At 37.6% G+C, this 57,671-nt stretch carries 43 protein-coding genes (1 of these 43 running past the window's edge); 15 read left to right on the top strand and 28 right to left on the bottom strand.

Annotated elements, in window-relative coordinates:
• From sufB to nagB, 5 genes are all read left to right on the top strand, one after another.
• On the top strand, window positions 1-251 hold the 3' end of the coding sequence (sufB, locus tag BM141_RS15875; protein ID WP_091548417.1) for a Fe-S cluster assembly protein SufB. Its footprint begins 1,195 nt before the window's first position; 251 of the gene's 1,446 nt are visible here — the last part of the coding sequence; the start codon falls outside the window, past its left edge; it ends in the stop codon at window positions 249-251.
• A 248-nt stretch (window positions 252-499) separates the two neighbouring features.
• Window positions 500-1,891, top strand: a complete 1,392-nt coding sequence (locus BM141_RS15870) for a type III PLP-dependent enzyme domain-containing protein (protein WP_091548415.1) — start codon at window positions 500-502, stop codon at window positions 1,889-1,891.
• Between the two features lie 84 nt (window positions 1,892-1,975).
• Window positions 1,976-2,647 (top strand): heme exporter protein CcmB, encoded by a 672-nt coding sequence (locus BM141_RS15865; protein ID WP_091548452.1) that lies wholly within the window; start codon window positions 1,976-1,978, stop codon window positions 2,645-2,647.
• 508 nt (window positions 2,648-3,155) lie between these two features.
• Window positions 3,156-4,655, top strand: a complete 1,500-nt coding sequence (locus BM141_RS15860) for a PP2C family protein-serine/threonine phosphatase (protein WP_091548413.1) — start codon at window positions 3,156-3,158, stop codon at window positions 4,653-4,655.
• Window positions 4,656-4,943: 288 nt separating this feature from the next.
• Window positions 4,944-6,878: a glucosamine-6-phosphate deaminase gene (nagB, locus tag BM141_RS15855; RefSeq protein WP_091548411.1), complete on the top strand. Its 1,935-nt coding sequence runs from the start codon at window positions 4,944-4,946 to the stop codon at window positions 6,876-6,878.
• Between the two features lie 262 nt (window positions 6,879-7,140).
• Here nagB and BM141_RS15850 read toward each other — a convergent pair whose 3' ends face one another.
• The 7 genes from BM141_RS15850 to BM141_RS15820 form a co-directional block, all read right to left on the bottom strand.
• Window positions 7,141-8,256 carry a mandelate racemase/muconate lactonizing enzyme family protein gene (locus BM141_RS15850; protein ID WP_245764081.1) on the bottom strand — a complete coding sequence of 372 codons (1,116 nt, stop codon included), beginning with the start codon at window positions 8,254-8,256 and terminating at the stop codon, window positions 7,141-7,143.
• Between the two features lie 53 nt (window positions 8,257-8,309).
• On the bottom strand, window positions 8,310-9,083 hold the full coding sequence (locus BM141_RS15845) for an alpha/beta fold hydrolase (protein WP_091548409.1): 774 nt from the start codon (window positions 9,081-9,083) through the stop codon (window positions 8,310-8,312).
• A 143-nt stretch (window positions 9,084-9,226) separates the two neighbouring features.
• Window positions 9,227-10,954, bottom strand: coding sequence for an ArnT family glycosyltransferase (locus BM141_RS15840; protein ID WP_091548407.1), 1,728 nt, complete (start codon window positions 10,952-10,954; stop codon window positions 9,227-9,229).
• Between the two features lie 77 nt (window positions 10,955-11,031).
• On the bottom strand, window positions 11,032-14,442 hold the full coding sequence (locus BM141_RS15835) for a UvrD-helicase domain-containing protein (protein WP_091548405.1): 3,411 nt from the start codon (window positions 14,440-14,442) through the stop codon (window positions 11,032-11,034).
• Between the two features lie 89 nt (window positions 14,443-14,531).
• Window positions 14,532-14,876 carry a DUF1987 domain-containing protein gene (locus BM141_RS15830; protein ID WP_245764080.1) on the bottom strand — a complete coding sequence of 115 codons (345 nt, stop codon included), beginning with the start codon at window positions 14,874-14,876 and terminating at the stop codon, window positions 14,532-14,534.
• A 51-nt stretch (window positions 14,877-14,927) separates the two neighbouring features.
• Complete coding sequence (gene phbB / locus BM141_RS15825; protein WP_245764079.1) at window positions 14,928-15,719, bottom strand: acetoacetyl-CoA reductase; 792 nt, start codon at window positions 15,717-15,719, stop codon at window positions 14,928-14,930.
• A gap of 104 nt (window positions 15,720-15,823) precedes the next feature.
• The gene (locus tag BM141_RS15820; protein WP_091548403.1) at window positions 15,824-16,702 is read right to left on the bottom strand and encodes a DUF533 domain-containing protein; all 879 of its coding nucleotides are present in this window, start codon (window positions 16,700-16,702) and stop codon (window positions 15,824-15,826) included.
• Window positions 16,703-16,972: 270 nt separating this feature from the next.
• On the opposite strand from BM141_RS15820, the gene BM141_RS15815 reads away from it, so the two are divergent.
• The 5 genes from BM141_RS15815 to BM141_RS15795 are packed head-to-tail and all read left to right on the top strand — an operon-like array spanning window position 16,973 to window position 21,773.
• Window positions 16,973-18,802 (top strand): alpha-amylase family glycosyl hydrolase, encoded by a 1,830-nt coding sequence (locus BM141_RS15815; protein ID WP_245764077.1) that lies wholly within the window; start codon window positions 16,973-16,975, stop codon window positions 18,800-18,802.
• 2 nt (window positions 18,803-18,804) lie between these two features.
• A complete protein-coding gene (locus BM141_RS15810; protein ID WP_091548400.1) occupies window positions 18,805-19,614 on the top strand; it encodes an alpha/beta hydrolase in 810 nt (269 codons plus the stop codon).
• A 53-nt stretch (window positions 19,615-19,667) separates the two neighbouring features.
• On the top strand, window positions 19,668-20,669 hold the full coding sequence (locus tag BM141_RS15805; RefSeq protein WP_317039472.1) for a quinone oxidoreductase family protein: 1,002 nt from the start codon (window positions 19,668-19,670) through the stop codon (window positions 20,667-20,669).
• A 31-nt stretch (window positions 20,670-20,700) separates the two neighbouring features.
• Window positions 20,701-21,198 (top strand): acyl-CoA carboxylase biotin carboxyl carrier protein subunit, encoded by a 498-nt coding sequence (locus tag BM141_RS15800; protein WP_091548398.1) that lies wholly within the window; start codon window positions 20,701-20,703, stop codon window positions 21,196-21,198.
• The gene (locus tag BM141_RS15795) at window positions 21,198-21,773 is read left to right on the top strand and encodes a ribonuclease HII (RefSeq protein WP_091548396.1); all 576 of its coding nucleotides are present in this window, start codon (window positions 21,198-21,200) and stop codon (window positions 21,771-21,773) included. Before BM141_RS15800 ends, BM141_RS15795 begins: the two co-directional genes overlap by 1 nt.
• A gap of 9 nt (window positions 21,774-21,782) precedes the next feature.
• Here BM141_RS15795 and purH read toward each other — a convergent pair whose 3' ends face one another.
• The 9 genes from purH to BM141_RS15750 all read right to left on the bottom strand — a co-directional run bounded on the left by purH (window position 21,783) and on the right by BM141_RS15750 (window position 36,710).
• Window positions 21,783-23,306, bottom strand: coding sequence for a bifunctional phosphoribosylaminoimidazolecarboxamide formyltransferase/IMP cyclohydrolase (gene purH, locus BM141_RS15790; RefSeq protein WP_091548394.1), 1,524 nt, complete (start codon window positions 23,304-23,306; stop codon window positions 21,783-21,785).
• A 94-nt stretch (window positions 23,307-23,400) separates the two neighbouring features.
• Entirely contained in the window at window positions 23,401-30,093 is a 6,693-nt protein-coding gene (locus tag BM141_RS15785) for a S8 family serine peptidase (protein ID WP_091548392.1), read from the bottom strand.
• Between the two features lie 109 nt (window positions 30,094-30,202).
• A complete protein-coding gene (locus BM141_RS15780) occupies window positions 30,203-30,847 on the bottom strand; it encodes a hypothetical protein (RefSeq protein WP_091548390.1) in 645 nt (214 codons plus the stop codon).
• A 102-nt stretch (window positions 30,848-30,949) separates the two neighbouring features.
• Complete coding sequence (locus tag BM141_RS15775) at window positions 30,950-31,885, bottom strand: ribose-phosphate diphosphokinase (protein WP_091548388.1); 936 nt, start codon at window positions 31,883-31,885, stop codon at window positions 30,950-30,952.
• A gap of 77 nt (window positions 31,886-31,962) precedes the next feature.
• Complete coding sequence (locus tag BM141_RS15770) at window positions 31,963-32,397, bottom strand: L,D-transpeptidase family protein (protein ID WP_091548386.1); 435 nt, start codon at window positions 32,395-32,397, stop codon at window positions 31,963-31,965.
• 6 nt (window positions 32,398-32,403) lie between these two features.
• Window positions 32,404-32,733 carry a hypothetical protein gene (locus BM141_RS15765; protein ID WP_143090953.1) on the bottom strand — a complete coding sequence of 110 codons (330 nt, stop codon included), beginning with the start codon at window positions 32,731-32,733 and terminating at the stop codon, window positions 32,404-32,406.
• A gap of 255 nt (window positions 32,734-32,988) precedes the next feature.
• Window positions 32,989-33,426, bottom strand: a complete 438-nt coding sequence (locus tag BM141_RS15760) for a hypothetical protein (RefSeq protein WP_143090952.1) — start codon at window positions 33,424-33,426, stop codon at window positions 32,989-32,991.
• Between the two features lie 156 nt (window positions 33,427-33,582).
• A complete protein-coding gene (locus BM141_RS15755) occupies window positions 33,583-34,002 on the bottom strand; it encodes a hypothetical protein (RefSeq protein WP_091548380.1) in 420 nt (139 codons plus the stop codon).
• Window positions 34,003-34,151: 149 nt separating this feature from the next.
• Window positions 34,152-36,710 carry a M14 family metallopeptidase gene (locus BM141_RS15750; protein WP_091548378.1) on the bottom strand — a complete coding sequence of 853 codons (2,559 nt, stop codon included), beginning with the start codon at window positions 36,708-36,710 and terminating at the stop codon, window positions 34,152-34,154.
• A gap of 109 nt (window positions 36,711-36,819) precedes the next feature.
• Here BM141_RS15750 and BM141_RS15745 point away from each other — a divergent pair, with 109 nt between their 5' ends.
• The gene (locus tag BM141_RS15745; protein WP_317039471.1) at window positions 36,820-37,338 is read left to right on the top strand and encodes a peptidylprolyl isomerase; all 519 of its coding nucleotides are present in this window, start codon (window positions 36,820-36,822) and stop codon (window positions 37,336-37,338) included.
• A 7-nt stretch (window positions 37,339-37,345) separates the two neighbouring features.
• On the opposite strand, the gene BM141_RS15740 is transcribed toward BM141_RS15745, so the two are convergent.
• Window positions 37,346-38,938 carry a glycoside hydrolase family 10-like protein gene (locus BM141_RS15740; protein WP_245764076.1) on the bottom strand — a complete coding sequence of 531 codons (1,593 nt, stop codon included), beginning with the start codon at window positions 38,936-38,938 and terminating at the stop codon, window positions 37,346-37,348.
• Window positions 38,939-39,016: 78 nt separating this feature from the next.
• Entirely contained in the window at window positions 39,017-40,165 is a 1,149-nt protein-coding gene (locus BM141_RS15735) for a hypothetical protein (RefSeq protein ID WP_143090951.1), read from the bottom strand.
• Between the two features lie 202 nt (window positions 40,166-40,367).
• Between BM141_RS15735 and BM141_RS15730 the strand changes: the two genes are divergently transcribed.
• Window positions 40,368-41,108 (top strand): shikimate dehydrogenase family protein, encoded by a 741-nt coding sequence (locus tag BM141_RS15730; protein WP_091548373.1) that lies wholly within the window; start codon window positions 40,368-40,370, stop codon window positions 41,106-41,108.
• 18 nt (window positions 41,109-41,126) lie between these two features.
• Here BM141_RS15730 and BM141_RS15725 read toward each other — a convergent pair whose 3' ends face one another.
• Both BM141_RS15725 and BM141_RS15720 read right to left on the bottom strand, forming a co-directional pair.
• Window positions 41,127-43,535: a glycoside hydrolase family 31 protein gene (locus BM141_RS15725; RefSeq protein ID WP_091548371.1), complete on the bottom strand. Its 2,409-nt coding sequence runs from the start codon at window positions 43,533-43,535 to the stop codon at window positions 41,127-41,129.
• A gap of 157 nt (window positions 43,536-43,692) precedes the next feature.
• Window positions 43,693-44,058 carry a hypothetical protein gene (locus BM141_RS15720; protein ID WP_091548368.1) on the bottom strand — a complete coding sequence of 122 codons (366 nt, stop codon included), beginning with the start codon at window positions 44,056-44,058 and terminating at the stop codon, window positions 43,693-43,695.
• 137 nt (window positions 44,059-44,195) lie between these two features.
• Here BM141_RS15720 and BM141_RS15715 point away from each other — a divergent pair, with 137 nt between their 5' ends.
• The gene (locus BM141_RS15715; protein ID WP_091548367.1) at window positions 44,196-45,083 is read left to right on the top strand and encodes a histidine phosphatase family protein; all 888 of its coding nucleotides are present in this window, start codon (window positions 44,196-44,198) and stop codon (window positions 45,081-45,083) included.
• Here the strand turns inward: BM141_RS15715 and BM141_RS15710 are convergent.
• From BM141_RS15710 to BM141_RS15680, 7 genes are all read right to left on the bottom strand, one after another.
• A complete protein-coding gene (locus BM141_RS15710) occupies window positions 45,076-45,861 on the bottom strand; it encodes a Rossmann-like and DUF2520 domain-containing protein (RefSeq protein WP_091548365.1) in 786 nt (261 codons plus the stop codon). The genes BM141_RS15715 and BM141_RS15710 overlap by 8 nt on opposite strands.
• 9 nt (window positions 45,862-45,870) lie before the next feature.
• A complete protein-coding gene (locus BM141_RS15705) occupies window positions 45,871-47,832 on the bottom strand; it encodes a tetratricopeptide repeat-containing sensor histidine kinase (protein WP_091548363.1) in 1,962 nt (653 codons plus the stop codon).
• A complete protein-coding gene (locus tag BM141_RS15700; protein WP_221407691.1) occupies window positions 47,829-49,736 on the bottom strand; it encodes a tetratricopeptide repeat-containing sensor histidine kinase in 1,908 nt (635 codons plus the stop codon). Before BM141_RS15700 ends, BM141_RS15705 begins: the two co-directional genes overlap by 4 nt.
• Before the next feature lie 269 nt (window positions 49,737-50,005).
• Window positions 50,006-51,409, bottom strand: a complete 1,404-nt coding sequence (locus tag BM141_RS15695) for a C1 family peptidase (RefSeq protein ID WP_091548359.1) — start codon at window positions 51,407-51,409, stop codon at window positions 50,006-50,008.
• Window positions 51,410-51,484: 75 nt separating this feature from the next.
• Window positions 51,485-51,958, bottom strand: a complete 474-nt coding sequence (locus BM141_RS15690) for a hypothetical protein (protein WP_091548357.1) — start codon at window positions 51,956-51,958, stop codon at window positions 51,485-51,487.
• A 5-nt stretch (window positions 51,959-51,963) separates the two neighbouring features.
• Window positions 51,964-52,734, bottom strand: a complete 771-nt coding sequence (locus tag BM141_RS15685) for an enoyl-CoA hydratase/isomerase family protein (protein WP_091548355.1) — start codon at window positions 52,732-52,734, stop codon at window positions 51,964-51,966.
• 78 nt (window positions 52,735-52,812) lie between these two features.
• Window positions 52,813-53,166: a hypothetical protein gene (locus BM141_RS15680; RefSeq protein WP_091548353.1), complete on the bottom strand. Its 354-nt coding sequence runs from the start codon at window positions 53,164-53,166 to the stop codon at window positions 52,813-52,815.
• A 195-nt stretch (window positions 53,167-53,361) separates the two neighbouring features.
• On the opposite strand from BM141_RS15680, the gene BM141_RS15675 reads away from it, so the two are divergent.
• Window positions 53,362-56,466 (top strand): VPS10 domain-containing protein, encoded by a 3,105-nt coding sequence (locus BM141_RS15675; protein WP_245764075.1) that lies wholly within the window; start codon window positions 53,362-53,364, stop codon window positions 56,464-56,466.
• Window positions 56,467-56,629: 163 nt separating this feature from the next.
• On the opposite strand, the gene BM141_RS15670 is transcribed toward BM141_RS15675, so the two are convergent.
• Window positions 56,630-57,262, bottom strand: coding sequence for a hypothetical protein (locus BM141_RS15670; protein ID WP_143090950.1), 633 nt, complete (start codon window positions 57,260-57,262; stop codon window positions 56,630-56,632).
• Between the two features lie 158 nt (window positions 57,263-57,420).
• On the opposite strand from BM141_RS15670, the gene BM141_RS15665 reads away from it, so the two are divergent.
• The coding region (locus BM141_RS15665; RefSeq protein ID WP_143090949.1) for a helix-turn-helix domain-containing protein at window positions 57,421-57,671 on the top strand (251 nt) is incomplete at its 3' end.

Below are 57,671 nucleotides of genomic sequence, written 5' to 3'. Positions count from 1 at the left end.
AATGTGGGGCGCACACTTTCCCCTATATAGAAGTAGAAAACCCAAGTGCTAAAGTAGAGCATGAGGCAACTACTTCAAAAATTGGCGAAGACCAAATCTTTTACTGCAACCAAAGGGGTATCCCGACTGAGGAAGCAGTTGCTCTGATAGTCAATGGCTATGCCAAAGAGGTACTTAACCAACTTCCTATGGAATTTGCAGTAGAAGCGCAAAAGTTATTAGCTATTAGCTTAGAAGGTAGCGTGGGCTAATCAAAAAAATATTTTACTACTCCTACTTATTTGTGTTCACTTTGATTTGGCAAACTACTACTTGTTTGCCAAATTTTTTTATGTATGCAGTCTTCCTCTTACCTGTCGCATCAAAAATAAACTTGCTAAGATAATTTCATTAAAACTTAAAACACCATTGTTATCAACTTTGTAAATAATATACGATAATTGTGGTTTAATTGGATAGTAATAGTATAACTTGTTGATAAATAATAAGAAAACTAAAAATGCGATACATAGACTTAATTGAGCAAACCTTTCATTTTCCTACACCTATTTTCAAGGTAGAGAATGACGAACTGTTTTTTAATGATGTACGCCTCATGGACATCGTTAAAGAATATGGGACACCTTTGCGATTGACTTACTTGCCCAAAATCGGTTCTCAGATAGAAAAAGCAAGAGAACTGTTCCGCAAAGCCATAGAGAAAAATGCTTATGAAGGGAACTATACTTACTTTTATTGTACTAAGTCTTCGCATTTCAGATTTGTCTTAGAGGAAGTAGTAAAGCACGGGGCACATATAGAAACTTCCTCTGCCTATGATATCGAGATTGTAAAAAACCTGTATAAAGACGGCTTGATAGACAATGACCGCTATGTAATTTGTAATGGATTTAAAAAAGAAATTTACAAAAAACTCATCATAGAACTCATAGAAAGTGGGTTTGATAACTGTATTCCTATCTTGGACAATATGGAAGAGTTTGAGGCATATCAAACGTTAAGCAAACCTATCCAATTGGGGATTAGAGTGGCAGCAGACGAGAAACCTGATTTTTCATTTTACACCTCTCGCTTAGGTTTGCGATATAACGACATCATAGATTTTTACAAGGCAAAAATCCACGAGAACCCAAAGTTTAGCCTAAAAATGCTTCACTTTTTCATCAATTCAGGAATTAGAGATACTGCCTACTATTGGAGTGAACTCAATCGCTTCATTTACAAATATTGTGAGTTAAAAAAGATTTGTCCTGAGTTAGATACCGTAGATATAGGAGGGGGAATGCCCATCCAAACTTCTTTGCATTTCGACTATAACTACGAACACATGATTAATGAAATAGTGCGAATCATCAAGTATGTTTGCAACAAGAATTTCGTACCTATGCCTAATATCTATACAGAATTTGGTAGTTTTACAGTGGGAGAGAGCGGAGCGCATATTTTTTCAGTAGAAGGACAGAAACTGCAAAACGAAAGAGAACTTTGGTACATGATAGATGGCTCTTTCATTACTCATCTTCCTGATACTTGGGGAATTGGGCAAAAATTTGTGATGCTTCCTGTCAATCATTGGAACGAGGAGGCAAAGCAAGTAAATCTGGGAGGCATGACTTGCGATAGTGATGACTACTATAACACACAGGCTTATACTATCAATATCTATATGCCTGAAATACAGGAAAATAAAGAAAAGCAATACATTGGATTTTTCCACACAGGGGCATACCAAGAATCTCTGGGAGGCTATGGAGGCATTCAACATTGCCTTATTCCCTCTGCTAAGCACGTTTTAATAGACAAAGATGCGGAAGGAAACATCACCACCAAACTCTTTAGCGATGAGCAGAGCAGCCAGTCCATGTTAAAACTACTGGGTTATACTGTTTAAAAGTTTGCTTTTGCTGAGTATTTTTATCTAAAATTGATTAAAAGGATTACTTTTGTAGCATTAAACTACAAAAAATCTTTTTTAATGCACTTATTTAAGGAGATTATTACCTTGCTTAAAAAGGAAATTACCTTAGAATGGAGGCGTAAATATGCTTTCAACGGTATCCTTCTGTATATTATTAGTACCATTTTCGTATGTTATTTAAGTTTTAATCTCCAAAAAAGTCAGCTTAACCCACTGACTTGGAATGCTTTGTTTTGGATAATTCTTCTCTTTACAGCTACCAATGCGATTGCAAAAAGTTTTATGCAAGAAAGTGAAGGAAGGCAGATATACTATTACATGCTTGTTAGCCCAGAAGCAATTATTTTGTCCAAAATTATTTACAACACACTGTTGATGTGGTTGATGTCTTTTATTGGCTACTTGATTTATTCTACGGTCTTAGGCAACCCTGTCCAAGACAAACTACTTTTTTTCATCAATATTCTTCTGGGAGGTCTTGGGTTCTCTGCTACCTTGAGTATGATTTCTGCCATCGCCTCCAAGTCCACACAAGGAGGTACTTTAATGGCTGTGCTTGGCTTTCCTGTCATTATTCCTTTATTGCTGTTATTAATCAAGATTTCTAAAAATGCTATGGACGGTTTGGCATTAAGCATAAGCTACAAGGAAATCAGCACTTTATTAGCCATCAATCTCATTGTGTTGAGTATTTCGTATTTGCTTTTCCCTTACCTCTGGAGAAGTTAATCTTTCAAAGAAATATTGTGCTTAAAATAACAAAAACCAACTTCCTATTTCATATAAAAATCCTATTTTTTCTTTGTAAAATAATATTTATATCAAAATATTTGCCTACCTTTACGCACTCTTTATCTTATTAGCATTGTAATTTACCGAATTATCCCCCCTGTTAGTATAAAAATTTTGTCTTTTTATGTTTTTCATAGTATTTTGGCATGACTGACTGTATCTTGATTAATTACAATTTAACAATTTCATTGTAACTATGTAAATATTCCAAGAATATTACAAAAATATCTAAAAAAATCTAATTTTTTTTGGATATTTGGTATCTAACACTTAGATTTGGTTAAAATATTACCCCACATATAACACTTTACAAGTACAATTACTTTATAAAAAAAGTACAATTTTGCTCTATCAATTTACTTTACTCTATCAGAACAAAGCCAATGGTTGGGAACAACTACTTTTAAACTTTTGATTTCTTTTACTACCTAACAGTGCCAACACCATGAAAAATCTTTGGCAAGAAACGATACATATTGGAGTAACTCCTGATATGAACTTTACGAAAAAGAGGAACATTAAAGTCATCAATATGGTGGTGGCTTTGCTGATATTGGTAAGTATTGCTTATACTTTATCTTCTTTGGCAATTAATGAGTTAATTGCTGCATCGATTAACTTTTCTAACGTTATAGTAGCCTTGTTAGCCTATTACTTGCATTATAAGCATCGCTACCAATTCGCCAAGTTTGTGCTAATTGCTCACAGCATATTTTTATTCGTCATTTTTTCTATTATCTTTGGCGAGGAGTTAATCATAGAAAACTATGCCTTTTGGGGGGTCGTTTTTGTAGCACTCATATACAATGAGCGTCTTTATGTCATTATATTTTCTATTCTCTGTGTTGCCGCATTTGTTTTTGTAAAAATATATTTCCAATGGGGCTACCAGCCTTTGGTGAAAGTTCCTGTGATGGAGTATTTTCATCACATTAATTTGGTTATGCCTTTTGTGTTAATTTTCTTCACCTTAGAGCTTTTCAAAAAGGAAACAGAATACCTACGTCAAAACGTGGAATTTAAAAATGCAGAGTTGTATCAGCAAAAGGAAGAAATCTCGGCACAAAGGGACAATTTGGTACATCTCAACGAGGAGATAGTAGCCCAAAGAGATGAGTTGGAGGACAAGAATCGCGAAATTATGCGTAAGAACAAGCAGATTACCGATAGTATGAACTATGCAAGGCGTATTCAGTCAGCGATGCTTCCCAAAATTGCTGAAATTAGACATTATTTGCCCGAGTCCTTTGTGTTTCACTCTCCCAAAGATATAGTCAGTGGTGATTTTTACTGGTTTGAGCCTGTGCAGCCTGTATATTCATCTGTTACTAACGATAGAAGAGGAGGAGGTGTATTTATTGCCGTGGCAGATTGTACAGGACATGGGGTTTCTGGTGCGATGATGGCTATGTTAGGTATGAACTCTCTTTCGCAAATAGTAAATGAGTTAAAGATTACTCAACCTGCCCAGATTCTCTACGAATTAGATACAAATATTCGCAAACAGCTCAAGCAAGATGAGCAAAGTTCTGACCTGAGAGACGGCATGGACGTAGCCCTACTGATGTTTGACATAGACTTTCAAAAAATTTATTTTGCTGGGGCGCAAAGACCTTTGTATTTAGTCCGAAACAAAGAACTGATAGAGTACAAGGGCGATAAGAACCCTATAGGCAGTAGCTTTTATGAATACAAGACTTTTACACTGCATGAAATAGACCTTCTCCCAGATGACATTATCTATATCTGCACAGACGGCATAGCCGACCAATTTGACAGAACCAACAAAACCAAGTTTGGCACAAAGCGATTAAGAGAATTGCTACACGACCTCCAAGTATATGACTTCAAAGAGCATGAGAATCAAATTGAAAAAATCTACCGCGAGTGGAAAGGAAAAAATGTGCAAATGGACGATGTACTTTTGATTGGGATAAAGTTCTAAGATTTCTAATAGGTAAGAAAGAAATATAAGGATTGTTTTTTTCTGAAAAATTTGTGAGATTGAAAAAAGTTTGTCTTTTCCCTTTTGATTCTACGATTATCTTGTAATTTTAGGAATTTTAAATCACATGCCCCTCATCAGAGTAAAAACTTGCTATCAACTTCTTGCTCTTGTGATGCACATTGGCATGCTATATTCAAAGGTCTATTAGGGTCATCATAAATAAAGGATAACAACAAATCAAATCATAATTTTTAGTAAACTTCAAACTCACAATTTTCAGTAATTATGGGAAATTACAAGACTGCTTCCGAAATGGATAAACTCAAAAGATTTGAGAAAATCCCAACGGAAATTTACAAAGATAGCGGCGAGGCTTGTAGGGCAGTAGCCCAAGAAATAGCTTCTCTGATACGCATTAAGCAAACCAAAGGCGAAATAGCTGTACTTGGCTTAGCAACAGGCTCTACTCCTACTCGCCTGTATGGAGAATTGGTAAGAATGCACAAAGAAGAAGGGCTAAGTTTTAGAAATGTAGTTACTTTTAACTTAGATGAGTACTACCCCATGAATCCCGATGCTTTGCAAAGCTATGTACGCTTCATGAATGAGTACCTTTTTGACCACATAGACATTGATAAGCACAATATTCACATTCCCGACGGAACTATAGACATCAAAGATGTGAGCCGTTTTTGTTTTGAGTACGAAAGAAAAATCGCCGAAGTCGGTGGGTTAGACTTGCAAATATTAGGGATTGGGCGCACAGGGCATATTGGTTTTAATGAACCGGGGTCGCCTAAAGATTCTGTTACTCGTATGATTACCCTTGACCACCTTACCAGAGTAGATGCAGCAAGTGATTTCTTTGGGGAAGAGAATGTACCAAGAACAGCGATTACTATGGGGGTAGGTACTATCCTAAAATCAAGAAGGATTATTCTCATGGCTTGGGGCGAGGGCAAAGCCAAAATCATCAAAACCACTGTAGAAGGGCAAATCACAGATAGTGTACCCGCCACTTTCTTACAAACCCACCATAACGCTACTATCGTGCTTGACGAGGCGGCATCTGCCGAGCTTACGAGAACCAAAACACCTTGGTTAGTGGGTACTTGTGATTGGACAAGCCGTCTGATTCGCAGAGGAGTAGTATGGCTATGCCAACAAGTAGATAAGCCAATTTTGAAACTTACAGACAAGGACTATGCAGAGCATGGCATGAGCGACTTAATCACCCAACACGGTCCTGCGTATAATATCAATATCCAAGTGTTTAATGAGTTGCAGCATACAATTACAGGCTGGCCAGGAGGCAAACCCAATGCAGATGACTCCTCAAGACCAGAAAGAGCCAAACCCTTTCCTAAGAGAGTAGTTATTTTTAGCCCTCATCCTGACGATGATGTAATTTCTATGGGCGGAACTTTTATTCGCTTAGTTGACCAAGGGCATGATGTCCACGTTGCCTACCAAACCTCTGGCAATATCGCTGTTTTTGACGATGATGCCCTACGTTTTGCAGATTTTGTAAGAGAATACTGCTCAGCATTAGGGATAGCTAAGGAAGAAACAGCCAATTTGTACCAAAAAGTGCTTTCTTCTATTGTCAATAAAGCACCCGGACAAGTAGATTCTCACGAAGTACAACTCATAAAAGGGTTAATTCGCAGAGGAGAAGCGAAGGCAGGTTGCAGGGCAAGTGGCATAAGCGATGCTAAGGCACATTTCTTGGATATGCCTTTTTATGAAACAGGTAGGGTCAAGAAAAAACCACTCAGTGAAGAAGATATACAAATCATTGTCAATTTGTTGCAAGAAATTAAGCCTCACCAAATCTACGCCGCAGGCGACCTCTCAGACCCTCACGGCACGCATAGGGTATGCTTGAGTGCTATTTTTCAAGCCCTTGAACGCATCAAAGCCGAAGGAGCAAAATGGCTCAAAGACTGCTATGTATGGCTCTATAGAGGGGCATGGCAAGAGTGGGACATAGACCAAATAGAAATGGCTGTGCCTATTAGCCCACAAGAGTTATTGCGTAAGCGTAGAGCCATTTTCAAACACCAATCTCAAAAAGATAGACCGCTTTTCCCTGGTTCAGATGCCAGAGAATTTTGGCAAAGAGCTGAAGACCGCAACAAAGCAACGGCTAAGATGTACGATAAATTGGGTCTGGCAGAATACGAAGCTATAGAGGCTTTTGTCAGGTATAAGTTTTAAAGATTGCTTCAAGTAATTTGGCAAAATTCTGATAGTCAGACAGGAACTTCAGGCAAGCAAGTCGTTCTTAATATTTGTTTATGTCAGGCTATTTATGGAACACAGATAATACGGATTTTACTGATAATGATATTTGACTAACTCATCAGTGAAAATCTGTTTAATCCGTAAAATCTGTGTTCCAAAATAGGTAAAGTGATTGGGTTAGCTTATTGATTGTAAACGGGTGAGAAATCTAATTTCACGGCAGTTTAGTATTGCCTCAAATAACAATCTTTTCCATCTGTTTTAGGTAGTTATCCTCTATATCTGCTCCAATGCCTATACTTTCAGGTAGGACAATTTCCCCATTTTCTAAGTACTGAATCCCTCCTATTACGGGGTCTTGGGAAAGCATCAAAGCAGAGTCCATATCAAAGTGAACAATATTTTTTCTTGCCATGACTATGTGAGCAAGTGCGGTCAATGCTAAGCGACTTTCTGACATACAGCCCACTTGCAACTTTATGCCTGCTGCCTCAGCAATACTTGTGATTTTCAAAGCAGTATGAATGCCTCCTGATTTGGAGAGTTTGATATTAAAGTAATCACAAGCCCCCATGCTTGCCAAGCGAAAAGCATCATGCTCGTCAAACAAAGATTCATCAGCCATGATAGGAATAGGACTTGCATTTCTGACCTTTACTAAGTCCCAGCTATTCCAGCGAGGTATCGGCTCTTCGCAGTGTTCTATATCATACCTTTCTAATGCTTTCAAGGTAGCAATTGCTGTGGTGCAGTCCCAGCCTTGATTAGCATCAATGCGCAAGGGTATCTCCTCGCCGATTGCTTCCCTAATCGCCTCTATGCGGCTTACATCATCTTTCTTATTTGTGCCTAATTTGACTTTGATAGAATGAAAACCTTGTGATTTAAACTTTAAGGCTTCTGCTGCCATAAGTTCTGGCGTATTCAGACTTACAGTCATATCAGTAAAAATCTGCCTATCATTCTTCCCTCCCAATAGAGCGTATAAGGGCATTTGTGCATACTTTGCCAAAAGGTCGTACAAAGCCATATCAAAGGCACTCTTTATAGTTGGATTCAACTTAACAGCTTTGTTAATCTCTGCTAATCTTTCCTCTATCTGCAAAGGGTTTTTATTTTTGAGTAAAATAGCTATTTGTTTAGCTATCTCAAAATCAGATTGTTGTGTTTCACCTACAATATAGATATAAGGACAACCTTCGCCGATTCCGTATAGACCTTGATTGGTATGAATCTTAACAATAATATTATTGGCATCTGTAATCGTTCCTAAGGAGATAATAAAGGGGTTTTTGAGAGGAATATTGAGTTTAAAAATTTCAATATTAGTGATTTTTATGGTTTGATACATTGATGTTGCTTAGGTTTATAAGATTAGTAAAAAAATTAAGCTTGGCAAATGGGTTAAGAATGATTCTTTATAAACTCTATTGATAATTCATTGAAAATCTCTGGCTGCTCTACATTGCATACATGCCCGCAGTTTTCCACTACAAAAAGTTTAGAAAATTTGTGTTGCTTTACTAAGCGTTTTACTTGTGGGAGGAACATGTAGTCCTCATCTCCCATAATATAGAGAGTAGGCACAGGGATTTCTTTTTCATTAAAATACCGTAGTAAGGGATTAATTTCTGCTGTCAGCGTAAACCAACGCAAAAACTCTGATTGACGCAGGTTTTTAGCTTCTCGGATAAACAAACTCCTTGATTCTCTGTGCCTTCGGCGAGGCATCAGGATATGGGCAAAAATAGTATAAATCCAAATAAAAGGAAGTACTCTTTTGAGCCAATCAGCAATGCGCATCAAGAACTGCGAGCGAATATTGAGCCTTGTAATTGCTCCACCCAAAATCATAGATTTGATTTTAGAATTATCTACTTCTGCAATATTGCGAATCACGATTGTTCCTAATGAAACACCTATAAAATGGGCAGATTGGATACCTACATGGTTCAGTACATCTACTACATCTTTGCTTACTTCCTTAAAAGAGTATTCTTGATTCCAAAAAATATCCTTAGACTTGCCATGTCCACGCAAGTCCACCAACAACACGTTAAAATGCTTGATAAAATCTTTTAACTGCTTGAACCAAATTGTAGAGCTACCGCCCGCTCCATGAACAAGCACTACCCATTCTTTTGATTCTGCTTGTGTGTAAGTCTTATAGTAAAGCATCGTAAAGCTCTTATATAAAATACTGAAAATCAAAAAATCTGAACAATGAGCAAGCAAAAAGTACAGTATTTTGTTTTAAAGCATTAAACAGTACAAATTAAAGAAAAGTTATGATTTTTCCAATAATTTTTTTGCCAAAATTTTTATGGCGAGTAAATAAAGCTGAGCAAATATACTTTATTGGTGGCTTGACGCCTGCTTTGAGGATTCAGGAAAGTCGGTGTAAGCTGTGTTACATGGTATTTGTCAAAAGTTTGCAAGATTTCCACTTGTCCTTTTGCTTTTAGTTCTTCTAAACCAACTTCATCTGTATATACTATCCATTTTTCCCCTAATTTTATTGTTTTGACAAAATCCTCTGTTTCATAGAAAAAAGGTTGAGTTTTTTGGCTATAAAAATCTACTGTATGGATAAAAATATCTTTGCCATCACCACTAATCCTATGTAAAACAGCAAATTTATCCGAAGGAAAATCTTTTTGTGTTTTTAGATACTTGCCTATCACACTTCCTATTTGGTATTCAAAAAGCGAAGGATAGAAATGGCTATTCAAAATAAAAAATACACCAATGATAGTAGTAAGTGAGGGGAGAATTAATCTTTGAAAGCGAGTCTGTCCTTTGAATCCTATGTAAAAAGAAAAAATAAGTAAAGGAATAATAATCAGCCAAATCAATACATTTTCCAAAGGGAAAACCCAAGTAGCAAAAAGCAAACCTATCAACCATACTACCACTACATTTGCCCATTGTATGCCAAAAGCTATTTTAAGTAAGTTCTTGTATTGAGGGTTTTGCAATAAAATATATACATATCTTGCAGTAAATATAGAACTTAGTGGGATAACGATATTGATATAGTGTGGGAGTTTGTACTGTGACATAGATAAGGCTATGAAAGGCAAAATAAAACCTCCCAAAGTAAGATATTCCTCTTTCTCTCCCTCGAATTGACTAAAAAAATAGGGTTTAAAAATCTTGATAAATACCTTTTTAGCTAAGTCATAAAAAGCAAAAAACACTAACAAGCCCCAAGGCAAAACCGTCCAAATGTAGGTATGCACAAAGAAAAAAGGGTCTGAATCATCTTGCCACATATTTTCGCCAGTGAGCCTTCCAAAACTTTGTTTCCAGAAGAAAAAATACAAGCCAGAGGTATTTTTTTGCCCTTCTATTTCTTTCTCAGGGTGCAAATCAAACTGTTGGTACAAACCTATGCACATAGGCAACAAAATCAAACCAACAATAATTAAACCTACTAACCATTGCCAGCGAAAAAAGAAAGCATATTTTTTAGTCAAAATAAAGTGCGTACTAAGTGCTAATACAGGCACCATCAAGCCTATCGGTCCCTTAGCCAGCATAGCCAAGCCAATGCCTACAAAGCCCAACAATAGATTTTTCCATTTCTCAAACTCCACGTATTCAGCTAATTGCCATATTGAAAAAATAGTCCAGCCCATGAGCATCGTGTCGGTTCGGACATCATGATTCATTAAAAAAACACTGAAAGAGGAAGCACAAAAAATCGCAGAAAGGTAAGCCACTCTTTGAGGGTAAAAGAGTTTGGCGAGGCGATAAGTAGAATAAATACCTAAGATACAAACCAGAACAGGTATAAGGCGATAAGTAAAATTGCTCACTCCTAAGATTTTGAAAATCAAGGCAGACACCCAAAAAAGCAGAGGAGGTTTGTCTAAATAATCCTCCCCCCGATGCAAAACTTCCAAATAACTTCCATTATTTGCCATTTCCAAAGAAATAGAAGCGTACTGAGCCGCATCTATGTCCATGATATCCAAGAACATACCCACAATATACACTAAGAGAATCCCCAAGAAAGGCAAGTAGATTTTCCAGTTTTGTTGCATAAATCTTTGCGTAAATAAAAGGCGAAATTAGACGATATTTTGATGCCATGCAAAAAATCGACTTTTAAACAGTTTATTCATACCTTTACTATTCTCAACTCCTCAGTATAAACAATAAACTGCTGAATTTCAAAATCTTTGAAAGTATCTATGGCTAAGAGTGCTTTGGCGTATTCATTGACTTGGCGCGTATGCTCTTGGATTTTTTCTATACCCGTTTTGTAATCAATAATAGTAATTAGTTCATTATCAACTATTATTCTATCAGGTCGCAATACCTTCTCTTCCTTTTTTTGGGTGTTATCACTCAAAAAACTATTACTTTCTACTTTCACCACCAACTCCTTCTCATTAAAAATCCGCCTTCCTTCTTGGGGTTCATAAAATGCTTGTATTTCGGGTAAAGCAATGATTTGGTGCATTTTAACTTCTATTCCTTCTTTTTCTTCTTCTGTAATGTAGCCTTCATTCACTAACTTTTGCACTGCCCTTCCTATGTCAGTTTTGTATTTCACCCTTTCAAAAGCATGGTGAATCAGCAAACCTTGTTTCCTTGCATCATAAAGCCCTTGAATGTCAATATTGTACTCTCCTTTTACCTCGTGCTGTAAGTGGATTTTTACCTTTTTATCGTCCCGTCTCATGCGAATTTTGTCCCTACACTCTGTACTTAAAAAATAAGATAATTCGTAGGTATCAGCTACTTTGTTATCTTTTTGAGAAGACTTGGGACTATCATCATTTTTGAGGATATACACTTGCCCATTTTGCCTCTCCCCTTCTGCAAAGGGTGTTTCTACTCCCTCTCCTTCGGGGAGGGCTGGGGTGGGGCATGATTCCACATACACATTCAACAACTCTTGCACGCTACTTGGCTTTCCATCTTTGCTTTTATTACTCTCTTTGCCAAGCACATACAGTTTTTCCTCTGGGCGAGTGAGGGCAACATAGAGCAAGTTTATCGCATCTATGAAAGTAGCTTGTATTTCTTTTTGGTACTCCTCAGCAAACTCAGTTTCTAAGAGTTCTTTTTTTACAGGCAGAATGACTGTTTTCAGTTTTGGAGCAATCGTATTTTCCCAAGAAAGCCACAACTTTTCTCCATGCTTGGGCGTAGTTTCCCAATCGGCATAAGGCAGAATTACCACAGGAAATTGCAAACCCTTAGATTTGTGGATAGTCATGATACGAATGGCGTTGCCCGTTTCAGGGCTGGTAATGGAAATTTTGCTTTTCTGCATTTCCCAATACTCTAAAAAGTCAGGCAGGTTATTTGAGTTTCGCAACCCATAATCAAGCATGACATCAAGCAGTTTTTGCAAATAAATTTGTTGCTTGCTGTCAAAATTGAGTTGGAAAGTGCGAATCAAGTCCTCTGCAATTTCGTAAATGGAAAGGTATTGTAGGGTTTTAAAATTGATAGGCGTTTTAAAATTAGTTTTAATAAAGCTGGCAAAGTCCTTAAATTTGAAGCTATTGCAAACTTCGCTAATCGCTAAGTGGGTGTTGTCATCAAAAGGAAGATTTGCTCCTAACTCATTGTTGAAGTGGTCGTAGAGAAAATACAACAAGTCTGCCTTTGCTGAGGGATTGAGAGGTTGGGTCATTATCCGCAAGAAACTCACAATGAAATTGACTTTGGGCGAGTAAGTCAAAAGTAATGATTCTGAGGAAATTACTTGAATTTTTTGTTCTAAGAATTTCTCGGCTAACTTGCTTGCTTTGGTATTGGTTCGTACCAAAATGGCAATATCTCTGTATGTATAGCCTTTGTTTTCTACCAAATCTTTGACGATTGACAAACATTCCTCAAAAGTAGCCTCGTCGTAGTCCTTGTCTTTGCTTAAAAAACTCACTTGCACGTGTCCACCCTGCTTTTTTTCATCTACTTTTTGCCTTACTCCTTCATAGTAATCTTTGAGTGCAGGAAACTCTCTCCCGTATTGGTTAGCAATATGCTCAAAAAGCTCGTTGTTAAACTCTATGATTTGTGCTTTGCTACGAAAGTTTCTATCCAAGTTTTTTGCGTTGAAATGCCACTGAAAAATCTCTGCATTCTCTGCCACAGGCGAGTTAGGGGCAGCAGTAGGAACATAGGGCAGACTCACTATCAAATCCGCATTCCCACTGCGCCATCGGTAAATCGCTTGCTTGGCATCTCCTACCAGCATATTAGGAAAATCAAAACCCAAAGAGTTGGAAATCAGAGGAATGAGATTGTGCCACTGCATTTGAGAAGTATCTTGGAACTCGTCTATCAAGATGTGTTTGAAGCGTTCTCCAATACGTTCATAAATATACGGAATAGGCTCTTTTTCAACTATTTGATTAATTTTATGGTTAAAATCGCTAATGTGGACTTTGTTTTTTTCACTCATCAGCTTTTTCAACTTTTTGTCCAGTTCATTAATGGTCGCCAGCAAGTAAATATAAGGAATCAAATTAATGATTATCAAATAATTAGATTTATATTTGCCTTTTAACCTATCTAACTTACTAAAAATTTCTCTCAACCTCATTTTCAAGGTTTCTGGAATAGTCAGTTTTTTCTTTTTTAAATCCCCACTTTCCCAAGCATCATCACTTTCAATCGTTTTTTTTACATAACTATTGGCAAACTCTATAAAAAACTTGCCATCTATCTCTTGGCTATATTTTTTAAAGAAACCATAAAGCCCTTTTGAACCCTGAAAAAAATCTTTCTCCTCAAAACCTGTGTTCTGAATTGCCCTCATTCCTTGGGCTGCCAAGTCTTTGATTTCTTTTTCTACCGCATTTTTGTACTCAGAAAGGTCATTTTTAATCTCTATGAAGTCCTTTTTTGTCAGTTTTTCCAACTGAGCAATCAAAGGTTTTTTCGCTTCCTGAAAGACATTTGTGCCAAACTCTTGCAAGAGTTTTTCAATATTCCAAGATTTCTCCTCATCTACTTGTCTGAGAGCAAAATCTACTAAAATATTTGTCAAATCCCGATTGCCCTTTTCGCCTGCCTCTTCCAATAGCAATTTTGTTGCCTGCTCCAATACTTCATCTTGTTCTAATTCAATCATATAGTTATAAGGCAAGCCCATGTCCCTGGTAAAAGACTGCACAATTCGATTATTGAAAGAGTCAATCGTGCTAACCGCAAAGTCAGAGTAGTTGTGCAAAAGTTTAGCAAAAACTTTTTCTGCTCTTTCCTGCAAGGTTTTTCTTGTGAAGTGCTTTTCAGGATATTCCTCTTGAAGTTCGGCAAGGATAGCAAAAAGTAAGCTATCTTCTTCGTTATCACACAGATTAGCTATTCTGTATAAGCTATTCACGATTCGGTCTTTCATTTCATTGGCGGCATCGTGAGTAAAAGTAACCGCCAAGATATGTTTGAAATAATCCGCCTTAAATGAAGGAGAGGCAGGCGTAGCCAACACCAATTTGAGATATTCTTTGGTGAGAGTGAAGGTCTTACCTGAACCTGCGGAACTGCGGTATATGTTGAATTTTTTTTGCAAAGGTTTTTTCTAAAAGTATTCTTCTTTTTTAAATTACTTTGTAATTAAGATTTTTACGATGAGAAAAAGTATCTATACGAAGCACCCTTTTACACGGAATAAGGAATAAGGTTCATGGACAGCCCTGTTTCATCTATATAGTCCTCAGCTTCTGCTTTCATTTCGTCATAGTCGGGATTGGGGTAGTACCAATTGACGATGACTTTGTAATCCCTACTTTCTTGATAGTTTTTGAGTAGGCGCAGGAGGTCTAATATGGCTCTTGAAGAACTTGTATTGAAATAAGTAAGTCGGATATTCATTTCTAATTCATTATTGCCCTCCTCGAAATACTGATTTACCCAATTCATCAGTATATCATAGAATTGGAAAGCATCTTCTAAGTAAGACTCTCCTGAGAGTTCGCAAATACCTGTTTCTGCAGAGAAATTCACCGAAGGTGTAAAAATGTACTAAGTTGCCCTTGTATTTCCAAATTTTCCATATCAATACATGTGTTGTCCACCATTGATGGCATAGTTTGCGCCTGTAATAAAACTTGACTCTTCGGAAGCCAAGAAAGAAACTAAATAAGCAATTTCTTCTGTCCCTCCTAACCTACCTACAGGGATACTTTCAATAATTTTCCTCCTCACGTCTTCTGCAATAGACATGACCATATCTGTTGCGATGTAGCCGGGAGAAATCGTATTGACGGTAATGCCTTTATTAGCTACTTCTACAGCCAAAGTTTTAGTAAAACCATGTACGCCTGCTTTGGCGGCGGCATAGTTTACTTGCCCAAACTGTCCTCTTTGAGCATTAACAGAGGATATATTAATAATTCTTCCGTACTGACGCTCTACCATTTGATTAATGACGTGTCGCGTACAGTTAAATACACTATATAAGTTTGTTTTTAATACTAAGTCCCAACGCTCATAGGTCATTTTCCTGAACTGCCCATCTTTGGTAATGGCGGCATTATTTACCAAAATATCTATGCCTCCAACTTCAGTTTCAATGAGTTTTATCATTTCGCCAACCTTATCATAATCTGTTATATCGCATTGGTATATAGGAATTTCAAAACCCTGTTCTTGCATTGCTATTGACCATGCCTCGCCTTTTGAATGTGTAAGGTAGTTTCCTACTACCATATAGCCATCTTTGTAAAGTTTTTTGCAAATAGCCGTACCTAAACCACCTGTACAACCTGTAACTAAGGCAACTTTCTTATTTTCTCTATCCATGAACGAGCTTTCAACAATTTTTTCGCTTTTAATTTTTGCAAACAAGATAAGTATATTTTTTTGAAATTTGCAAATTTATATTCTCAAAAAGCAAAACCCTTACAAGCCAAAATACATGCTTATAAGGGTTTTTTGAGGTTAAAATCGTTTTACAAACCAAACTTTTGACGGATAGCTTGGGCATCGCTTGGTTGTAAACCTAAATCAGAAGCTAAATGGTGAATGTAGTTATCTTCCTCTCCTCCTAACATCTTATCGGCAGCTATCAACAAACAGGCTTGTTGATAAAGTTGTCCTGCAAAATTGTAATCTTGGCGTGCCAGACCAACTACCTCATCGTAGTCTAAAGGATTGTGAACTCTGTCCACAAGTATCTGACGCACCTCAGTTTGATTGGCTATTGAGGGAGGAAACAGTTGGTTTACAGTATCACTAATAAGTTGTTCTAAAACCTGTTCTTCTTGGGCTTGTAATTCTTGGTCTGCAAATACTGTATGCGACCACAAACTGACGCATACCTCCGCAGAGTTTAACCTCTCATTAAGCAAGCCATCTACGTCTTCTTTACTTGGAGGTGCCCCCTTGCTAAATGAGCGACCGCCTCCCTTGTTCATAAAGGCATTGACGGCGTAGTTAATACAGGCATTCACTGCCATACTACCCAATACAGAGAGCAAACTGTTGGTATTGTTGCTATTATTGACTTGTTGTCTATTACCTCCTTGCCCTCCCAAAAAGCTATTAATAAGTCCACCTAATAGACCTCCACCGTCTTGGTTAGTTTGTCCTCCTCCAAGCAAGTCCAAGATGCCGCCGCCTCCACTACTTCCTTGTCCACCGCCGCCAAGCAAATCTAAGATATTACCTCCTCCTTTTTGTCCTCCACCTCCAAGAAGGTCATTAAGGAAAGAAAGGTCTATTCCCCCACCACCTTGATTACCTTTTACTTGGTTTTGTGGGTTATCAAAATTAAAATTGTCATTGACAACCATTTCGTCTGGATTATCTTTTACAATACGTACAGGCATAGTTTTAAATAGTTAATGAGTTGAAAATTTGTTTTATGATTTGTTGGACTTACTTCATTAGCAAAAATGTTGAAGCACAAGATAAGTAAAGTTGTTGGACAAAACTAATCTTTTTTTTCGTAAACTTTTGCAAACTTTTTAGTTTTGAGTACAATAAAATTAAAATTGATGTTTTAGTATAATTGATGAACGCCTAAATCATTAAAATTTTTTTATCTTTGGACAAGACTATCTATTTATCTCGGTGAAAAACAAAGTAAATCTCTGAAAATGAAAAATTTGACTATATGCCTGATGCTCTTGGTATTTCTACTTACTTTAGCTTGTGATGACAAACAAATGACAAAAGACATGAACGACCCAAACCTATTGAAAGAACAGGTCAGCGACCATAAAATTATTATCTATCAAGTTTTTACACGACTTTTTGGCAATAAAAATACTACTAACAAACGGTACGGAACAATAGAAGAAAATGGCGTAGGAAAGATGAATGACTTTGATGAAATTGCCCTCAAAGCAATTAAAAAAATGGGATTCACACACATTTGGTTTACAGGTATCATCGAGCATGCTACTATGAACGACAACACGAAGTATGGCATTCCCTTAGATGATGCTGACGTAGTCAAAGGTATGGCTGGCTCGCCTTATGCTATTAAGGACTATTTTGATGTAAACCCTGATTTGGCAGTAGATGTGCCTAATCGCATAAAAGAATTTGAGGCTTTGGTAGCGCGTACCCACCAAGAGGGCATGAAAGTCATCATAGATTTTGTGCCGAACCATGTAGCTCGCAATTATAAATCCGATGCTAAACCTGCCCATATCAAGGACTTAGGCGAAGATGACGATGTAACAAAAGCCTTTGATATAGATAATAACTTTTACTATCTCCCCAATTCTAAATTCATTGTACCTAAGGAATATCAACTTCCTGATTTCCTGAAAGTAAAAACGAAAAATGGAGTATATGAGGAAGCCCCAGCCAAAGCTACTGGAAATGATGTTTTTTCTCACGCACCCAGCATTAACGATTGGTTTGAAACCATTAAACTCAACTACGGGATAGACATTCAAAACGGCAGGAAAAAATATTTTAGCCCTGAGCGTATTCCTAATACATGGGTAAAAATGAAGGAAATACTGCTATATTGGACAGAAAAAAAAGTAGATGGCTTTCGCTGTGATATGGCAGAAATGGTGCCTGTAGAGTTCTGGAATTGGGTAATCCCTCAAATCAAACAAGTCAATCCTAACATTATTTTTATTGCGGAGATTTACAATCCTAACGAGTACAAAAACTACCTCGACATCGGGAAATTTGACTACTTGTATGACAAAGTAGGCTTGTACGACACACTAAAAACTGTTATTCAAAATAGGGCAAGTGCTTCCGACATTACAAAAAATTGGAAACAAACCGAAGGTTATAATAACCAAATGTTACGTTTTTTGGAAAATCATGATGAGCAACGCATAGCAAGTCAAGATTTTGCAGGCGACCCACGAAAAGCTTTTCCCGCTATGGTAGTAAGTGCCTTGCTCAACTCAGGTCCTGTCATGATATATTTCGGTCAGGAAGTAGGCGAAAAAGGGGGCGGTGTAGAAGGTTTTGGTGGAGAAGACGGAAGGACTACTATTTTTGATTATTGGAGCGTGCCCGCCCATCAAAAGTTGATGAATGGAGGCAAGTTTGATGGAGGAGCATTGGAAGAACCAGAAAAAGAAATTCTACATTTTTATACAACCTTATTGAATTTTTGTACTCAAAATGAAGCAATTAGATTAGGGAGCTTGTATGACTTGCAGTCTGCTAATACGAATAATTATAACATTCACAAAATCTATGCGTTTTTGAGATTTACAGAAAATCAAAAACTATTGGTAGTCGTAAATTTTGATGCAGATGCTCAACCCAAAGACATTCGCCTAAAAATTCCAAGTAATGCCTTAGCACTCATGGGGCTTTCAGAAGGAGAAGAATACAAACTGAAAGAACTATTTTTAAATGGAAAAACACTTTCATTTAAAACTAACGAAGCCATACAGCTAAAACTTTCTCCTTTGGGAAGTTATATTTACAGCATAGAAAAATAAGCATGAAAATCGCCTTCCTCATATTAAAAATTTTGACAAGTTTGTATTTGGTCGCTTGTGCAATATTATATTTTTTACAAGAAAAAATCCTTTTTTTACCTGTTTCCCTTTCAGAAAACTATCGCTATAAATTTGATAGCCAATGGATTAAAGAATATGAGGAAAATTTCTTAAACACGGAAAATAGAGGGAAAATTAATCTGGTCTGGTTCAAAATAGCTAATCCGAAGGGAGTTATTTTGTATTGTCATGGTAACGCAGGAAATATTCAACGCTGGGCAAGCATCGTAGATGACCTCATGCGATTTGGTTATGACATCATTCTTTGGGACTACCGCACTTACGGCAAGAGTACAGGACAACTAAATGAGGAAAACTTACTGAATGATGCACAAGCAGTTTATGATTTTACTAAAAAGCATTTCTCTGAAAATCAAATCATTGTTTATGGGAGGTCATTGGGTACAGGCATGGCAACTTACCTGTCGGCAATGAATGCACCCAACTACTTGATTTTAGAAACACCTTATTTTAACCTAAGCGATGTAGCGGGCTATCACTTCCCTTACTTTCCTTATCATCTGCTTTTAAAATATAAACTCCCAAGTAATGAATGGATTACAGAGGTACGCTGTCCAATTACGATTTTTCATGGGACTTATGACCGCACCGTGCCATATAGCTCAGGTTTCAAATTAAAACCGTTGCTCAAAGCCCGTGATGAGTTCATTACCATAGAAGGCGGCGACCACAACGATTTGAATACTTTTTACATTTATGAAGAAAAGTTAGGCAAAATATTAGGCAAATGAAGCCAAAAATTCTATAAATTTGGTCTTGATAGACATTCAAAACTCAAAACTATATGATGAAAGCACTACAAATAACCGATAATCCCAAAGAGAAAATTAAACTTGTAGAGGTGCCTATCCCTAAGCCCGAGGAGGGAGAAGTGTTGGTAAAACTTACTGCCGCCGCCTTGAACCGACGCGACCAATGGATACGAGAAGACAAGTATCCAAATATTAAACCTCATACAACACTTGGCTCTGATGGCTGTGGTATAGTAGAAAAAGTAGGGAGCGAAATAGATAGTCATTGGGTAGGCAAAAAGGTGATTATCAATCCAAACATTGATTGGGGCGATAATCCTAAGTTTCAAGCTCGTCATTATCAGATTCTGGGAATGCCTACGCACGGGACTTTTGCTGAGTATATTGTAGTAAAAAATCATCGTCTTCACCTTAAACCTGAGCATCTTACCGATGAGCAAGCCTCTGCATTACCTTTGGGAGGGCTGACAGCTTATCGCGCTATTTTCAATCATGGAGAGTTCAAAGAGGGAGAAAATATGCTGATTTCAGGAATTGGAGGCGGGGTAGCTACTTTGGCTTTACAGTTTGCCTTAGCCGCCAAAGCAAATATATATATCACTTCTGGAAGCCAAGAAAAAATAGACAAAGCCCTGCAAGCTGGAGCAGTTGACGGTGCCAATTACAAGGAAAGTAATTGGAACAAGGAACTTTTAGAGAAATCCAAAGGCTTTGATTTGGTCATAGATAGTGGTGGGGGAAAAGGATTTAGCGATTTTATTCGCATGATGAAACCCGCAGGCAGAATCGTATCTTATGGGGCTACACAAGGACTCCCTACTACCTTAGACTTATATCGCATTTTTTACTATCAAATCAAAATTCAAGGAACGACTATGGGCAACGACCAAGAATTTGCTGAGATGCTCTCTTTTGTAAATACCAATAAAATAGTCCCTTTGATAGATAGCATCAGACCTTTTGATGAGATTATTTCTGCTTTTGATGAAATGAGGTCAAGCAAGCAGTTTGGAAAGATAGTAGTGAAGATATAAAATAGATAGTTTTCTAAACAATAAATACATCATGTTGAAAATCAATATAAATAATGCCTCTTTTGAAGTAGAAAATCATAAAGACACATTGACCATCAACCAAGAAGTTTTTGACGGAGATATACAACCTTTGGGAAGTAATCATTTTCATATTCTTTATCAAAACCGTTCCTATAATGCGGAAATAGTCAAGGCAGACTATGCGGAAAAGTCTTTTACAGTTAAAATCAATGGTAATACCTATCAAATTGCTGTACAAGACAGATTCGACCTTTTATTAGAGCAGTTAGGTATGGGGAAGGCAAGCAAGCAGAAACTCAATGACCTCAAAGCTCCTATGCCCGGTTTGATTCTGGATATTTTAGTAAAAGAAGGAGATAAGGTAAAAAAAGGAGATAACTTGCTTATTTTAGAAGCAATGAAAATGGAAAATATGATTAAATCCACAGGCGAGGGAACGGTAAAAAGCATCAAAACGAGCAGGGGAGATAGAGTAGAAAAAAATCATGTTTTAATCGTATTTGACTGATGCTACTTTCTTCTTTTACTCCTAATCTGGTCGAGGCTGGCGTAGATGAGGCTGGGAGAGGGTGTTTGGCAGGACCCGTAGTAGCCGCCGCAGTAATTCTACCCAAAGACTATCAACACGAGTGGCTTACGGACTCAAAAAAACTCAACAAGAAACAAAGAGAAGAGTTACGCTTAGAAATTGAAAAACAAGCGATGAGCATAGGCATTGGATTGGCTTCGCCGCAGGAAATAGACCAAATCAATATTTTGCAAGCCTCTATCTTGGCAATGCACCGCGCCGTAGAGCGATTATTTCCTGCACCTGAACTTTTGCTTATAGATGGAAAGTATTTTAAACCCTATCCTTTTATTTTGCACGAATGTATAATCAAAGGCGACGGAAAATTTCTTTCTATTGCCGCTGCCTCTATCATTGCTAAAACAGAAAGAGATAAAATCATGGAAAAATATGCCCAAGAGTTCCCTTTTTATGCTTGGGAAAGCAATGTAGGCTATCCCACTAAAACTCATTACGAAGCTATCAAGATTCATGGAATCACAGACTTACATCGCAAAAGTTTTAGATTGGGATAGGGAAATAGTTTAATGCTTAAAATGTCTTACGCCTGTAAAGACCATTGCCATATTATGAGCATCACAGTAAGCGATAGAATCGGCATCTTTGATAGAACCACCGGGCTGAATAACTGCTTTAATTCCTTCTTTATCTGCTATTTCTACACAGTCTGGGAAAGGAAAAAAAGCATCAGAAGCCATGACTGCTTTTGTCAAATCGAAACCAAAATGTTTTGCTTTTTCTATGGCTTGTTTGAGTGCATCTACTCTTGATGTCTGCCCAACTCCACTTGCAAATAGCTGATTATCATTAGCTAAGACAATAGTATTCGATTTGGTATGTTTTACTATTTTATTAGCAAAGAGCAACGACTTTACCTCTACGGCAGTAGGAGCGCGCTGAGTAACTACTTTCAAGTCTGCCTCTGTTTCTGTTTTCAAATCTTTGTCTTGCTCTATTACTCCATTGAGCAAAGTTTTAAACTGTTTATCTGAAAGCTTTACACGTTTTTGCAAAAGTAAAATTCTATTTTTCTTTGTTTGAAGCAAGTTTAAGGCATCTTCTGAAAATGTGGGTGCTATCAAGACTTCAAAAAATAACTTATTCAGTTCCTCTGCACAGGGCAAATCCACTGGCTTATTGGTAACTATCACTCCTCCAAAAGCAGAAATAGGGTCTGCTTCAAGAGCTTTCAAGTAAGCCTCTTTAGGAGTATTGCCGATAGCCATGCCACAGGCGTTAGTATGTTTCAAGATAGCAAAAGCCGTTTCATCAAACTCGGCTATCAAGGAAACTGCTGCATCTATGTCCACTAAGTTATTGTAAGATAGTTCTTTCCCGTGTAACTGCTCGAACATTTGGCTCAAATTCCCATAGAAAACACCTTTTTGGTGAGGGTTTTCTCCATAGCGAAGCATTTGGCTTTGGCGAATGCTTTGTTTAAATACCTGATTTTCGTTTTCAAATTGGTTAAAATAATTAAAAATAGCAGTGTCATAGTGTGAAGTAATATCAAAGGCTTGGGCGGCAAATTTTTTGCGGTAAGCAAGTGAAGTAATCCCATTTTTTTCTTGCAAGAGCGTAAGCAAGGCAGGGTACTGCTCCCTTGACGAAACTATCAACACATCTTGGAAATTTTTAGCGGCGGCTCTAATCAGTGAAATACCCCCAATATCAATTTTTTCAATAATATCTTCCTCACTCGCTCCCTTACCCACTGTTTCCTCAAAAGGGTATAAGTCCACAATGACTAAATCTATAGCAGGAATTTCATATTGCTTAGATTGAGAAATATCCTCTTGATTATCACGGCGATAGAGTATTCCTCCAAAAACTTTGGGGTGTAAAGTCTTTACCCTTCCTCCAAAAATAGAGGGATAAGAGGTCAAGTCCTCTACGGCAGTAACTTGAACGCCTAAATCTTCTATGAACTTCTGTGTGCCTCCTGTGGAAAATATTTTTACACCTTGCTTGCCTAATAGTTCTACGACAGGGGCAAGGTTATCTTTATAAAAAACTGAAATTAGTGCAGAAGTAATTTTCTTATCCATGAAATAAATTGATTATGTACTATTGTTCAACTCGGCAAAGGTATAGAAAAAGCATGAATTAGTTTTTCCAAAAGTATATTTTCCAATAGATTTCTTATTCTTTGACGACTTTCCTAACTGCTTTGAGTTCTCCTGCCTCTATGCGAACAAAATACATTCCATGAGCTAACTTTTCCAAATTAACGATTTGACTGATAGAATTTTGTAGCTTAAAAATATCTATCTGTTCTATTTCTCTCCCCAATAAATCTACTAAAGTAATTTTCACCAATGCTGGCTTGATGAGTGCTATTTCTATGGTGATTTCTTTTTTTGTTGGGTTAGGATAAATACTCAAACTATTCTCTATCAAGTTATTATTTTCTGCCAAGATGATGGAAGGTCTGGCTTGTACGGTAGGAGAAAGTTCACTGACTATGCCTGAGCGCGTAACAGCCCTAATTCTGAAAGCATAGCTTGTGGCATTTTTCAAGTTGTAAACCACAAAGCTATTTGTATTGCTTGTGCCTACTAATCGCAAAGGCTGGTTGGTGGAAAACATATAAATTTCATAATAGGCAATATTAGATTCAGGATTAGCGTCCCAAGTGAGCCAAACTTTTTCGCTCCCTGCGTGTGCTTGTAAGCCTGTGGGAATATTAGGAATGATGGGTAAAATATTGAAAATTACTTGGGCAGGGATAGTAGCATATTGGATAGGGTCTGCTCCATTCCAAGTAAAGCCATCATTTCCATAATAATCCCTATTAGGAACATAATATAGAATATCAAGGTCTTGCCTTAAAATTTCTTGATGCGTATTTACAGGGGTTTTGTTCCAGTACAATATGCCTTTTTCAGGCAGAGAAAGTATTTTTATCTTTTCTAAGTTGTCATTTTCTATGTCTGCAAAAGCATTATTAAAGTCCACAGGTTTAAAGCTAATTTGTTGGTTCTCTATTCCTTGCTTTATGATATTACTTATCAAAGGTGGTTTGTTTACATAAATTATATTGATATTTACATTGGCACTGACATTGGCATATACCAAGCCATCAGAAGCGTTCCAAACAAAAACATCATTGCCAACAAAATCAGTATTAGGACTATAAGCAAGACGATGAAGGAAATTTTTAGGAATTTCTTGGTTGGTTGTTACAGGAGTATTATCAAAAAGTAAAGTGCCATTAGTTGGTAAAGAAAGAATAATAATTTTTGCCAACTCATTATTGTCAGCATCTGCGTAAGCATCAGTAAAATCTGTGATTGCAAAGTTTAAAGTGGTATTTTCATTTACATTTTTATTTACATCATATACCACAGGGGCTTGATTGCCAAGCAGAATAGTCAAATTGACTTGTGCAGGTGTGGTAGCATATACGTACCCATCAAAAGCGTTCCAAGAAAAGGCATCATTTCCAAAATAATCATAAAGAGGTCGGTAAGTGAGTTTGCTCAAATCTAAGCGATTGATTTGTTGGTTGAGCGTAACTAAAATATTATCAAGGAATAATTCTCCTTTAGAAGGTAATTCTGTAATTTTTATTTTTACCAAATCGTTATTGTCTGCATCGGTGTAGGCAGTAGTAAAGTCTGAAATGGAAAAATTAAGGATTTGATTTTTTGAGGTTACTTTTGAAAAACTGCTAATCACAGGTGCGGAGTTTCCCGAGCTTACGTTGATAATCACTTGGGCAGTCATAGTAGAATAGTCCGTACCATCAGAAGCTCGCCAGAGAAAGCCGTCATTCCCTACAAAAGTTATATTCGGCGTATATCTCAATAAGTTGATGTCAGCTCTATTAATTTCTTGATTTACTGCTACAGGCAGGTTGTCCCAAGTCAAACTACCGTTAGCGGGCAAAGATACAATTCTGATTTTTGCCAATTCATCATTTTCTATATCACTATACACACCTATAAAATCACTTGGAAAGAAATTAATGGAGAAAATATTTGCAACATTCCTTGTAAAACTACTGATAATAGGAGAGTCATTGACAGAATTGACAGTTAAAATAAAATTGATAGATTGACTGATTCGCCCATCGCTAACGGTAATACTAATAACCGTTCCTCCAAACTGATTCAATCCTGGTGTAATCACTAAGTTTCGGGTTGCTCCTGTACCTCCTATGGCAATATTCGCATTTGGTACTAAGGAAGTATTAGAAGATGTAACGGTTAATGTCAGACTACTTACCAAATTATCGGGGTCGCCGATAGTAAAGTTGATAGGAGAGGTGGGTGTATCTTCGTTAGTAACTTGATTGGCAATAGAGGTAATAGTAGGTCTTGCATTGACCTTGATGCTGGCATTGGCAGTATTGATGCTGAATGCAGTGCTTCCACCATAGCTTGTAGGTAAGGAAATATCTGCTGTACCTCCTGCTATTCCTGTAGTCCTGTCCCATGCCCTAAAAGTAAAGTTAGCAGTACCATAAAAATCTGGATTGGGGACAGATCGGATTCTGGCATCAGTGGGAAGCAGTAAGGCAATAGCAGACGAGGGAGTGCCAAAGTTTGTCCAAGTGATGCCATTATCCAGCGAATATTGCCAAGTGCCATTAGTTTGGTCAGCATCAATAACAGCAATGCCTTCTTGTGCATTAGCGTCTATATCGGTAATTCTATCTCCTCCTGCTGAGGCAATTATCTGACTTACTGTATTACCCGCAGGGTTAGTAGCATCTTCGTCTATCATACCAAGTGTAAAAACACCAGTATTGTCTAATACAGGTGCGTGGTTAATAGTGCTAAAATTCCAAGTAGTGGCATCGCTAATGCCAGCAAAAGCATTGGCAGGGGTAGCAAAGTCAAGGATAGCCCCTGCATCTATTAAAATATGATAGTTAGTGTTGCCCTCCAAATCTGCGGTGGGATTGATAGTTACCGTATTGCCGCTAAAAGTTACTGTCCCTGTACCTCCACCTGTAATAGGAATAACCACAGGACTTGTTCCTCCCGTGATAGTAATATTTCCTACGCCAGCCTTTACTTGTTTATTGAATTGTATCTGTAAATTGGTATTCAAAGGTACGCTAACACTATTGTCTGATGGAAATAAGGAAGTAAAATTTACGGGGCTAACATCACAAGAATTGGAAATATTAATAGAAGTACTATAGATACATGTATTTTCTGTAACTCTAAATCCCACATTTCCAGAGATATTAGTTGTAATAAAGGGTGTAGTTTCTCCATTAGGGAACCAGGTCAGAGTAGTACTCGATGGAGTAAATCGCAATCCTTCGTTGGTTACTGACCAGTAGGTATCGTTTCGTCCTGGAATAACTACGCCCCTTTTCCCGCCGCTACTTTCCAACCCCATAATCATAGAGGCAAAGGTACTTACTTGAATATTGATAGAGTGAATCTCTACAACATTGGTAGTTTCGTACAAGATGACTTGGGCATTTACTCTATTTGGACTTGGGGGAGTAGCACTGTAATAAGGTACATTTAAAAACTCGACTACTAATTTTCTATTAGGAGCAGTTCCAAAAACTTGGTATTTCACTGTCCCTGCTGCTGAGGGGTCGAGGTCTGACCATGCAAAAGCAATAAAATTATTAGGGGTTAAAGTATTGGGAATTAGCCTTTTTACACTTGGGGCAAAATCATGGTCAAAGCCATCAAAACCAATAAATCCATTGGAGTTGATATAAAACTCGCTGTAAGTGTTCCCATAAAAATTAAAATTAAATCCAATAGGAAACTTTTTGAAATCATCATCTCCCAAAGCTACTAAGTTAGCACTTGCCATATTTTCGGTAGCAAGTGGGATATTTTGAACATAGTAAGTATCGACGGGGAAGTTTTGAGCAGAAAGTATAACCGTATTGCAGTAGGTAGCAGAAGGGTTTGCTGCGATAGACAAAGGAAGTGTATTTGTGTTTCTTTGGACTTTTAAACTCATTACATCATTATCTTTGACCTCATCAGAAGGCAGATTGACTGATGCTCTGAGCGTATTTTCTCCAAAAGAAGTAAAATTAGCAGAAGTAGTAAAGGTATAATCTATTTCTCCATTGATGCCTAAATCATTCGCTAAGGTGAGTGTTTCTGTAACAGGAACTTCTGTGTTGATTTGAAAAGAAAGAGGTATGGGAGTACCCGCAACAATGGGATTAAGCCCCGAATTTCGTATTCTAACGGTTACTGTATTATTGGTTTGACAGATATTATTAGTTGGGGCGAGAATACTCATCAGCCTAAGGTCTGTACCTGCACCTACTCCAGAGGGAATAATGCGTGCTGTGGCATAGCCTCTTTCACTAACTACACCGGTATTGGTTCTTGCTCTTACCGTGTGGAAATACCAACCTCCATTTACTAAACCCGTAGAAGTAAAAGTAGTCGTAGGTGCGGCTACCGTGCCTACCAACTGCCATTTCCCTTCTCCAGAGAAATTATCAAACTGTCTGATTTTATAAATATCGTAGAAATCAGCCCCACTCACAGGAAGCCAGTCTAACTGTATCTGATTATTTTGCGGAGTGGCAGTAATCATCGTAGTAGAAATTCCTCTTGGTACGCCCATAATAGTAAAAGCCAAGTCAGATTCATCGGAAGTGGTGCCACCTGACATTTTTGTTCCGCTAATTCTAATTTTTGCTTGGTCGGTGATAATATTAGGCGTGAGCCAAGTGTAGCGTAGAAGTCTATTGTCTGGAATAGTTACATTGGCAATGGTATTCCAACTACTACCGTCGTAAAACTCAATGGTGTAATCTCCACCTGCTATACCTTCTGCGTCCCATTGAATTACCTCATTCACACTTGGCTTCAACTTTTCGCCACCCGCAGGATAAGTAACTTCTATATACTCAGGCTCTACCAGCCACGCCAAAGCAAACTCTTGGCTACCTCCCGCAGGGAAGTTGATATTTGTGCCGCTTACTTGAATAGTGTAAGTTCCTGCGTCAGGGTCTTCTATCGTTACTTGTTCGATATTGTTCAGGTTATCTATTCCTCTGACAGCCACAGAAGCAGGAGCAGAAGGATTTAAGACCCAAGGCAAATAAGTCGTAGTACTTGGGTCGTGTTGTATTTGTAAGTCCAGATTATTAATCAAGGCAGGTATAGTAGCTGGCATGGCAGGTGGGTCTGTCCAGCAAAGCATTACTTTTAGTCTTTTGGTATTGGCAGGAACGTTGATTTGAGCAGAGTAGGTTTTGGTATTACCATGAGATACATTATCAACAAGGTAATTTCCTTCGTTCAATATTTTTAAAGACTTTAAGGCATTGAGCCGACCAAAACCAAACTGATAATCAGGATAAGGATTTCCCAAATCCGTAGCACCGTTGCATACCAAGGCTTTGATTAAGGAAGCTCGCGGATTGGTATTGGCATTAAGTTCTTTGTAACGCTGAAAAAGTAAGGCAGACACTCCTGAAACTGTAGGGCAGGAATGTGATGTCCCTGTCCATGAGTCTGTGCCTTCATAGGAAGAGTGAGGGTGTGGAGCATCAACGGCTCTGCCTAAAGAAACTACATGAGGAGAAAGGCTACCATCTTGGTTTGGTCCCCAGCTTGAGGCAATAGAAAAAGCAAAAAAGGATAATATGTTTACATTATCTCTCTCCAATGCTCCTACGTGAATAGAATTTTTTGAGGATTGTACCGTAGAGCGATAACCTCCATTGGGCGGAAAAGTGCCTGCACAATTGAGGCGAGAGTTGCCTGCGGCAAAATGATGCGTCAAATAAGGATAAACATAAGCAAGTTGGTCAATACTACGGCTCGTTACGGTATAAGGCATACCCGTATTGCAGTTAGGTGAACTTCCATAAGAGTTTTGTGTAATGACTATTTGGTAGTCATCTATTGCCCTTAGCATCTCGAAGGGAATATAATTCTCAAAAGGAGGAGGATTAGTAATATCATACACAAAAATACTTGCTTCGGTAGCTACTCCACGCATAGCAGGGTCTCTGGTACCTGCTCCTGCCATGTTCCCTACTACGTGAGTAGCGTGAGAACCTAATACATTGCCTAAGTTAGTTGGTTGAACTTGGGTAACTCTATCGATAAAATCTATGTGCGGTCCTGCAAACCCACCGTCCCAAACGCCAATGTTCACATTCTTTCCCGTCAGTCCATAGACATTTTCCAAAGGGTCGACTCTATAATGCTCTCTGATTATATTTCCAAGCGTCATGAGTTGTTCTGGGTTTTTCTCTGCCCAAAGTATGTAGGGCTTATTGGCTATTTTTAGTATCTGAGCAGGAGCAAGCCTTGCAATGACTGTATTTAGTTGTTCCTGATAAATAAAATCACTAATGCCTATTTCGGAAAATGCTTGTCTAATTACTTCTTGGGGGATTTGAGTGCTTACAAGAAAGCTAACTTCAATAGGTTGTGGACGTGTTTCACTCAATAAAGTCTTTTCTATTTTATCTTTTATCTCAAATTTTTGGATAGTCTTGATACCTATATTTTTTAGACTTGCTGTATTGATGAAGAAGGGAATTTTGGCTAAATAGGTATTTTTTTTAATAAATTGGAGAAGGGCTATGCCTTGTTTCTGCAAAGATGCGACGCTCTGCTGAGTAGGGGTTTGGGCAAATTCTACAAGTAAGTAATAATAAGAATTGTATAAAGCATCGCTTAACTTTTCTTTATGGTTGAAAAAACTATCCAAGAAATCCTCTGCTCCTAAGCGCATGGATAAGTTGGGATTTATTTTTTGATTATGCTGGTTATCAATTATCTGTGCTTTTGAATCAAATGAATGTAATAATAAAAGAATGCTTACTTCAAAAGCTACTAATATGAAAAACGATAAATATCTATTTTGCATATACTTTCTTTTATTAAGGGTAAGGGGATTTATTGGTTATGTACGTAAAGAAGTTGAAATTAAGTTGCAAAAGATATGAAAAATTTTATCTTATCTCGTTTTATATCTGTTAGTTAGTATTATTATAACTTACGATTGTTTTGTACTTTCCTGTAAGGTTACAGTCATCAATATCTAACCTGATAGCACCTGTACCTTGGTGAGTAAAGTGCTGCTTGCGCCAGCTACCATCTTTTTTTTCTAAAAAAAGAGTAATATCAACTTTGCCTCCCGTAGGGGAATACACCCAGCCTGTTTCAAAAATTATACCTTCTTCTCTACATTTTGGATTAGGAATGGTACGTGTAATTTTAAACTCTGGAGGTTTGTTGTGAACGGTTTGATGATGTTTCTCTATGACTTGCTGCTCAGTAGGAAATTTGCAGTTCTCATCGTCGGCATAGCACACATAAGCATAATAATTGCCTGTATATCTGCAGTCTGATAGATTTAGCTGTATCACTGCTGTTCCTTGATGTTCAAAATGATGCTTTTGAAAAGAGCCGTCTTTACGCTGTAAAAACAACATCACTTCTACCCAAGCATTAGATTTAGGAACTCTCAAATAACCTTTTTCAAAAGTTACCCCACTTGCCGCTCCACAAGAGGCATGAGTATAAGTAGAGAAGTGAGTTATTCTAAACTTAGGTTCGTCCTGAGCCTTGACAAGGCTCCATATCAGGCAAAATATTCCTATCAAAACTCTTCTTTTCATTCCATAAATCAATAATACTTATGTATCTTGCAAATTTAGGAAAGTAAATGAATAATATTATCTTATATAATAACAAATACTATGCACACCATTCAAAAAATCTCAAAAACTACGAATCGTTATCAAATTTTCTGAAATAAGTCCAGCTACGGAAGCTACTTGCAAAAAATCACTTTGGAGTGCTAACGCCTGAGGGTGTGTATTAGTTACTACTATCTTTTCAATCAAATTACTCATTTGTAGCTTTTTAACTGCTTCATTTGGGAATATGCCATGAGTAGCAAGTACATAAATTTGTGCTGCGCCTGCTTCTTTGTAAGCCTTTGCTGCTTGCAAAAGCGAACCTCCTGTACGAATCATGTCGTCATAAATGATTACAGTTTTTCCTTTCACATCTGCATTTACGCCTGTAACTCTGGTATTGCTACCGCTCATACGCCTTTTATACACGAAAGCCGCCTCTACGCCTATGTCATTTGCCAAAGATTCTACCCACTTTGCCCTACCTGCATCTGTAGAGGCAAGCACAAAATTTTTCCCTGCCAAATGAGTGGCTATCGTAGAAATGATGGGTTTGGCATAGAGATGAATCGCTCTAATACCCCCTTCCAAGTAGTGAGGTATGCCCTCTGAGTGTAAATCAATGAAGATAACTCTATTCCCAAAATAGGCTTGTGGAATAGCAGAAAGCAGGCGAGCGCGCGTTTTGGCGGTAACTATTTCTCCTTTTTTGACTGCTCGCTCCATAGTGGAATAACCATAAAAAGGAATGATGATGTTTAGTTTCCTTGCTCCCCCTTCTACCAATCCACAAGCTATATCATACAATTCTAAGGTATCCTTGTCTGAGATAGTGCCTCCAATCAAGGCAACCTCCTTGTATTCTACCTCAGACAAAATTCTGTAATAATGCTCTCCATCGGGGAAAGTTTGTATTTCTATATTACCTTCCTCAAAATGACTACTTTGCAAAATTTCCTCTTTTAAGTAGCTGTAATTTTGTGTGGAAAAAATGATGGTCTTGTCATTTACTTGCATAGGTAATTTATAGGATTAGTATATGTTGCTCTTAATTTGCGAAGATTAAAAAAAATTCAATAAGGCATCGCAGAAAATTACTTAAAAATATACATTCCTTTGTCATTAACAGTGATTTTAGGTAGCTTTTTGTTTTTCTCAAAATAAAGATACCCTGTTTGTAAGTTTTCCCAAAGCGTGAGTTTTTCTGTATCTCCCTGATATTCTTTTTTTAAACTTGCAAAACTCTGCTCGTCTAAGTGAGAAGGGAAAATATGCACAGGAATTTCTTTCTGTCCTGCGCCGTGTGCCTGAATCATAAGCCAATATACTTCTTTGATATTCTCGTCTTGGATAGAAATGCAACCAATGGAAACACAAGAACCATGAATGCAAATATCGCCGCCTAACTTACGCTTGTGCGGACTCAAGATTCTGTCAGAAGCATTGGGGTAATTAATTCTTACGGAGAGATAAAAATTGCTTTGAGGGTTGTAACAGTCCACGTGGTAAAAGCCTTCAGGGACTTGCAAGTCGCCTTACTTTCTTTTAGGACCTAAACTGCCAGAGGCATAGCAAATATCATAGGTTTTTACTAAAACAAACTTTCCTGTTTTATCATCTTTTGCCCACATCTCAAATAAGTTTTCCTTTTTAAAGGCTCTGAAAAACAATTCTTTAGGAGGATACGACAAGCCTTTTTCTGTGAAAAGCCGTTGCATGAGTACATCTTTTGCCTTCTGAGCTTCTTTTACTCTGGTTTGGGCAAGTTGGTTACTTAAAAATTGGGCATTCATAGGATAAGCTGATAGTAATATCAATGAGGAGAAAAGTAGTACGGTTCTGAAAGGATTAGATAAATACTGCATATCAATTCGAGTATTTTATAGATATTAATACGTATTGTTCTTGTCCTAAGACTATGTTTAGGCAAGGTTGCCCGCATAAAGTTAATTTGCTTCTTATTTTAAGTCGCAGCTATCGATTAAGAAGCAACGAGCATCCTTCTTTGGGGAACTATTCTAATTATTAAAATTTGATGAGGCTTTTTGTATTTCTATTTTAAATTTTTACCGAGTAACATAGAGGTCTTGCAAGTATTTTAAGAACAAGCAATAGATTTATTAGACAAGCCAATCATAGGCTTCTGTATCGTTTAAAAAGCTTTCTGTATCAAATGAAGCATGTTTTTTAATAGCTTCTATCAATTTATTAGTACTAAGTATAGCAAATAAGCCATCAGGCATGACTATCGCCAATTGATGCAATCCTACTTTGACAGCTTGCCTCTGCCATACTTCCTCCATCCATTGTTGGTCTTGGGGAGAAAGCATCACTAAGTTGCGAAAATCAATCAACATTTTGCAACTGTTGAATCTTACTAAGGCTGATAAGGCTCTCTCAGCATTGGTTTGATAGCACTGATTTTTAGTTAGCCCTTTCATCACTAAGTAGATGATGTTGCCTTCTTTTACATGATACGTTTCTGCACAAATGTCTTTGAAAATAGGGGTAAGACTTTTGTTTGTTGATAGTTTATGTAGTGTTTCTTCCGTCATCATTTGCTTAAAATTACATAATCAAAATTATGTGTATTTTTTCACTTAACCAAGTTTTTTTTGCATTTTTTAAAGTTTAACGTGAAAAATGAGTAAAAGTTACTAAAATTTAAAAAATTTTGAACTGAAAGCAAATGTGCAGAAAGACATATCTTTGGTTTAATCCTCTGATAGTAACCACTTCTCTGCATCTTCCTGATTATCAAATAAACGAAGGTCAAAACCTTCAGGAAACTGCTGGCTATTATCCTGCATAAACTCGGCGGATAGTCTGGCATATAAGTCTGGAGAGTAAATATGGGCAAACTTCTTTAAGCCCCTCACGATGACGGCAGGCATCCATTCGGTGGCTAACCATTCATTTGCTTCGTCCCAAACGCCTTCCAGTTGTCTATTATCATTCATCAGCTTAGAGGTAGAGTGCGAGGCAATTTCATCAAGAAACAGGAGTGCTCCTTGCTTTACTTGTTCAACGGACAGATAAGAGCCAAACCATGCGGCATAAAATATACCTTTGTCTTGTAAATATTCTAAGGTAAAGAAAACTTTACCCTCTTGGTCTTTTAGTTCATTTTTCATTCTTGAAAATAGTTTTAGTTGGACACTGAGCTTGAGAATTTCCTCTCATACACAAAGATAAAAAAATGACAGATTTATTAAAGTAATTGCTGACATTTATAAATTTTTTTAGAAAACTTACAGATGTCAGCAATTAGATTTTATTGATATTACCTTGCAGACCTTGCGTCTATGACCTTACCAAAAAATAAAGTATTCATAAATAGTTTTGTTCCACCGAACCAGAATGCCCTGAAATTTAGGTCGTTATCTATGGAAATTACTCTCCCTCTACCCAAGGCATTGACATTGATGGCGGCAACATTTCGCATCATCTCAGCATTTGCCTTAGAAATATATCCGCTCTGCAATGGGTTAGCGGTGTATTGGGCGGGAGTGCTGTAAGGGTTTGAGTTTCTTTGCATATACACACTATTTGCCTTGAAAAAGCTCAAATTTGACGTATTATAACCATACAAAAGTGGGTGGGTCAAATCTACTTTGGCTTGGAAGATACTACCGCCCATTTCCTGCGCCCCCAAATTATTTTCTAAATCTGCATAACTTGCTACTTTCAGGCTGTCTGCCTTGCTTTTCTTTAAGTTGATGTTTACTAAACCATTTGCTCCCCACTCAATAGCCGTTTCAAAAAGCACCAATGAACCACCATTTTGCACCCAATTTTTGATTTTATCTTTATTTACACTTCCATAGCTCCCGCTTACCATGATTAAAGTATTGTACTTATCAATGTTAGCCCCATTGAAATTATTGACATCTATCATGGTAATAGGCAAGCCAAAACGCTGGTCGGCTAAGTGCCAAATTTCACCTGCATCGCTTGCGGCTACGCCTGCACCTACCAGCATAGCAACTTTGGGGGCTTCCAAAATAGAAAAGCTATTGCTCCCTAAATCTATGCCGTCAGATACTAAGCCTGTTTTTACTGCATAGGCTTTGATTCCATTAGTTTTTGCTTGATTTTCAATTAACTGATAAATTTCATCTTCACTTTTTGCTTGATTTTTTGCGGGAATCATGATAGTTCCATAGTCAAATTTCATATTTCCATTTGCCGTAACAATCTCGAAGGGGTCAGTAGCTACTTTGGCAATAAGCCCACTATTTAGCACGGCATAGAGCATCTTAGGGGCATAATACTCGTCCCACTCAAAGAGGTAAGCATATTCACTTCTGCCCCCTACTACCTCGCCCATAGGGAAAATAGCTTGAGAAAGTTTATTGCCTAAAATAGTATTATTCAAAGATTTGAGTTCGGCATAAGGCAGATTAAAAGCCAAAGGCATAGTCCAAGCAGAAACATCGTAAAACAAGCTATCCTTGAATTTGAGTTCTTTTTGGAAAATAGTGGTTATTAGTCTATACTGAGGCTGGTTAGTAGGAATAATGAAAGCCGAGCCACTCTCAAACTCTTGGTTATCTACGGTAATTTTGCCTTTCAACTCGTAAATTTCTATTTGATGACGTTCTAACATTTCTAAGAAATGATAGGTTTTTGCCCTGTCGTTTCTGTCCCCTACAATGTATCCTTTAATTGGAGAAGCATTGGCTTGCTGGACTGCCGTTTGGAAAGATTCTCTTTGATAATTAAGCAGTTCCTTACGGAGGTTTTTTGCCGCTTCCAAAGTAGAAAGTGAGGTAGTAAACTGATTGCGAATGGTAAAAGGGAAGGTAAGCACGCCATGGATAGTTTCTTGAGCGTGTCCGCGAGAACTTCCCTGCTCGAATAGGATACCTACTGCCCCTTGAATATCGGGATAAGTAGAACCTTTGCCGTAATAAAAATCGTCAAAACCCTCTTTGGTGTAGTAGAGCGAGCCTATCCTGTCTAAAAATGCCGCGTGAAACTTGCCAATTTTCCCTGTCAATTCTTGATTTTTAGCAGGAGTAAGTGGATTGGTGCGAGAGGGAACACCGGGCTGGAAAAAGAAGGTAGAGTTAGACCCCATTTCATGGTGGTCAGTCAGTACATTGGGTTTCCATTCGTGAAATTTTTTCAGACGGTTTTGACTTTCAAGGTGTTGAGCGGGTAGCCAATCTCGGTTCAAGTCAAACCAATAGTGGTTAAACCTGCCTCCGGGCCACACTTCGCTGAACTCTCTACTTTGAGGGTCAGTTACTAAGTGCTTGCTTTTGTGCATATTTGCCCAGTGAGCGAAGCGATTTAGCCCATCAGGGTTGAACGAAGGGTCGAGTAAAATAATCGTATTTTCTAAGGCTTCTTCTATCTGCCGGCCTTGAGCCGCTGCCAAGTAGTAAGCATACAAAAGAGCTGCATTAGAGCCACTTGGTTCGTTACCGTGTATGCTGTAACCTTGCCAAATTACTACGGGCATATTGTCTATGTTCAGACTGGCAGATTTGGCAGGGTTGCAGAGGTCTAAGTGTTGCTGGCGAATCTGCTCTAAGTTTGCATGATTTTTCGGAGAAGTAATCGTAAGCAGTAATTGGGGGCGGTCTTCATAGGTTTTGCCTGTCTGTTCTATCTTGATGCGGTCAGAGGATTTTGCCAACTCTCTCATGTAATACACTAATTTATCATGAGTTATGTGCCACTGCCCTACTTTATGCCCAATAACCGACTCAGGAGTGGGGATAGCAGGGTTATAAGTAATACTATCTGGTAAGTAATACTTAAGTTCCTGACTATAAGCTGTTATGCTCGTAAAGCAAAAAACGATAAGTATAAAGGTAATTTTCTTCCTCATATTCTAAATAAGATTAAAATGGTAATACTTTATTTTGATTTAAAATTACCAAATAAGAAAAGAAGTTGTTAGTTTTACTCTAAAATTTGACAAGTAATCAGAAAAAATTATGCTTTTTGGCTTATTTGCGAAAAAAGAGGAAGAAGAATTTGAGATTATTCGCACTGCAAAAATCTATACCGAGCATGGAGTAATGCACGTGCAACTTTTTGAAGAAGATGCCCCTAAAACAGTAGATAACTTTTGCAGGTTAGCAGATTTGGGATTTTACAAAAATATGATTTTCCATCGGGTAATAGCAGGGACTTTGGTGCAGACGGGTTGTCCAAAAGGCGATGGCACAGGAAGTGCAGGTTACACTATTAAGTGCGAGCTGGGAGGCGAGTTGCAAAAACACGATAGAGGTGTGCTTTCTATGGCAAACTGCGGACGCGATACAGGCAGTTCGCAATTTTTTATCTGCTTAGACCGCAATAATACAGAGGCTTTTGATGGCAATCATACTTGTTTTGGAAAAGTAATAGAAGATGACTTTGAGTATTTGGATAAAATTAAAAGAGGCGACAAAATGAATCGCATAGAAATTTTAATCCACAAAGTTCCGAAAGGAGAAGCTAAGAAAGAGTAAAGGCACGCTAACGCTTGAAATAGATTTCTAAAAGTACTTTGACAAAATCAAGCCAAGAACTGTCGGCAAAATCGACAAAGACTACATTGGAGGCAGAACTTTCGTTGTGCATTTGGTCAAGAGCAGTAACTAAATAGCGATATTTGCCCCCATGCTTGACTGTTTTATCTACAAAAAACTCGCCTTGCTGTCGCCTAATGCCGACTATCTTGCTGGCATCTTCTAAGTTAATTGGCTCATCATGATTGAAACGATAAATAATATAGTAAACTGCCTCGTCGCCGTCTTTGGCTCTTTGAGGAACTTTCCATTGCAAAAAGACAGATTTGTATGATTTATGCAAAACTAAGTCTGTTGGAGGATTAGCGGCAATACTATCTTTCCAAGGCATAGGAGGCACTAAGGCAGGGTAGCGATAAAAATTAGTTTTTAGAGAATCATGCAAGCTATTATTGAAAATAGATTTAGCACTAAAAAATACACTTCCTTTGATATTTTCACAGGCTCGGTTGAAACGAAGTTGCGAGGGCATTTCTGATAAGTTTTGCCAAAGAGTATCTGTTTTAGAACCAATCTTGTACGCTGCCATACCTATATAGAGATGTTTGCCAAAGCCATTTGCCGCCCACCAATCAACTAATTGTTGGTAGGGAGCATGCTTAAATTGGGAGTGGAAATATACCTGAGGTACTACGTAGTCTATCCAAGCATTTTTTAACCAATACCTTACATCTGCGTATAAGTGGTCATAACTTGTTGTGCCTGTGATAGTTTTTGAGCCTTGTTTTTCATCTCTTTCATTTCTCCACACTCCAAATGGACTTACACCAAATTTTACTTTGGGTTTAGTTTGTCTAATACTCTTAGCTACGGACTCTATGAGTAAATTAACATTATGCCTTCGCCAGTCTTGAATATTTTTAAAATCCTGTCCATACCTCTCAAAGTCTTTTTGGTCATCAAGAGGGGTATTGGCAATAGGATATGGATAGAAATAATCATCAAAATGCACACCATCAATAGGATACCGCTTGACTACATCAGTAATAATAGAGGTGATATATTCTCTGACTTGAGGTAGGGCAGGATTAAAATATTTGGTTTTACCATATTGAATAAACCATTCAGGTCGGCGGTTAGTGATATGCTCAGGGTGAACTTCAGAGGAGCGAGCCGTATCAAAAACTGCACGATAGGGATTGAACCAAGCATGAAACTCCATACCGTTTTTGTGGGCTTCTTCTATCATGTATGCCAAAGGGTCATAAAAAGGGCGAGGCTCGTTCCCTTGCTTTCCACTAAGCCACTCCGACCAAAGCTCTCTGTCGCTATAATAAAAGGCATCAGTTGCTGGACGCACCTGCACAAATACAGCATTGATACCCACCTGCCTATGTTTTTGGATTAAGGCTCTAAATTCGTCCTGTTGCTCAAAAGGGTGTAAGTTTTTTCTTGATGGATAATCAATATTGGCAACTGTAGCTATCCATACAGCTCTTAATTCTCTTTTGGGAGGGATAGATTGAGCAAAAGAAAAACTAATTATGGAGAAAAAGATAAAAAAGATAATTAGGGTTTTCATATTGAAGGTACTCATCATGCTAAACCCAAAATTAAAACAAGGAGAATAAAAAATATCAATGTGAGGAGAAATTATTATTTGGATAGACCAAACCTATCACTTAAATAAAGCAATATGCTGTCTGAGGATAATAGAATCGTCTAAATCGTCTATGTTTCGGACTTTCTGAGAAAGTTCTTCTAATTCATTGAGAACCTTTGCTTCCATATCCTCTGCATTGTTGGAAAAAGACTGGTCTATCATTTTGGTAGTATTTTTATACTGCAAATCTTTTAGATTTTGTGCTACAGCTTGCAGTTTTCTGCGACTTTGCTGCTGGAGTTTGATTTTTTCTAATTCTTTGTCTATTCTTCTATAAAAAGTAATGCGTTGCTCTACTAAAATCAGATTTTCTTTTGCTGCTTCTATCAAGTTTTTACCAAACTCTATTCCTTCTTCATCAAGTTCAGGCAGGTAGTCATTTTCCAAGATATAACTTGTAGAGTAATCTATATTTTTAAACTCATAAATGATTTTAGCATTACTTTTAGAAACATCAAAAGCGTCCCGCACTCTATAAATAGACCTATAAGCCTCAATCATGTTTTTCTCAAAATCTTTCTTGAGTACTAAATCTTCCTGTAACCGCCTGATATTCGCATACATTACTTGCTCAATTCGGTCTGCTGTTTGGCTTGCTTCTTCCAAAGTAGCATACGTAGAGCTATTGATTTGGAAAGAAGTAGAACGTTCGTGATAGGCTTTTTGTAGCTTTTCTAAAAACTCGCCAAATTCTCCCTCAGGAAAGTAGGCACTTTTGATTTCATATTTTTTACCTCCCACAGTACTAATAGTACACTTAGCCTCCGCATCATAATCTTTGACTTTTTTTTCATCTATCAGCACAGTAGTAGATTCACTATTAGATTGATTTTTAGTATGATAACGATTTTCTTTTTCTATCAAAGAAACGCGTTTGATGTCTGAAAGATAAATTCGCTGAGGATGCTCCTCCAAACCTGTCCGCAACTCTAAGTATTCAGTAGTGAGTAAAATAGATTTGAGTTGTCCTTTCCAAAACTCAGCTACTAAGGGTAAAAGCAAAGCCAATGCACTAACGATAAAGGCAAATTTGAAAAAGAAGCCACCAAACCAAATGCTCAGCCAAGCAAGGATAAAGCCTCCTATAAACTTGCCCATGAAACTCTTGTGCATCGGTATAGTTTCATCTAATTGGTATAAAGTTTCGGGAAATTTCAATGTCAAAGCATTATTTAGGTTTATGATTCTTACAAAAGCAATTTAAGAATTAATTTGCAAATATCTTAGTTTTAAAAGTTAAAATATTTTAATTTATTTTGACTTTAAATTAGTGGATTGTTTTACAAATTTGCCGACTGGATTTCCTTTTTAAACCCAATTTTCTCGACAAAAGTTGCAAAAAAAAACTATTTAAAATTTTGAAAATATGCGCATTTTTGGCTTAATCGGAAAGAAACTTACTCATTCTTTCTCAAAAAAGTACTTTACAGAAAAGTTTGAAAGAGAGCAGATTAAACAAGTAGTGTATGAACTTTTTGAAATCCCAAGTATTGATGATTTCCCTCAATTAATTGAGAATCAAGAAAATTTAAAAGGCTTAAATGTTACGATTCCTTACAAATTAGAAGTATTACCTTTTCTGCATGAAATAGACCCTGCCGCAGAGCGCGTAGGAGCAGTCAATGTCATTAAGATTCAAGAAAATAAAAAATTAAAAGGCTATAACTCAGATTATTACGGGTTTAAAATTTCCTTAGAAAAATTTTTAGCAGGAAATACAGAGGTCAAAGCCCTCATTTTGGGGACGGGAGGAGCCTCAAAAGCCGTCAAAGTGGTTTTAGAAGATTTGAACATTCCTTACAGGTATGTGTCAAGAAATTCAGAAAAACCTGATATTTTGACTTACAATCAGTTAAATGAAGATTTTTTCTCATCTCATCAACTCATTATCAACACTACTCCCTTAGGAATGTATCCTCTTATAGAAACTTGCCCAGAGATTCCTTATCACCTATTAGGTGAAAATCATTACCTCTACGACTTAGTGTATAATCCTGAAAATACGCTATTTATGCAAAAAGGAGCAGAAAATGGGGCGAATGTTAAAAATGGCTTGGAGATGCTTTACCTCCAAGCCGAGAAATCATGGGAAATTTGGAATGAATAATTGGAAATAGTTAAGATGTTACGATAGTCTTACTATGATTTCTTTATCACTATTTTCAAATAATGCTACTTTATTTATCTGTTTGATGCTCGTATTTTGCTTGCCAAGTGGGTCAAAACTTGATACAGGAGGCAGGAGTTCAAGTTCTTCTTTAATCACTTTTACCTTTTCATTGTTTACTTCTATGTTTTTCTTTACTCCCTCAAAATTGTGCAAAACTAATTTGATTTTATCAAAACTACTTTTGTAATCTCCTTCTACCATAGAAAAAACAATAGCTTGATTTTCAGGAAAATAAGAAATATTACGTTTGTAATACTTACCTTTCTCATATTTATAGGTTTTGCCGTCATCTTCGTAATAGATAAAAGTAGAGCCTTCTGTGCCATAGTAAACATGAACTTCCAATATGCCATCGTGTTTTTCACCTGTACTTTGTACCAAAGATTGCATGAGCAAGATGCCTCCTGCCTTTACATACACAGGTAACAATTCCAGAGGGCAGTCTGCATAAATTTCCTCTCCTCCTTGGTATAAAGTATTGGAATAGAGGTAATACCATGCTCCTTTGGGTAGATAAACTTTGGTGATTTCTTTGTAGCTTTCTACAGGGCAAACGAGTAGATTTGCTCCAAACAGGTATTGATTTTGGAACTTTGGGGAGTAAATGTTTTCGTCAAAAGTATAGTCAATCGCCAAGCTACGCACTACGGGCAAGCCATTGCGGGTGGCTTCATAAAAGTAAGAGTAAATATAAGGCAAGAGCTTGTATCTCAATGAAATATAATTACGAGCAATGTCTTCTACCTCCTCGCCGTAGCTCCAAGGCTCTTGGTCTTTGGAGTTAATCATGCTATGTCCGCGAAAGAAAGCAGAAAAAGCCCCTATAGAGAGCCAACGCGCAAAAAGAGCCACCGAAGGTTCGCCAATAAAACCACCTACATCATAGCCAGCGACGGGCATACCTGAAAGCCCAAGCGCATTGACTAAGCGAATACCCGTCATCATGTGTTCGTCAGAGGAAGTATTATCTCCTGTCCAAATGGCTGTAAATCTTTGACTTCCGCAAAAAGCAGAACGAGTAAGCAAGAAAGGTCGCCTGCCTTTGAGCAGTTTTTTTGTTCCCTCAAAAGTTGCTCTTGTCATTTGCATACCATAGAGATTATGCACCCTTTTGAAAGAAGCTTTCTCACCGTCCATGTCAAACTCTATGAGGTCAGGAGTTCGCTGTCCCCAAGAGGCAGGCTCGTTCATGTCGTTCCAAAAGCCTTCTAAACCCATGCTTACATACTCTTTAAAACTTTCGCCCCACCATGCCCGAGTTTCCTCTTTAGTAAAATCGGGAAAATGACACCACCCAGGCCAGACTTGGGCAGTATAAGGCGTTCCGTCAGGATATTTAACAAAAAGGTCTTTTTTTATCGCTTTGTCGTAAGGTTTGTAGCCTTTTTCCACCTTAATACCCGGGTCGCACATCACTACTACTTTGAACCCCATTTCTTCTAACTTTTTGATAAGTTTCTCAGGCTCAGGAAAACGTTTTTCGTCCCATGTAAATAGTTTATAATCCTGCATATAGTGAATATCCAAGTAAATCACATCAGCAGGAATTTGCTTTTCTCGGAAAGTTCTGGCTAAGGTAAGGACTTCGCTCTCAGGGTAGTAGCTATAGCGACACTGCTGATAGCCCAAACTCCAAAGCGGAGGCATTTCCATTCTACCTGTGAGGAAGGTATAGTCCTCTATAATTTTGCTTACAGATTCATTATGAATAAAATAGTAATTCATCTCACCATCTTCAGCGCAAAAAGAAACAAACCTGTCATTAGATGCCCCAAAGTTGAAATGAGATTTGTAAGAATTGTCCATGAAAATTCCATAAGCCAAATTCTGATTTATCCCAATGTAAAAAGGGAAAGAGGCATAAATCATGTCTGAGTCCTCATCATAGCCAAATCGGTCAGTATTCCAGTGCGTAAAAGCACGTCCCCTGCGGTCAAGATTGCCAGTTTTTTCTCCTAAACCAATGAAATGTTCTCCTTCTTGCAAGATTTTATAAGTAGTAACCTGCTCTCCAATCCACGAAGTACCGAAGGCAGCATCGTCTTGGTTGATAAGTTTTCCTTCTTTGGTAAAAAAAGAAAAACGCATGGGATTTTTTGAGATTTGGAGCGTCAAGGTATTGGTAATAAGTCGGAAAGAATTGCCATTTTCTTCCATTAAAAAACTCAAAGGCTCAGGTTTGGCAATCACGGAATAGGAAAAATCTCGCTCTTCAAAATCTTCTTTTACAATCCTCAAACGAATAATAGAATGTTGATAAACAATAAGCTGAAACTTACCCAAAGTAGTTTCAAACTGTAAACCATTTTCTATAGGAAAATGAGCGATATAGTTACCAAGTGATTGATTCAGTTTGTTTTTCATGGGACTTCAAAAAAATAATGTTGATGTATGTAAAAGTAGGCAGGAAAATGTTATTTAAAGATGGACTTAGGCTAAGTAAGGTTTTTATTGATTCTGTTGATTTTATAATGAGTAACTTCAAGTAAGGTTGTTAGACGTCTTTGCAAAAAACAAGACTTTATCTTTTAATAATCTCTATAAATTCATTCTCAATATCCCAATCTCTTGCAAAAGTAATCATTGCAATAGCCTCCATTTCGCTAATGTAACCTTTTTTATTGTTTGCTTCGTGTACGGATTCTAAAAAATGAATGCGGGTTTTCTTGTCAAGGCTATTCATTACATTGCTCAAATAATTTCTTGCTCTATCAAAAGCATCATAGTAATCCTCTGCAATAAACTCCTCAGCCCATTTTTGTTCTTTTTCAGCATCTAACTCTGCTACAGTTTCCTCAATAATTTGCTGCTCGTCTTCATCACGACCATGATAATTAAAAATCACATTTTTCAGTAAAAGAAAGGCTTTTTTCTCTTCGCTACTCATTTATGCTGAACAATTAGTTATTTGCAAAAATAAGAGTTATTTATTCTTTACAAAAATAATTAAAAAAATTAATAGATAGGGGAGAATCTCTATGCAAGAATTAGCTTATTTTTGTAGAAAATTTGATATAAAAACTTATGAAAAAAATATTTCTCATAGCTACTCTTTCTTTACTTATCTCTTACTTACTGACAAGCTGCAAAAAAGAGGAAAATCGTCCTAATTTGGCTTTGGTAAGTGAGGTAGCCGATAGCCTGCTTGTCCCCACAGATACTAATATTGTGTTTACTGCGAATGTATCTATCCGCTTGCGAATCCTTCAAGCCAATGGAGGTATTTTTATTAGTGCTAACAGTGATAGCACTAATATTGTTTATCGGACTCCCAGAAATGTAGGCATTTACACCGTTCAACTCATTAATAAGGCAGATACTTCCCAAAAAATCCAACGTACTTTTATTGTAAGTCCACAGGTACAGCTATTTCGCGCTTTGCGTAGAGGTGGTCATGTACTTTCGTTTCGTCATGCACTTGCCGCCAATGGCTCGGATACTTTCAGAGATTTCTCTACTAATTGGTGGAAAAGCTGTGATAATACCGTAGCCCGCCAACTAACTATTCCCGACGGGCGAGTACAGTCTGAGAAAATGGGGCGAGCCTTGAGGGTATTAAAAATTCCTGTGGGCAGGATTATCTCCAGCGAGTATTGTCGATGCATACAAACTGCCCAATTCATGAACTTAGGCGTAAACATAGAAACATCTCCTTTGCTGACTTATTATGTCTATGACGAAGCCAATCGCTATGCTAATACTTTTAGGCTTATTAGGGAACAGGCTATCAGTAATAGGAATATTCTCTTTATTACTCATGTAGGCTACCCCAGTGTTCCGCCTAATCTCAATCCTGTGCTATCCACACTCAATCAAGGAGATGCAGGAGTATTTAGACTTAATCCTAATAATGCCGAACCAACTTATGTACAGGTCTTGAGAGCCAATGACTTGACAGATTTAATTAGGTAATGTTTTGGTAATAAGCCCTGATTTGTTGGGTAAAAAGTTCATATAGGACTTTCCACTCTACGGGGTAGCTTTCTAAAAGAGTCAAGTGTTTCTCTACAATGCTTGTATCTCCTCTTTTGGCAGGTCCTGTTTGAGCATTTTCAGGAGATAGTACAAACGCTTTTTGTACGGTTTCTTGTATTAGATTTTGGAGCAGGTCAAAGGGCATTTCGTTTCTTTCTAAAATTTCTTTACTAATAGTGAACAAAAAATTAGTGAAGTTACAAGCAAAGACTGCCGACAAGTGCAATACTTGGCGTTGAGGTGTGCTAATTTCATATACTTGGGAGCTAATACTCTCCGCCAACTCTATCAATACTTCTAAAACTTCTGCTTCGTTTGCTTCCAAGCAAATAGGCACATTTTTAAAGTTTACTTCTTTGTCTTTGGTAAAGGTCTGCAAAGGGTAGAAAACGCCAATATAGGCATTGGCTCTTTCTAATATCTCTAATGAATGTGTCCCAGAGGTATGCGCGATAATCACCTCCTCAGGCAAAGCAATCTGCTCTATTACCTCTTGGAGAGCATTATCACTAACACATACTAAGAAAATACTTGCTTGTGAATGACTAAAGTCTAAGCTATTGGTAGGTTTAGCGTTCCATAATGTCCGTGCTAATGCTTTGGCGTTGGCTAAATTACGGCTATAAACCTCTGTGATTTGATGCCCTTCTTTTTCTAAATTACTTGCTAAGTGCCAAGCTACATTGCCCGCTCCTATAATAGCAATTCTAAACATAATGCCTATCTATTTAATGTAATATTCAGTTGCTCTCTCGTATGGTAGAGAGAAGCTAAATATACTCCCTTTGTTTTCAACACTTTCTACCCATAATTCTCCTCCATTTTTTTCTACAAATTCCTTACTTAAAAGCAAACCCAAGCCACTTCCTTTTTCGTTGGCTGTGCCATGCTTAGAAAAATGGGTGCTACCAAATAGCTTACTCATCTCTTCTTTGCTTATGCCCCTGCCATTATCTTTGACATCAACGATTACGCATTGTTTTTCTTCACTTACATAGGCGGAAATAAGTACCACTCCTTTAGGAAAACTATACTTTATTGCATTATGCAAGAGATTGCGTATTAGAGTTTTAATCATTTCTACATCTGCAAAAACAGTTATATTTTTAGGTATTTGATTTTCTAAATGGATATTTTTCAATTGGGCTTGAGAAGTTAGTAGTTCTATATTTTCCTGTACTAATTCATATAAAACAACCGTTTGGGGGTATATTTTTAAACCTTGCATTTGACTGCGCGTCCAGTTCAACAAATTGTCGAGCAGGTAAGAGGTAGATTGTAAATCATTAGAGAGCTTATCTATCAAACTATCTTGTTCTGAATCCGTCAATAGGTGTGTTTTAAAAAGTAAAATAGCTCCCTTCAATGAAGCCAGAGGATTGCGTAGGTCGTGAGAAATGATAGAAAACAGTTTATTTTTAAAAGCATTGAGTTTTACTTGTTCTTCTTTTTGTAATAGGATTTCATCATTGAGGCGTGCAAGTTGGTTGTTTTGTATTTTAATTTGCTCTCTTTGAAAAATTAGCTGTCTATTGACTTCTTGTTTTTGTCGGATATTTTTGTAAAGAAAAACGCCTATGATAATCGTTCCTAAAAGCACGATGCCAAGCAAATAAAGCATATCTTGCTTCTCTTCGTTTTGCTGCTGTAAGGTTTGAATGGCTTTTACCTTATTAGTAACGTCATATTTAGTTTCCGTTTCAACGATTTGAGTGTTTCTCTCTATTTGTTTGATGCTGTCTTTGAAGTGGTTGAGGATTTTTTCGTATTGGTAGGCTTGTTGATAATTTTTTTGAAAAGCGTAAATACTGGCTAAATATGTATAAAATTCTTCTATAAGTTCTGTAATCCCAGAATTTTTAGCTACAGAAAGTCCATGTTGCAATTTTATGATAACAGAGTCAGGCTGGTTTTGTAATAAATTAATATCTGCTAACTGATTTAGCACCAACAACTTTCCCCTAATATTGTTCAGCTTATTAAATGTGAGATTAGCTCTGTACAGATAAGTGTATGCTTGTTCGTAGTCTTTTTGCTCTTTGTAAAGCCCTCCCATGTCAAAATACACATTGGCAATGAGGTTTTCATTGTTGAGTTCTTTCCAAATTTTTAGAGCAATGGAATAATTTTTTTGTGCGGACTGATAGGCTTTTCTCCCTGTATCAATACGTCCTAAGGTAAGATGACAAAAAGCAACGCCATCAGGAAAATTACCTTCCTTAAAAATTTGTGAGGCTTTATTCACAAAAACGAGGGCTTGATGTATTTTATGCTCGTCTTTCCGATAAATTTCAGCAATGCTGTGGTAAGCATAGCCAAGTTGGTCTTGATGCAAATTGGTTTGAGCAATGCCTAACGCCTCAAAATAATAAGCTAAAGCTAAGTCATACTCAGCTTTATTGTTATGAAGCAAGCCAAGATGATTAAGCGTTTTGGCAAGCAAATATGTGTATTGTTTAGAACGAGCCAATTTCTCGGCTTGTTGGCAATATGTCGCTGATTTTTTAATGTTAATATTGCGATAAGCCCAGCATAGTTCTACCAATACAGCCGTTTTCAATGAGTCTTCGGTAAGAGTAGGTAAAATAATTTCTAAGCTATCAGTTCTATTGACTTGTGCCGAGAGGTGAAAGTGAATAAAAAAGATATAAATAAGTAAAAATATTTTAAAAAAATACCCTTTCATGAAGAATGACCTCCTTTATACACTCTGGGCAGGGTAAAGCTAAATGTACTACCTTCATTTTCAATACTTTCTACCCAAATTGTGCCATTGTTTTTTTCTACGAAATCTTTGACAAGGAGCAGACCCAAGCCACTCCCTTTCTCATTAGACGTACCTTGCTTAGAAAAATGCTCGATTCCAAAAAGTTTGTCTTGTTCTTGCTTAGTCATTCCCCTTCCTGTATCCTGCACAGCCGTAATTACATAGTCATCTATAAGAAAAGCATTGACCCTGACAGTTCCCATAAAAGAGGTATATTTGATAGCATTATGAATCAAGTTTCGTACTATTAGCTTGGTCATTTCTACATCTGCCGTAACATAAATATCCGCAGGAATATTAGATTGTAGCGATATTTTTTTGTTCTCAGCTTGAGGTCTGAACAAGTTAAAGTTTTCTTCTATTATGCTGCTTAGGTTTACTTCTGTTTTATCTATTTTCAATCCTTGCATCTGTGTTCTTGTCCAGTTGAGTAGATTGTCCAAAAGGTAAGAAGTTGCTTGTAAGTCATTAGAGAGCCTATCTATCAAATTATTTTTCTCCTGTGCGGACAAAAAGTCTGCATTTAATAGCTCAAGCGCACCTTTGAGCGAAGCAAGCGGATTGCGCAGGTCATGGGAGATAATAGAAAAAAGTTTATCTTTGAAATGGTTGATTTTTTCCTGCTCTTCTTTTTGTTGAGTAATAGATACATTTTGGGCTAAAATGTCCTTATTCAATTGCGCTAACTTATCATTAGTGTCTTGGATTTGCTTTTTTTGGAAAAGTAGTTGTTCATTATGCCTTTTCCTTTGTTGAATATTAAAGTAAAAAACTATACCTGTAATAAGCAATAAAAAAGCGATGACAAAACTCAGGTAAATGATAATTCGTTGGTTTTGATTTTCTGCTTTGAGGAGTTCTATGTCTTGCAGTCGCTTGTCAGTCTGGTACTTAGCTTGTATTTCTTGATTTTTCTCCTCCTTCTCTCTGTCCAACAGGCTATCTTTGTATTCTGAAAGCATACGCTGATAATGATAGGCATTGACATAGTCATTTTTACCAACATAGATATCTATGATATTCGTATAGACATCTTTGATAATTTCTGTAATGCCTGTTTGTTGGGCTAATTGCTCGCTTTTCTTAGAATAAGCAAGGGCATTTTCCCATTTCTTTTGAAAAGTATAGACTCTTGCCATTCTATTGAATACAGTAATCTGCCCTCTTATATCTTGTAAGCTTAAAAAAATAGTTTCTGCCTTGCGCAAAGACTCTAATGCTTCTTCGTACTTCCCTTGCTGTAACAGTGTTTCTCCGATGAGAGAATATACCGCTCCTACACCTTCTTTACTGTTCATTTTTTGGCGAAGTGATAAAGATTGCTGGTAAAAGTTCATAGCTTTGGGGTAATCACGAATTTTAGTATAAACTTCTCCTAAGGTCAGGTAGCAATAAGATAAGCCTAATTGATGATTCAGTTTCTTAAAAATAACTATGCTTTGTTGGGTATATTTGATAGCCTGCTCATAGTTGCCTTGCTGTTGGTTCATCCTCCCCATACTTTGGTAAAGATACCCTAATCTTTCCGTGTAGTTATACTTCTCAGCAAGTTCTATGACCTTGTAATAGTACTCCAGACTTTCTGCATATTTCCCTTTACTTTGAGCAATCACGCCAAGATATTGGTTAGCAAGTGTAATAAGATAAGGCTTATTGGCTTTCTCAGCCAATCGGAGGGCTTCTTTCCCATATTTTTCTGCCGAATCAGAGTTGATATTTCTGTATCTCCAGCATATATCAGTGAGGATTTTTATGTAAACGGTGTCCTTAGAAACAAGTAAAAGACGTTTTAGACTGTCTATCTCATTCTGTCGAGAAAACACGTCTAAATGCAGTAAGAATAAAAAACCAACAATTAATAAGTATTTTTTAGAAAAAAAATAGGACATTCTCTAATCAAAAGTTGAATCAATACTATACTAAGGCTATCCATCAGTGAATATTTATTTTAGGTAAAAAAGCAAGAGAGGTAATATATGCATTTATCAAAAGGCATACCATAGGGCAAATAACTTGCTAAAGTACAAAATTTGCTTTATTAAATACTATTTTTAAAAAATATTTAGTGAAGTGAAATAGATTATACTATTTGTTACTGATGTCCTATTTCTATGATAAGTGGCACTACTAAAGACTGCTCTGCATGGGTAGTTTTTACGGAAAAACTAATTTTATCCTGCTTGTATTGTGTTTGGAAAGGAATAATTGCCCTGCTACCAATCGCCTGATACACCCTATCTTTAACAGAGCCTGTCCCTGATTCCATTTTTTTTACTAAGTCGTCAATGTCCAAAGGCTTCTTAGCATACAGCACACAGACAAAATCGCTGCCTTTGGTTTGGTCTAACTGCAAGAAATGGTCTTCGCTTGGGAAAGCTACCGTTCCCCTCTTATACCCTAAAAGAGGGCTGGTAAATTTATCGTAAGGGAAAAGTACGGAAAACTTATTGCTCAAATCAGTACCTATGGCATACATGTACACGGGTTCTTGATGACTGACAAAAAACTGAAATGCTGTGCCAGAGTAGTAGTTTTGCTTCATTTTATAAATACCGTTTTTGAGGGAAGCAGACATGACTTGCCCGTCAGATTTTTTAAAAGAAACTTCTCCTGCAAAAAAAACTTCTTGCTCGGGTTTGCTGTCTATAGCCTCGGCAGGGAAATCACCTACTTCGTAAGCCTCTACGCAGTTTTTCTCAAAATCACTGTATTTTATCCAGATAAATCCCTCGTTCCCCCAAGCAGGTCCCCAGCTATTCATGATTTCTACTGCCCCGCCAAACTTGTTATCGTCATAGCCTATGACAGTCATTGCATGATACCCTTTATTGGCATCGTTAGAGGTAGGTGGATTCCAAATACCTTTGGCTTTTTCCAGAGATGCAAAGCAACGCATAGAAACAATGACAGGTTTCCCTTCGGAGAGGCTTTTTTTCACTACTTTAATAATCCCTCCTGCAAGGTTATTGTTTACTCCGTACATAAAAAGCCGTTTATAATCTTGAATGACAAACTTGCCAGCCCTTGCTTTTTCTGACGCTTTTACTTCTCTCTCGCAATCATAACCAAATTCTTTGAAAGATAGGCAACCTTGGGTTTTGAGTAAATACAGCGCATCAGAGATATACGCTCCATAAAAGCAATCTCCTGTAATTTTGATTTGGTTATATACATAAGAAGGAGAGAAAGCCATATTCATAATAGCCTCTTTTGTAGAGATATTTTTGCGTTTGGCATAAAGAATAGTACGAGAAGCATAAGCAGCAGACCAAGCCGTACAGGTGCCCAAATTGCCTTGGTCGCCCGGAATAGGGCAGTATTCTTTGAGCGAAGCAGAGGCTGGCACTTTGTAATCTCCACGCATCAAAGGTGCGCTCATAGGAACTTCCATGTATTTGGCTGAGTCAACCAAGCACCCAGTAGCATACTGGGCATAAACGAAATACGGGCTGTAAAAGCCGATGAGTAAGAGGTAAAACAGTCTTTTATATAACATAATAAAAAAGCAGATAATCAAAAAATGATGCCCCAATGAACTACAGGTTTTAATAACAAACTGCGAACCAAAAAATCATGACAAAATCTTGTCCAAAATTTGCATACTTATCTTTCTCTGCCGATGAAAGTTGGCTACACTCACAATATAGTTAAATAAACCAAAGAACAAAGCTAAAAGCGGATAGAAATATCCTTGGACAAAGAGCAAAGTCAAAAGAAAAATCAGCAAAGGAATGACCGTCCAGATAAAAAGCAAAATTTTGGTGGTGTAGAACATCTCGCAAGTGATGAAAAGAATGCTCCCTGTTTTTGTACCTTCTATTTTTCCCTTTATCACTGGCAAAAAAGTATTGGCTTGGGTTATCATACGAGAAATTTGAAAACCATCTGTATCTATTTTTCCATTAAATTCACGTCTAACAGGGTTACTTTCTTTGCCTTCCTCTTTGGTAAACTCTCTCAATCGCTCCAAGATTTGTTCTTGAGTATAAGAAGATACAAAGGTCTGTTTGTAATAAGGAAAAATAGCTACTTCTTTCAATATCATTACCCTTACTTACCTTGAAAATTGGGCTTCCTTTTTTCCAAAAAAGCACCTGCTCCCTCTTTGAAGTCTTGCGTAGAAGCTGACTTAGCAAAAGCATCTGCCTCCACTTCATAGCCATTTTGATAAACCGCATTGGCAGAGCGAATTACCTGAGCAATTGCCACAGGGGCTTTTTGCTTGATTTTTTCTAACATTTCAAAAGCCTTCGGTAAAAGTTGCTCGGCAGGAAGTACATAGTTTACCAAGCCCCAACTAAGTGCTTCTGAAGCTCCTATCATGTCTGCCGTCATCATTAGTTCTAAGGCTTTTCCCTTGCCGATGAGTTGGGTGAGCCTTTGAGTACCTCCATAACCAGGGATAATTCCCAAATTGACCTCTGGCTGTCCAAACTTAGCATTTTCGGAGGCAAGGCGAATATGACAAGCCATAGCCAACTCGCAACCTCCTCCAAGAGCAAAACCGTTCACCGCCGCAATCACAGGTTTAGGACAGTTTTCTATTTTAAAAAATATCTCATGCCCTTTTTGAGCCATCGCTTTAGCATCTGTGCCAGCCATGCCAATAAATTCAGAAATATCTGCGCCAGCTACAAAAGCTTTTTCTCCTGCCCCTGTTAGTACCACCCCTTTGATATTTTCCTCTTGGTAAATCGCATCAAAGGCTTGACTAATTTCACGCATGGTTTGTTGGTTAAGTGCGTTAAGTTTATTAGGTCTATTGATAGTAAGTAAAAGGATTTGGTCTTTTACCTCCCAAAGTAAATTTTCAAATTGCATAGAGAATGAGAAATATAAATATTAAAAAAATAGTAACTTTACTTGCCAAAGATAGGAAAAAATAGAGGAAAAGAATTACTAATTGTAAAGGTAAGTAAATCGTTTTTTTTCTACTTTGGGCTTATGCTTGAGATGCGACCTTACTTCTTTGTTCCAAAACTCCTCTGAAAGTGCATTTTTGATACTCCTATAGATATGGGATAACATTTTCCAATACAGTTGTAAAGGATTTTTACAATACACACATAGAAGTAACCACTTACGCAAACCTTTGCTATTAGATATTTTATCGATTACTCTGTCTTTAGCGATGTGCTTAGAACCAAGTAAAAAATACAAGTCATTTTTTTGACCTAACTTATCCATCTGAGAGGAAAGTTCTATCAAATACAGTATTTGCTGATAGGCTGTTTCATCAAGAAAGTAGTTCATAATAAAATCATTTGCTTAAAAAACTATGCTTTTACAAAAAAGTTTATGAATTAAAATTTTTCTTTTCCCTACCCCTTCCTTACCTTAGCAATAAGCAATTATCAATAAATGATTAATACCATGAAGCGACTTTCACTCACTCTTTTGTACATATTTTTACGTACAAAACTAATTACTGTAATCTTCCTTTTGCTTGTGTTTTTACAAGCAAAGCTAAGCACACAAGAGCTTTTTGCCCAAAAAAGGCAAGCACGAGCTACTGAAATTTTTGACAAGTCTTTGTACTCTGCTATGGAGTGGCGAAACATCGGTCCCTTTCGTGGGGGCAGGTCTGTAACAGCCACTGGAGTAGTGGGACAGCCTTTGGTCTATTACTTTGGGGGCGTAGGTAGTGGGGTCTGGAAAACTGAAGATGCAGGGATTTCTTGGAAAAATATCTCTGATAATACCTTCAAAACAAGCTCGGTAGGAGCGATTACAGTAGCAGAAAACGACCCCAATGTAATTTATGTAGGCATGGGCGAACACGCTGTACGTGGAGTAGCTACTTCCTTTGGCGACGGGGTCTATAAGTCCACCGATGCAGGGAAAACTTGGTCACACTTAGGTTTGGAAAAGACTTTGCACATTGCAGAGATTTGCGTTCATCCTCAAAATGCAGATATTGTTTATGTCGCAGCTCAGGGAGCTTTGCATGGGGCGAGCAGGGACAGAGGCATTTACAAAAGTACAGATGGAGGAAAGTCTTGGAAACAAGTCCTTTATACCGATGAGAACACGGGAGCAGTAGATTTGAGCATGGACATGAATAACCCTCGTATCTTGTATGCTGCGATGTGGGAACACCGCAGGACACCTTGGCAAGTACAAAGTGGTGGGGAAGGTTGTGCTATTTTGAAATCCACTGACGGAGGAGAAACTTGGAAAAAATTAAGCAAAGGGCTGCCTGAAAAAATGGGCAAAATTGGCGTTTCAGTTTCCAGAGCAAACTCAGAAGTCGTCTATGCTAACATAGAAGCAGAGGGAGAAAAAGCAGGTGTTTATCGCTCTAATGACGGAGGAGAAACTTGGACGCAGACTTCCAAAGATAGAACTACGGTGGCTCGAGCTTGGTACTACATAGAAATCTATGCAGACCCACAAGATACCGAAACAGTATATGTACTTAATGCCCCAACCTTACGCTCTATTGACGGCGGAAAAACTTTTACTCCTGTTCCCACGCCCCACGGCGACAATCACGACCTTTGGATTAACCCCAAAGACAACAAAAACATGATTAATGCCAATGATGGCGGTGCAAATGTTTCCTTTAACTATGGAAAATCTTGGTCGACCCAACAAAACCAACCTACTTCGCAGTTTTATAGAGTAAGTGTAGATAATCAGTTCCCTTACAACGTCTATGGAGGTCAGCAAGATAATACTTCGGTAAAAATCGCCAGTCGCACCGACGGCAATGGCATTACTTGGAAAGATTGGTCAATCTCAGCAGGTTGCGAAAGTGCGTATTTAGCTTTTGACCCCGAGAATCCCGACATTGTTTTTGGTGGTTGTTATCAAGGAATAATTGATATGTTAGATACAAAAACAGGCGAAGCAAAAAGCATCATGGCGTACCCTTACTTAGGTTTGGCAACACAAGCCCAAAACGTGAAATACCGCTTTAATTGGAACGCACCTATTTTAGTTTCCAAACACAACAAATCAACGCTTTACCATGCTGGGCATGTACTTTTAAAATCCTCTGATAAAGGCATGAGCTGGACAGAAATTAGCCCAGATTTAACTCGTAATGAAAAAAATAAACAAGGTTGGGGAGGAACCTCCCTTACCAATGAAGGAGCAGGCGGCGAAGTTTACAACACGATTATGTATGTCATGGAGTCTCCTCATGAGGCAGGTACGATTTACGTAGGCACTGATGACGGCTTAGTACACCTCACCAAAGACGAAGGAAAAACTTGGCAAAACATTACTCCCCCTAACATAGGTGAAGGAATTATCAATGCGATTGAGATTTCCCCTCACGACAAAGCAACCGCCTATATTACCTTGATAAAATACAAAACCAATGATTATCAGCCTTATATCTACAAAACAACAGATTACGGCAAAACTTGGACAAAAATTACCAATGGAATCAAAGACAATCACTTTGCCAGAGTAGTCAGAGAAGACCCCAAACGCAAAGACTTACTTTATGCAGGCACGGAACACGCCTTGTATCTCTCTTTTGATGGTGGGGCAAATTGGCAGGATTTCCAACTAAATATGCCTGTAACTCCTATCAATGACTTAGTCGTTCATCAAAACGATTTGGTTGCAGCTACTTCGGGTCGTTCCTTCTGGATTTTAGACGATTTGACCCCTTTGCACCAACTCAATCAGGAAGTAGCAAAGGCGGATATGCACCTATTTAAGCCCAGAGATACTTACAAACTGAATGGAGGGAGTGGAGGAAGTGAAGGGCAAAACCCACCCAATGGAGTGATGATTTTTTATTATCTTAAAGCCAAGACAGACAGCACTTTGACCCTTGACATCATAGACCCAAGTGGGAAAATAGTGCGTTCTTACTCTTCTAAAAAAGACGTAGTCGTGCCTAATCCTTTGCGAATTACAGGCGACCCTACTTTGGAAACTTCTGAAGGCATGAATCGCATCGTTTGGGATTTTAGAACTGAAAATCAAGTACTTGTACCAGATATTTTCTTACCCAATAGCTTGGCGGGTTACAGAGTAAAACCAGGGAAATATACTGTCAAAATCAAACTCATGGGCAAGGAAATGAGCCAAACTTTTGAGCTACTGCCCGACCCACGTATTAAAGCGACTGCTGCTCAGTACGAAGAACAGGCAAAAGTTTTGGAACAGATTTACAATCAACTTAATGAAATTCACGAAGGAGTGAACAAAATGAACAAGGTCAAAGAGCAAATCAAAATCATCAGCGAAATGAGTGAAAGCAAATCTTTGAAGGAAGAGGCAGAAAAATTGATGAAGAAAATCAATGACTTAGAGGGAGAACTTATCCAAAGAAAGCAAAAAACTTTTCAAGATGTGATTAACTTCCCCAATAAACTCAATGCGGATTTTGCTCACTTGAAAGAGGAAATAGTCGATACTAACAACCCTGCTGTTACTGAAGGAGCAAAGAAACGCTTGCAAGACCTGAGTGCTACTTGGCAACAACGCAAGGCAGAAATGCAAAAAATCCTGACTGAAGACGTGCAAAAATTCAATGACCTCTATAAGCAACAAAGCCCTAATCCTGTGAGGGTGCCAGAGGGAAGGTAGAGAACAAAAAATTTCATAAGTTTTATTAGGTTTCAATAGATATTCGTTCCTGATTTCTCCTGCCCCACTCAGCCCTCTCCATTGGAAGGGCAAGGGAGGGGCAGAATCAAAGAACAGATTTCTTGAATATCAATAGATGAGATTGCTCCTATCTCACGATTGCTCAATTCTTTTCTTTTTCTTCAATCTTCGTTTTTACGGCTCTTAGAATACTTACAATTTGGAAAATATCTTCATCAGAAGCATTATAGGCATTGCTTACTGCATAGTCTTTGCCCTCCAAGATAATAAAAAACCAAAATCTACCCATCACATAGCAGCCATATAAGGTGTTATCTCCATTATGTGCTTGTGCAACTAACATTTCCGCCAAAAGTTGAGCAAGTGGGTCATTGGCACTTTTTTTCTCTTGCTTATATTCATGTAGGAAGAAAAAAGGATGTTCAGGCTCGTCAATACCATTAGCAATGACAAAATCTACAATCCCGTTGATTTTTATTCCATTTACTTCTGCGGAGAGAGGTCTTTGTGTAAATATCTTTGCATGAGCAGTTTGTAGGTCTGCAATCGCTATCAACTGACTTATGAACATAAATTTGAGTTCGTCTTCATTCCAAATGATAGCATTAATGCTTAGCTCTTTGGCAAGTTTACGAAGTGCTTTTTCTTCTGTACTGTCAAAAGTGGTTTGTGAAGCCAACCAAGTGTCAAGCGGTGCAAAGTTTTCATTGTGTCTTCTAAGCCCAAAGGTGTGGTGCAGCTCTCCTATTTTCCATTTTTCAAAAGTTTTAGTCATCTTCCTTTTACCATTTTTATCCACAAAAATATGCAAAATCTGCATAAATTGCTAAAACCATTTTAAAAGCCTATTTATACTAAAAAGTAAAAGGTTTTGAAATTTGGATTAGGAAAATTACGAAAAAAGTACAATATTTGGTAATCAAATTAGTAAAAATGTTATCACAAGCAGACTATGATTTACTAAGGGAGTTACAACACAATGAACGCTATGCCAGAGCGTACAAGAAGATAACTGTGCTTTTAATGCTTCATTTGGGTCAAAGTATGGAGGTGATTAGTGCCAGTTTAGGCATCAGTGAAGGAACAGTGAGGAACTATCGGCAGCGATATGAGCAAGTAGGTTTGGAAGCCTATTTACAAGATAATTATCAAGGTTATACAGGCAAGTTGAGTGTGGCACAGCA

Source organism: Thermoflexibacter ruber (assembly GCF_900113045.1).
Lineage (GTDB): Bacteria > Bacteroidota > Bacteroidia > Cytophagales > Thermoflexibacteraceae > Thermoflexibacter > Thermoflexibacter ruber.
Note: the sequence above shows the minus strand (reverse complement) of the source record. Positions and strands in the feature narration are given on the sequence as shown.

Bases quoted from the DNA above. Each gene is read 5' to 3' on its own strand.
- BM141_RS15870 (WP_091548415.1), top strand. From the start codon at position 500: ATGCGATACATAGACTTAATTGAGCAAACCTTTCATTTTCCTACACCT.
- BM141_RS15865 (WP_091548452.1), top strand. From the start codon at position 1,976: ATGCACTTATTTAAGGAGATTATTACCTTGCTTAAAAAGGAAATTACC.
- BM141_RS15860 (WP_091548413.1), top strand. From the start codon at position 3,156: ATGAAAAATCTTTGGCAAGAAACGATACATATTGGAGTAACTCCTGAT.
- nagB (WP_091548411.1), top strand. From the start codon at position 4,944: ATGGGAAATTACAAGACTGCTTCCGAAATGGATAAACTCAAAAGATTT.
- BM141_RS15850 (WP_245764081.1), bottom strand. From the start codon at position 8,256: ATGTATCAAACCATAAAAATCACTAATATTGAAATTTTTAAACTCAAT.
- BM141_RS15845 (WP_091548409.1), bottom strand. From the start codon at position 9,083: ATGCTTTACTATAAGACTTACACACAAGCAGAATCAAAAGAATGGGTA.
- BM141_RS15840 (WP_091548407.1), bottom strand. From the start codon at position 10,954: ATGCAACAAAACTGGAAAATCTACTTGCCTTTCTTGGGGATTCTCTTA.
- BM141_RS15820 (WP_091548403.1), bottom strand. From the start codon at position 16,702: ATGCCTGTACGTATTGTAAAAGATAATCCAGACGAAATGGTTGTCAAT.
- BM141_RS15815 (WP_245764077.1), top strand. From the start codon at position 16,973: ATGAAAAATTTGACTATATGCCTGATGCTCTTGGTATTTCTACTTACT.
- BM141_RS15810 (WP_091548400.1), top strand. From the start codon at position 18,805: ATGAAAATCGCCTTCCTCATATTAAAAATTTTGACAAGTTTGTATTTG.
- BM141_RS15805 (WP_317039472.1), top strand. From the start codon at position 19,668: ATGATGAAAGCACTACAAATAACCGATAATCCCAAAGAGAAAATTAAA.
- BM141_RS15800 (WP_091548398.1), top strand. From the start codon at position 20,701: ATGTTGAAAATCAATATAAATAATGCCTCTTTTGAAGTAGAAAATCAT.
- BM141_RS15795 (WP_091548396.1), top strand. From the start codon at position 21,198: ATGCTACTTTCTTCTTTTACTCCTAATCTGGTCGAGGCTGGCGTAGAT.
- purH (WP_091548394.1), bottom strand. From the start codon at position 23,306: ATGGATAAGAAAATTACTTCTGCACTAATTTCAGTTTTTTATAAAGAT.
- BM141_RS15785 (WP_091548392.1), bottom strand. From the start codon at position 30,093: ATGCAAAATAGATATTTATCGTTTTTCATATTAGTAGCTTTTGAAGTA.
- BM141_RS15780 (WP_091548390.1), bottom strand. From the start codon at position 30,847: ATGAAAAGAAGAGTTTTGATAGGAATATTTTGCCTGATATGGAGCCTT.
- BM141_RS15775 (WP_091548388.1), bottom strand. From the start codon at position 31,885: ATGCAAGTAAATGACAAGACCATCATTTTTTCCACACAAAATTACAGC.
- BM141_RS15765 (WP_143090953.1), bottom strand. From the start codon at position 32,733: ATGCAGTATTTATCTAATCCTTTCAGAACCGTACTACTTTTCTCCTCA.
- BM141_RS15760 (WP_143090952.1), bottom strand. From the start codon at position 33,426: ATGATGACGGAAGAAACACTACATAAACTATCAACAAACAAAAGTCTT.
- BM141_RS15755 (WP_091548380.1), bottom strand. From the start codon at position 34,002: ATGAAAAATGAACTAAAAGACCAAGAGGGTAAAGTTTTCTTTACCTTA.
- BM141_RS15750 (WP_091548378.1), bottom strand. From the start codon at position 36,710: ATGAGGAAGAAAATTACCTTTATACTTATCGTTTTTTGCTTTACGAGC.
- BM141_RS15745 (WP_317039471.1), top strand. From the start codon at position 36,820: ATGCTTTTTGGCTTATTTGCGAAAAAAGAGGAAGAAGAATTTGAGATT.
- BM141_RS15740 (WP_245764076.1), bottom strand. From the start codon at position 38,938: ATGATGAGTACCTTCAATATGAAAACCCTAATTATCTTTTTTATCTTT.
- BM141_RS15730 (WP_091548373.1), top strand. From the start codon at position 40,368: ATGCGCATTTTTGGCTTAATCGGAAAGAAACTTACTCATTCTTTCTCA.
- BM141_RS15725 (WP_091548371.1), bottom strand. From the start codon at position 43,535: ATGAAAAACAAACTGAATCAATCACTTGGTAACTATATCGCTCATTTT.
- BM141_RS15720 (WP_091548368.1), bottom strand. From the start codon at position 44,058: ATGAGTAGCGAAGAGAAAAAAGCCTTTCTTTTACTGAAAAATGTGATT.
- BM141_RS15715 (WP_091548367.1), top strand. From the start codon at position 44,196: ATGAAAAAAATATTTCTCATAGCTACTCTTTCTTTACTTATCTCTTAC.
- BM141_RS15710 (WP_091548365.1), bottom strand. From the start codon at position 45,861: ATGTTTAGAATTGCTATTATAGGAGCGGGCAATGTAGCTTGGCACTTA.
- BM141_RS15705 (WP_091548363.1), bottom strand. From the start codon at position 47,832: ATGAAAGGGTATTTTTTTAAAATATTTTTACTTATTTATATCTTTTTT.
- BM141_RS15695 (WP_091548359.1), bottom strand. From the start codon at position 51,409: ATGTTATATAAAAGACTGTTTTACCTCTTACTCATCGGCTTTTACAGC.
- BM141_RS15690 (WP_091548357.1), bottom strand. From the start codon at position 51,958: ATGATATTGAAAGAAGTAGCTATTTTTCCTTATTACAAACAGACCTTT.
- BM141_RS15685 (WP_091548355.1), bottom strand. From the start codon at position 52,734: ATGCAATTTGAAAATTTACTTTGGGAGGTAAAAGACCAAATCCTTTTA.
- BM141_RS15680 (WP_091548353.1), bottom strand. From the start codon at position 53,166: ATGAACTACTTTCTTGATGAAACAGCCTATCAGCAAATACTGTATTTG.
- BM141_RS15670 (WP_143090950.1), bottom strand. From the start codon at position 57,262: ATGACTAAAACTTTTGAAAAATGGAAAATAGGAGAGCTGCACCACACC.